This is a genomic window from Bacillus sp. 0909A, from assembly GCF_036765115.1.
In the GTDB taxonomy this organism is placed as follows: Bacteria; Bacillota; Bacilli; order Bacillales; family Bacillaceae; genus Bacillus; species Bacillus mojavensis.
In genome coordinates this window covers 576,717-634,387 of the sequence record NZ_JBAIZU010000003.1, presented here as the reverse complement: position 1 = coordinate 634,387, position 57,671 = coordinate 576,717, and the positions used below count along the sequence as shown (strand labels likewise).

57 protein-coding genes and 2 pseudogenes (2 of these 59 cut by a window edge) are annotated in these 57,671 nt (G+C 45.4%); 48 read left to right on the top strand and 11 right to left on the bottom strand.

The window, feature by feature from the left end:
- The 6 genes from thiM to V6D42_RS13360 form a co-directional block, all read left to right on the top strand.
- Window positions 1-438: the 3' portion of a hydroxyethylthiazole kinase gene (thiM, locus tag V6D42_RS13385; RefSeq protein ID WP_333513534.1), read on the top strand. It extends 381 nt beyond the left edge of the window; 438 of the gene's 819 nt are visible here — the last part of the coding sequence; its start codon lies beyond the left edge, outside the window; the stop codon is at window positions 436-438.
- The gene (gene thiE / locus V6D42_RS13380; RefSeq protein ID WP_333513533.1) at window positions 435-1,103 is read left to right on the top strand and encodes a thiamine phosphate synthase; all 669 of its coding nucleotides are present in this window, start codon (window positions 435-437) and stop codon (window positions 1,101-1,103) included. Before thiM ends, thiE begins: the two co-directional genes overlap by 4 nt.
- A 155-nt stretch (window positions 1,104-1,258) precedes the next feature.
- Complete coding sequence (locus V6D42_RS13375) at window positions 1,259-2,704, top strand: FTR1 family protein (protein WP_333513532.1); 1,446 nt, start codon at window positions 1,259-1,261, stop codon at window positions 2,702-2,704.
- On the top strand, window positions 2,701-3,858 hold the full coding sequence (gene efeO / locus V6D42_RS13370) for an iron uptake system protein EfeO (protein ID WP_333513531.1): 1,158 nt from the start codon (window positions 2,701-2,703) through the stop codon (window positions 3,856-3,858). Before V6D42_RS13375 ends, efeO begins: the two co-directional genes overlap by 4 nt.
- 18 nt (window positions 3,859-3,876) lie before the next feature.
- A complete protein-coding gene (efeB, locus tag V6D42_RS13365) occupies window positions 3,877-5,127 on the top strand; it encodes an iron uptake transporter deferrochelatase/peroxidase subunit (RefSeq protein ID WP_333513530.1) in 1,251 nt (416 codons plus the stop codon).
- Window positions 5,128-5,216: 89 nt separating this feature from the next.
- Window positions 5,217-5,819 carry a DsbA family oxidoreductase gene (locus tag V6D42_RS13360; protein ID WP_333513529.1) on the top strand — a complete coding sequence of 201 codons (603 nt, stop codon included), beginning with the start codon at window positions 5,217-5,219 and terminating at the stop codon, window positions 5,817-5,819.
- A 44-nt stretch (window positions 5,820-5,863) separates the two neighbouring features.
- On the opposite strand, the gene V6D42_RS13355 is transcribed toward V6D42_RS13360, so the two are convergent.
- The 3 genes from V6D42_RS13355 to slrA form a co-directional block, all read right to left on the bottom strand.
- On the bottom strand, window positions 5,864-7,405 hold the full coding sequence (locus tag V6D42_RS13355; protein ID WP_333513528.1) for a solute symporter family protein: 1,542 nt from the start codon (window positions 7,403-7,405) through the stop codon (window positions 5,864-5,866).
- Complete coding sequence (locus V6D42_RS13350) at window positions 7,402-7,716, bottom strand: DUF485 domain-containing protein (RefSeq protein ID WP_229148538.1); 315 nt, start codon at window positions 7,714-7,716, stop codon at window positions 7,402-7,404. The genes V6D42_RS13355 and V6D42_RS13350 overlap by 4 nt, the downstream gene beginning before the upstream one ends.
- 419 nt (window positions 7,717-8,135) lie before the next feature.
- Window positions 8,136-8,294: a transcriptional regulator SlrA gene (gene slrA / locus V6D42_RS13345; protein WP_044159932.1), complete on the bottom strand. Its 159-nt coding sequence runs from the start codon at window positions 8,292-8,294 to the stop codon at window positions 8,136-8,138.
- 352 nt (window positions 8,295-8,646) lie between these two features.
- On the opposite strand from slrA, the gene V6D42_RS13340 reads away from it, so the two are divergent.
- The 4 genes from V6D42_RS13340 (at window position 8,647) to galT (ending at window position 12,519) form a co-directional block, all read left to right on the top strand.
- Window positions 8,647-9,318, top strand: coding sequence for a TetR/AcrR family transcriptional regulator (locus tag V6D42_RS13340; protein WP_333513527.1), 672 nt, complete (start codon window positions 8,647-8,649; stop codon window positions 9,316-9,318).
- Window positions 9,319-9,335: 17 nt separating this feature from the next.
- Complete coding sequence (locus tag V6D42_RS13335; protein ID WP_333513730.1) at window positions 9,336-9,719, top strand: GtrA family protein; 384 nt, start codon at window positions 9,336-9,338, stop codon at window positions 9,717-9,719.
- 82 nt (window positions 9,720-9,801) lie between these two features.
- Window positions 9,802-10,974 (top strand): galactokinase, encoded by a 1,173-nt coding sequence (locus tag V6D42_RS13330; protein ID WP_333513526.1) that lies wholly within the window; start codon window positions 9,802-9,804, stop codon window positions 10,972-10,974.
- Window positions 10,975-10,977: 3 nt separating this feature from the next.
- Entirely contained in the window at window positions 10,978-12,519 is a 1,542-nt protein-coding gene (galT, locus tag V6D42_RS13325; protein WP_333513525.1) for a UDP-glucose--hexose-1-phosphate uridylyltransferase, read from the top strand.
- A 62-nt stretch (window positions 12,520-12,581) separates the two neighbouring features.
- Here galT and V6D42_RS13320 read toward each other — a convergent pair whose 3' ends face one another.
- A complete protein-coding gene (locus tag V6D42_RS13320) occupies window positions 12,582-12,827 on the bottom strand; it encodes a GlsB/YeaQ/YmgE family stress response membrane protein (protein ID WP_010332356.1) in 246 nt (81 codons plus the stop codon).
- Between the two features lie 514 nt (window positions 12,828-13,341).
- Between V6D42_RS13320 and qoxA the strand changes: the two genes are divergently transcribed.
- Genes qoxA through qoxD form a run of 4 tightly spaced genes read left to right on the top strand, consistent with a single transcriptional unit; the run spans window position 13,342 to window position 17,288 of the window.
- The gene (gene qoxA, locus V6D42_RS13315; RefSeq protein ID WP_081720819.1) at window positions 13,342-14,307 is read left to right on the top strand and encodes a cytochrome aa3 quinol oxidase subunit II; all 966 of its coding nucleotides are present in this window, start codon (window positions 13,342-13,344) and stop codon (window positions 14,305-14,307) included.
- A gap of 27 nt (window positions 14,308-14,334) precedes the next feature.
- Window positions 14,335-16,284 (top strand): cytochrome aa3 quinol oxidase subunit I, encoded by a 1,950-nt coding sequence (gene qoxB / locus V6D42_RS13310; RefSeq protein ID WP_010332354.1) that lies wholly within the window; start codon window positions 14,335-14,337, stop codon window positions 16,282-16,284.
- Window positions 16,285-16,297: 13 nt separating this feature from the next.
- Window positions 16,298-16,912, top strand: a complete 615-nt coding sequence (gene qoxC / locus V6D42_RS13305) for a cytochrome aa3 quinol oxidase subunit III (protein WP_333513524.1) — start codon at window positions 16,298-16,300, stop codon at window positions 16,910-16,912.
- A 1-nt stretch (window position 16,913) separates the two neighbouring features.
- Window positions 16,914-17,288, top strand: coding sequence for a cytochrome aa3 quinol oxidase subunit IV (gene qoxD / locus V6D42_RS13300; protein ID WP_333513523.1), 375 nt, complete (start codon window positions 16,914-16,916; stop codon window positions 17,286-17,288).
- A 42-nt stretch (window positions 17,289-17,330) separates the two neighbouring features.
- Here qoxD and ywcE read toward each other — a convergent pair whose 3' ends face one another.
- A complete protein-coding gene (gene ywcE, locus V6D42_RS13295; protein WP_081638379.1) occupies window positions 17,331-17,597 on the bottom strand; it encodes a spore morphogenesis/germination protein YwcE in 267 nt (88 codons plus the stop codon).
- 228 nt (window positions 17,598-17,825) lie between these two features.
- On the opposite strand from ywcE, the gene V6D42_RS13290 reads away from it, so the two are divergent.
- The 4 genes from V6D42_RS13290 to V6D42_RS13275 all read left to right on the top strand — a co-directional run bounded on the left by V6D42_RS13290 (window position 17,826) and on the right by V6D42_RS13275 (window position 22,400).
- On the top strand, window positions 17,826-18,971 hold the full coding sequence (locus V6D42_RS13290; RefSeq protein ID WP_333513522.1) for a GNAT family N-acetyltransferase: 1,146 nt from the start codon (window positions 17,826-17,828) through the stop codon (window positions 18,969-18,971).
- A 211-nt stretch (window positions 18,972-19,182) separates the two neighbouring features.
- Window positions 19,183-20,367: an FtsW/RodA/SpoVE family cell cycle protein gene (locus V6D42_RS13285; protein ID WP_333513521.1), complete on the top strand. Its 1,185-nt coding sequence runs from the start codon at window positions 19,183-19,185 to the stop codon at window positions 20,365-20,367.
- A 103-nt stretch (window positions 20,368-20,470) separates the two neighbouring features.
- The gene (nfsA, locus tag V6D42_RS13280) at window positions 20,471-21,220 is read left to right on the top strand and encodes an oxygen-insensitive NADPH nitroreductase (protein ID WP_257987101.1); all 750 of its coding nucleotides are present in this window, start codon (window positions 20,471-20,473) and stop codon (window positions 21,218-21,220) included.
- Between the two features lie 175 nt (window positions 21,221-21,395).
- Complete coding sequence (locus V6D42_RS13275; protein WP_333513520.1) at window positions 21,396-22,400, top strand: LLM class flavin-dependent oxidoreductase; 1,005 nt, start codon at window positions 21,396-21,398, stop codon at window positions 22,398-22,400.
- A 57-nt stretch (window positions 22,401-22,457) separates the two neighbouring features.
- On the opposite strand, the gene V6D42_RS13270 is transcribed toward V6D42_RS13275, so the two are convergent.
- On the bottom strand, window positions 22,458-24,878 hold the full coding sequence (locus tag V6D42_RS13270; RefSeq protein WP_333513519.1) for a S8 family peptidase: 2,421 nt from the start codon (window positions 24,876-24,878) through the stop codon (window positions 22,458-22,460).
- Window positions 24,879-25,407: 529 nt separating this feature from the next.
- Here V6D42_RS13270 and V6D42_RS13265 point away from each other — a divergent pair.
- Complete coding sequence (locus V6D42_RS13265) at window positions 25,408-25,710, top strand: hypothetical protein (protein WP_010332348.1); 303 nt, start codon at window positions 25,408-25,410, stop codon at window positions 25,708-25,710.
- 41 nt (window positions 25,711-25,751) lie between these two features.
- Complete coding sequence (sacT, locus tag V6D42_RS13260; RefSeq protein ID WP_010332347.1) at window positions 25,752-26,582, top strand: sac operon transcriptional antiterminator SacT; 831 nt, start codon at window positions 25,752-25,754, stop codon at window positions 26,580-26,582.
- A 38-nt stretch (window positions 26,583-26,620) separates the two neighbouring features.
- Here sacT and V6D42_RS13255 read toward each other — a convergent pair whose 3' ends face one another.
- Window positions 26,621-27,388: a formate/nitrite transporter family protein gene (locus tag V6D42_RS13255; RefSeq protein WP_333513518.1), complete on the bottom strand. Its 768-nt coding sequence runs from the start codon at window positions 27,386-27,388 to the stop codon at window positions 26,621-26,623.
- A 298-nt stretch (window positions 27,389-27,686) separates the two neighbouring features.
- On the opposite strand from V6D42_RS13255, the gene scrA reads away from it, so the two are divergent.
- The 3 genes from scrA to V6D42_RS13240 all read left to right on the top strand — a co-directional run bounded on the left by scrA (window position 27,687) and on the right by V6D42_RS13240 (window position 30,849).
- Window positions 27,687-29,072: a PTS system sucrose transporter subunit IIBC gene (scrA, locus tag V6D42_RS13250; protein WP_333513517.1), complete on the top strand. Its 1,386-nt coding sequence runs from the start codon at window positions 27,687-27,689 to the stop codon at window positions 29,070-29,072.
- Window positions 29,069-30,508 carry a sucrose-6-phosphate hydrolase gene (gene sacA, locus V6D42_RS13245; RefSeq protein WP_333513516.1) on the top strand — a complete coding sequence of 480 codons (1,440 nt, stop codon included), beginning with the start codon at window positions 29,069-29,071 and terminating at the stop codon, window positions 30,506-30,508. The genes scrA and sacA overlap by 4 nt, the downstream gene beginning before the upstream one ends.
- A gap of 92 nt (window positions 30,509-30,600) precedes the next feature.
- Complete coding sequence (locus tag V6D42_RS13240; RefSeq protein ID WP_010332343.1) at window positions 30,601-30,849, top strand: hypothetical protein; 249 nt, start codon at window positions 30,601-30,603, stop codon at window positions 30,847-30,849.
- A 91-nt stretch (window positions 30,850-30,940) separates the two neighbouring features.
- Here the strand turns inward: V6D42_RS13240 and V6D42_RS13235 are convergent, their stop codons facing one another.
- A complete protein-coding gene (locus tag V6D42_RS13235) occupies window positions 30,941-31,756 on the bottom strand; it encodes a bifunctional hydroxymethylpyrimidine kinase/phosphomethylpyrimidine kinase (protein WP_333513515.1) in 816 nt (271 codons plus the stop codon).
- 144 nt (window positions 31,757-31,900) lie between these two features.
- On the opposite strand from V6D42_RS13235, the gene V6D42_RS13230 reads away from it, so the two are divergent.
- The 5 genes from V6D42_RS13230 to V6D42_RS13210 all read left to right on the top strand — a co-directional run bounded on the left by V6D42_RS13230 (window position 31,901) and on the right by V6D42_RS13210 (window position 35,036).
- The gene (locus V6D42_RS13230; protein ID WP_010332341.1) at window positions 31,901-32,239 is read left to right on the top strand and encodes a PadR family transcriptional regulator; all 339 of its coding nucleotides are present in this window, start codon (window positions 31,901-31,903) and stop codon (window positions 32,237-32,239) included.
- Window positions 32,232-32,867, top strand: coding sequence for a permease prefix domain 1-containing protein (locus V6D42_RS13225; RefSeq protein WP_333513514.1), 636 nt, complete (start codon window positions 32,232-32,234; stop codon window positions 32,865-32,867). Before V6D42_RS13230 ends, V6D42_RS13225 begins: the two co-directional genes overlap by 8 nt.
- Before the next feature lie 48 nt (window positions 32,868-32,915).
- Window positions 32,916-33,443, top strand: a complete 528-nt coding sequence (locus V6D42_RS13220; RefSeq protein WP_333513513.1) for a hypothetical protein — start codon at window positions 32,916-32,918, stop codon at window positions 33,441-33,443.
- A 95-nt stretch (window positions 33,444-33,538) separates the two neighbouring features.
- Window positions 33,539-34,345 (top strand): glycosyltransferase family 2 protein, encoded by an 807-nt coding sequence (locus V6D42_RS13215; RefSeq protein ID WP_333513512.1) that lies wholly within the window; start codon window positions 33,539-33,541, stop codon window positions 34,343-34,345.
- Window positions 34,346-34,358: 13 nt separating this feature from the next.
- Window positions 34,359-35,036, top strand: a complete 678-nt coding sequence (locus V6D42_RS13210; protein WP_268471588.1) for a uracil-DNA glycosylase — start codon at window positions 34,359-34,361, stop codon at window positions 35,034-35,036.
- A 24-nt stretch (window positions 35,037-35,060) separates the two neighbouring features.
- Here V6D42_RS13210 and V6D42_RS13205 read toward each other — a convergent pair whose 3' ends face one another.
- Complete coding sequence (locus V6D42_RS13205; RefSeq protein ID WP_333513511.1) at window positions 35,061-36,431, bottom strand: aldehyde dehydrogenase; 1,371 nt, start codon at window positions 36,429-36,431, stop codon at window positions 35,061-35,063.
- Window positions 36,432-36,597: 166 nt separating this feature from the next.
- Between V6D42_RS13205 and V6D42_RS13200 the strand changes: the two genes are divergently transcribed.
- The 3 genes from V6D42_RS13200 to V6D42_RS13190 all read left to right on the top strand — a co-directional run bounded on the left by V6D42_RS13200 (window position 36,598) and on the right by V6D42_RS13190 (window position 38,691).
- Window positions 36,598-36,915 carry a YwdI family protein gene (locus V6D42_RS13200; RefSeq protein ID WP_333513510.1) on the top strand — a complete coding sequence of 106 codons (318 nt, stop codon included), beginning with the start codon at window positions 36,598-36,600 and terminating at the stop codon, window positions 36,913-36,915.
- A gap of 19 nt (window positions 36,916-36,934) precedes the next feature.
- Window positions 36,935-38,257, top strand: coding sequence for a purine/pyrimidine permease (locus V6D42_RS13195; protein ID WP_333513509.1), 1,323 nt, complete (start codon window positions 36,935-36,937; stop codon window positions 38,255-38,257).
- 62 nt (window positions 38,258-38,319) lie between these two features.
- Entirely contained in the window at window positions 38,320-38,691 is a 372-nt protein-coding gene (locus V6D42_RS13190; protein ID WP_010332332.1) for a DUF423 domain-containing protein, read from the top strand.
- Window positions 38,692-38,735: 44 nt separating this feature from the next.
- Here V6D42_RS13190 and gerQ read toward each other — a convergent pair whose 3' ends face one another.
- Window positions 38,736-39,281, bottom strand: a complete 546-nt coding sequence (gene gerQ / locus V6D42_RS13185) for a spore coat protein GerQ (protein ID WP_333513508.1) — start codon at window positions 39,279-39,281, stop codon at window positions 38,736-38,738.
- Window positions 39,282-39,598: 317 nt separating this feature from the next.
- On the opposite strand from gerQ, the gene spsA reads away from it, so the two are divergent.
- The 14 genes and pseudogenes from spsA (at window position 39,599) to V6D42_RS13115 (ending at window position 53,553) form a co-directional block, all read left to right on the top strand.
- Complete coding sequence (gene spsA, locus V6D42_RS13180; protein ID WP_333513507.1) at window positions 39,599-40,369, top strand: spore coat dTDP-glycosyltransferase SpsA; 771 nt, start codon at window positions 39,599-39,601, stop codon at window positions 40,367-40,369.
- 4 nt (window positions 40,370-40,373) lie between these two features.
- Window positions 40,374-41,798, top strand: a complete 1,425-nt coding sequence (locus tag V6D42_RS13175; protein WP_333513506.1) for a CDP-glycerol glycerophosphotransferase family protein — start codon at window positions 40,374-40,376, stop codon at window positions 41,796-41,798.
- A 20-nt stretch (window positions 41,799-41,818) separates the two neighbouring features.
- Window positions 41,819-42,146 (top strand): annotated as a pseudogene (locus tag V6D42_RS13170) (DegT/DnrJ/EryC1/StrS family aminotransferase); the annotation flags it as partial.
- Window positions 42,147-43,016, top strand: a complete 870-nt coding sequence (locus V6D42_RS13165; protein WP_333513505.1) for a GNAT family N-acetyltransferase — start codon at window positions 42,147-42,149, stop codon at window positions 43,014-43,016.
- Between the two features lie 14 nt (window positions 43,017-43,030).
- Window positions 43,031-43,183: pseudogene (locus V6D42_RS13160) on the top strand (N-acetylneuraminate synthase family protein); the annotation flags it as partial.
- 161 nt (window positions 43,184-43,344) lie between these two features.
- A complete protein-coding gene (locus V6D42_RS13155; protein WP_333513504.1) occupies window positions 43,345-44,082 on the top strand; it encodes a sugar phosphate nucleotidyltransferase in 738 nt (245 codons plus the stop codon).
- 2 nt (window positions 44,083-44,084) lie between these two features.
- Entirely contained in the window at window positions 44,085-45,032 is a 948-nt protein-coding gene (rfbB, locus tag V6D42_RS13150; RefSeq protein WP_333513503.1) for a dTDP-glucose 4,6-dehydratase, read from the top strand.
- A gap of 13 nt (window positions 45,033-45,045) precedes the next feature.
- Complete coding sequence (gene rfbD / locus V6D42_RS13145) at window positions 45,046-45,897, top strand: dTDP-4-dehydrorhamnose reductase (RefSeq protein WP_333513502.1); 852 nt, start codon at window positions 45,046-45,048, stop codon at window positions 45,895-45,897.
- Entirely contained in the window at window positions 45,890-46,345 is a 456-nt protein-coding gene (locus tag V6D42_RS13140; protein WP_333513501.1) for a dTDP-4-dehydrorhamnose 3,5-epimerase family protein, read from the top strand. Before rfbD ends, V6D42_RS13140 begins: the two co-directional genes overlap by 8 nt.
- Window positions 46,346-46,672: 327 nt before the next feature.
- Window positions 46,673-47,137, top strand: coding sequence for a biofilm surface layer hydrophobin BslB (bslB, locus tag V6D42_RS13135; RefSeq protein ID WP_010332321.1), 465 nt, complete (start codon window positions 46,673-46,675; stop codon window positions 47,135-47,137).
- 180 nt (window positions 47,138-47,317) lie between these two features.
- Window positions 47,318-48,592 (top strand): glutamate dehydrogenase, encoded by a 1,275-nt coding sequence (gene rocG / locus V6D42_RS13130; protein ID WP_333513500.1) that lies wholly within the window; start codon window positions 47,318-47,320, stop codon window positions 48,590-48,592.
- A 229-nt stretch (window positions 48,593-48,821) separates the two neighbouring features.
- Window positions 48,822-50,369 carry an L-glutamate gamma-semialdehyde dehydrogenase gene (gene pruA / locus V6D42_RS13125; RefSeq protein ID WP_333513499.1) on the top strand — a complete coding sequence of 516 codons (1,548 nt, stop codon included), beginning with the start codon at window positions 48,822-48,824 and terminating at the stop codon, window positions 50,367-50,369.
- 71 nt (window positions 50,370-50,440) lie between these two features.
- Window positions 50,441-52,141 (top strand): M20 family metallopeptidase, encoded by a 1,701-nt coding sequence (locus V6D42_RS13120; RefSeq protein ID WP_333513498.1) that lies wholly within the window; start codon window positions 50,441-50,443, stop codon window positions 52,139-52,141.
- Entirely contained in the window at window positions 52,141-53,553 is a 1,413-nt protein-coding gene (locus V6D42_RS13115) for an amino acid permease (RefSeq protein ID WP_333513497.1), read from the top strand. Before V6D42_RS13120 ends, V6D42_RS13115 begins: the two co-directional genes overlap by 1 nt.
- Before the next feature lie 29 nt (window positions 53,554-53,582).
- Here the strand turns inward: V6D42_RS13115 and V6D42_RS13110 are convergent, their stop codons facing one another.
- A complete protein-coding gene (locus V6D42_RS13110) occupies window positions 53,583-54,782 on the bottom strand; it encodes a multidrug effflux MFS transporter (RefSeq protein WP_333513496.1) in 1,200 nt (399 codons plus the stop codon).
- 219 nt (window positions 54,783-55,001) lie between these two features.
- On the opposite strand from V6D42_RS13110, the gene V6D42_RS13105 reads away from it, so the two are divergent.
- From V6D42_RS13105 to V6D42_RS13095, 3 genes are all read left to right on the top strand, one after another.
- Window positions 55,002-56,240 carry an MFS transporter gene (locus V6D42_RS13105; RefSeq protein ID WP_333513495.1) on the top strand — a complete coding sequence of 413 codons (1,239 nt, stop codon included), beginning with the start codon at window positions 55,002-55,004 and terminating at the stop codon, window positions 56,238-56,240.
- A 150-nt stretch (window positions 56,241-56,390) separates the two neighbouring features.
- Window positions 56,391-57,005, top strand: coding sequence for a bacilysin biosynthesis protein BacA (locus V6D42_RS13100; protein ID WP_044159864.1), 615 nt, complete (start codon window positions 56,391-56,393; stop codon window positions 57,003-57,005).
- A protein-coding gene (locus V6D42_RS13095; RefSeq protein ID WP_333513494.1) for a cupin domain-containing protein crosses the window boundary here: on the top strand, window positions 56,995-57,671 show its 5' portion. 34 nt of this gene lie beyond the right edge of the window; only the first 677 of its 711 coding nucleotides appear in the window; its start codon is at window positions 56,995-56,997; its stop codon lies off the right edge, out of view. Before V6D42_RS13100 ends, V6D42_RS13095 begins: the two co-directional genes overlap by 11 nt.

The window sequence follows — 57,671 nt, the reverse complement described above, 5'->3', positions numbered from 1 at the left end:
GCACATACCGTGGGTGTTGCGGATTGGATGATCAAAGGAGTCGATGCCGGTGAAGGCGGAGGCGACACTGTCCGTCTGGCTCAACAGGCGGCGCAAAAACTGAACACGGTCATTGCGATTACTGGGGAAGTCGACGTAATTGCCGACGCATCTAACGTATACACTCTTCAAAACGGCCACAAGCTGCTGACGAAGGTGACAGGCGCCGGATGTCTTCTGACTTCAGTAGTCGGTGCGTTTTGTGCAGTGGAAAAAAATCCGTTATTCGCTGCCATCGCTGCGATTTCCTCATATGGTGTTGCGGCTCAGCTTGCCGCGCAGCAGACAGCTGACAAAGGTCCGGGGAGCTTTCAGATTGAATTGCTGAACAAGCTGTCTTCTGTCTCTGAACAAGATGTATCAGAGTTAGCGACAATAGAAAGGGTGACAGTCTCATGACACGTATTTCTCGGGAAATGATGAAAGAGCTATTATCTGTTTACTTTATTATGGGTTCAAACAATACAAAAGCCGATCCTCTGGCGGTTGTGCAAAACGCATTAAAAGGCGGTGCCACTCTGTACCAGTTTCGCGAAAAGGGCGAAGGCGCACTGACAGGGGAGGAACGGATTGACTTCGCCGCAAAGGTTCAGGCGGCATGCCGTGAAGCCGGAGTCCCTTTCATTGTCAATGATGATGTGGAGCTGGCACTGAAGCTGAAGGCAGACGGTGTGCACATCGGCCAAGAGGATGCGAAAGCAAAAGAGGTACGCGACGCCATTGGCGATATGATCCTTGGCGTGTCCGCCCATACGATGTCTGAGGTGAAGCAAGCCGAGGAAGATGGAGCAGATTATGTTGGTCTCGGGCCGATCTACCCGACGGAAACGAAAAAGGATACAAGAGCTGTGCAGGGTGTGTCTCTCATTGAAGCGGTGAGACGTCAAGGCATCAGCATCCCGATTGTCGGCATCGGCGGTATCACAATAGAAAATGCCGGCCCTGTAATCGAAGCGGGGGCTGACGGTGTCAGCATGATCAGCGCTATCAGTCTGACGGAAGATCCGGTAGAAGCTGCACGCAAATTTTACGATGTTATTCACACATATAAGACCGGCCGATAACCCGATTTTGCTTTCAAAAGGCTGTCCTGTAAAGGGCAGCCTTTTTGCTGTTCTGCCAAGGTTTTCAGACCTTCAAATTTTCATTGACAAAGAGCGGGAACTGGCTATGATTATGATATATAATGATAATCATTTTCAATTATAGGAGGAACATGATGGCTCGGGGGCTGGCACTTATATTACTCAGCTTGTTGATATTTTTCGGTTCAGCGGCGCATGCGGAAAATGATCCAATTGCTTCCCTGCTTGAATTAAACAAGCAAATGATCAAATCAGTACAAGATGGAGATATAGATTCCGCACAGCAAACATTTAAGACCTTCAAATCGGCGTGGAAAAAGGAAGAACCATCTATTAAGAAGGAAAATCTTTCTTCCCACAGCAAAATGGACTCGAATATCGCTATGATTTCTCTTTCTTTCATGAATCAAGACGCGAACAAACTCGAAACACAGCTAGAAGAGCTTTCTTCTCACTTAGAAACCTACCAGCAGGCTGTTGTGCTGAAAAAGGCATCCTCGGGTCAATCAAGGACGTCCTTAACAGCCTATATTCAAAGCTTAAAAGAAACAAAACAATTGATAGAAAAAGACCAGCTGGATGAGGCGTCAGCCGCTATCGACAACTTAATCACATCTTGGCTGGCCGTAGAAGGAGATGTCGTATCCCAATCCAAAGAAGCCTATACCATATCGGAGGAAAATCTGGCACTCATGAAGGCTGAAATCGACAGCCATCCCGATCAGGTAATAAAGCTTATTGACGAAATGATTCAATTGCTTGAGCCGATTGCTTCGAGCAGCTACAGCTGGTGGGACGCGTCATTGATTCCAATTCGAGAAGGAATGGAGGCGCTGCTTGTCATCGGGGCGCTTTTGACCATGACAAAAAAAGCCCGTGTCATTCGTTCTTCTGTTTGGATTTGGGGCGGCGCGTCAGCCGGCATGTTTGTTTCTTTAGCAGCCGGAATCGGCGTCACCCTCCTGTTCTCCTCGAATGTATTTGGAGAAAACAATTTCTTGCTAGGCGGAATCACCGGCGTGCTGTCCGCTGTCATGCTTTTGTATGTCGGGGTGTGGCTGCATAGAAATGCCTCGATGGACAAGTGGAGAGAAAAAATCAATATCCAGAAATCACAGGCGCTGAAAAAACGAAGCCTGCTTTCCTTTGCGCTCATTGCATTTCTGGCAGTCGTGAGGGAGGGGCTCGAAACAGTCATCTTTTTCATCGGCCTTGTTGGAAAACTCTCTCTCCCTGAGCTGATCGGCGGGACAGCCGCGGGCCTTGTCGTTCTCGTCATTGTCGGTATTCTTATGATAAAGCTCGGAATGCGTATTCCATTGAAGCCGTTTTTTCTGCTGTCAATGGCGGTTGTCCTGTATATGTGCGTGAAATTTCTCGGAACAGGCGTTCACAGCCTGCAGCTCGCGGGAATTCTTCCGTCTGACGCAGAAAGCTGGCTGCCGTCTGTATCCGTTCTCGGAATCTACCCGTCCGTGTACAGTACGATTCCGCAATTGCTAATTTTACTATTTTTACTGATTGCGCTTGTCTCAGAAGCGGCAAAACATTTTACAAACGGAAAGGAACTGACAAAATGAATATCACAAAGATTGCTGTAACAGCCGGATGCATCCTTGCACTGTGTGCAGGATGCGGAGCCAATGACACTTCGTCAACTAAAGAAAAAGCTTCATCTGAAAAAAGCGGAGTAAGCAAAGAGATTACGGCTTCCGTCGATAAAATGGGGAACATGATTTCCGAGCTGAATAAATCAGCAGAAAAAGCCGATCAAAAAGAGATTCAAAAGAAGGGGAAAGAATTAAACAGCTACTGGCTTTCTTTTGAAAATGATATTCGCAGCGACTATCCGTTCGAATACACAGAAATCGAAAAGCACCTTCAGCCTATCTATACAGAGGCGCAAAAAGCCAAACCGGATACAGACAAAATTAAGACAGAATCCGAGTCACTGAAAGCGTCCTTAGAAGATCTGACAGAAGCGAAGAAGAGCAGCAAAAAGGCAAGCGATCAGCTGGCAAAAGCGGCAGATGAATATAAAGAATACGTCAAAGAGCAGAGCGATCAGCTTGTGAAGGCAACTGAAGCATTTACAGCTGCCGTGAAGGGCGGCGATATTGAAAAATCAAAGGCGTTATATGCGAAAGCGCGCGTCTATTACGAGAGAATTGAACCGATTGCGGAAAGCCTCGGAGATCTTGACCCGAAAATTGATGCCCGTGAAAACGATGTAGAAGAAGGGGACAAGTGGACAGGGTTCCACAAGCTTGAGAAAGCCATTTGGAAGGATAAAAATATTTCCGGGGAAAAGGCGACGGCTGACCAGCTTGTCAAGGATGTAAAAGAGCTTGACGGTTCGATTGAATCATTGACATTAACGCCAGAACAAATTGTCGCGGGTGCGATGGAGCTTCTGAACGAAGCAGGTATTTCTAAAATGACGGGTGAAGAGGAGCGCTACTCACGAATCGATTTAGTCGATCTTATGGCAAATGTTGAAGGCTCTGAGGCCGTGTATCAAACTGTGAAAAGCGCGCTCGTAAAAGATCACTCTGACCTGACGGAAAAGCTGGATACCGAATTCAGTGAATTTGAAGTTTTAATGGCAAAATACAAAACAAATGATCAGGCCTATACGTCTTATGATAAATTAAGTGAAGATCAAATCAGAGAGCTGAGCACAAAGCTCACGACTCTTTCTGAAACCATGTCGAAGATTGCGAATGTGCTATAAAAGGAGTTTTGTAACAGCATGAGCGATGAACAAAAAAAGCCAGAACAAATACACAGACGGGACATTTTAAAATGGGGAGCGATGGCTGGGGCGGCCGTGGCGATTGGCGCCAGCGGCCTCGGCGGTCTCGCTCCGCTTGTTCAGACCGCGGCTAAGTCATCGAAGAAGGACGAAAAAGAGGATGACCAGATTGTTCCATTTTACGGAAAGCATCAGGCCGGAATCACCACTGCCCATCAGACGTATGTGTATTTTGCCGCGCTTGATGTGACGGCGAAGGAGAAAAGCGATATCATCACGTTATTCAGAAACTGGACCAGCCTGACACACATGCTGACGTCAGGCAAAAAAATGTCGAGCAAACAGAAAAATCAATACCTGCCGCCGCAGGATACGGGTGAATCGGCTGATTTACCGCCTTCCAACTTAACGGTTACATTTGGCTTCGGGCCTGACTTTTTCGAAAAAGATGGGAAGGATCGCTTCGGACTGAAAAGCAAGAAACCGAAACACCTTGCTGCCCTTCCGGCTATGCCGAATGACAATCTCGATGCGAAGCAGGGAGGCGGAGACATCTGCATCCAAGTATGCGCGGATGATGAACAGGTGGCGTTTCACGCGCTGCGAAACCTGCTGAATCAAGCGGTGGGCACCTGTGAAGTCCGCTTGATAAACAAAGGCTTTTTAAGCGGAGGCAAAAATGGAGAAACGCCGCGCAATCTATTTGGGTTTAAAGATGGAACAGGAAACCAAAGCACCAAGGATGACACCTTGATGAACTCGATCGTATGGATTCAGTCCGGTGAGCCTGACTGGATGACCGGCGGAACTTATATGGCTTTTCGGAAAATCAAAATGTTCCTTGAAATTTGGGACCGCTCTTCCCTGAAGGATCAAGAGGATACTTTCGGCCGCAGAAAAAGCTCGGGGGCACCTTTTGGCCAAAAAAAAGAAACAGACCCTGTCAAGCTGAATCAAATCCCGTCAAATTCGCACGTCAGCCTTGCGAAATCTACGGGGAAACAGATTTTGCGAAGAGCCTTTTCTTACACAGAAGGCATTGACTCGAAAACCGGCTATATGGATGCAGGTCTCCTGTTTATCAGCTTTCAAAAAAATCCCGACAATCAGTTCATCCCCATGCTGAAGGCACTTTCGGCAAAGGATGCGTTAAATGAATATACCCAAACGATTGGTTCTGCTTTATATGCAATCCCCGGCGGGTGCAAAAAAGGAGAATATATTGCTCAGCGGTTGCTTGAATCGTAAAAAGAAGCCATGCAGGCTTCTTTTTTAAAAAAACAGTTGTAACTTTTATTGTTACAGTTTAAAATCAACCTATACGAAAGGAGACAATCATGACAGTACAGATAAAAGTTTATTCAGATTACGTCTGCCCATTTTGTTTCATTGGAAAAGCCGCTTTTGAAGAGGCGATAAAAGGAAAGGATGTTGAAGTCGAGTGGATGCCGTTTGAATTGCGTCCAAGTCCTTCACCGCAGCTTGATCCTGTAAACGATCCTTCCAAGAAATATATGTGGCAAACCTCGATCAGTCCGATGGCGGAGAAATTGGGAGTCGACATCAAATTTCCAAACGTCTCGCCTCACCCATATACAGACTTGGCTTTTGAAGGCTTTCACTTTGCCAAAGAGTACAAAAAAGGACATGCATACAATACCCGTGTATTTGCAGCATTTTTCCAAGAGGGCCAAAACATCGGAGAAATTGAAATCTTGACGAAGCTGGCCGAGGAAGTCGGCTTAGACGGAGTATTGTTCAAAGCTGCACTGGAAGCAAGAACATATCAGGACGTGCAGCGGCAAGCTCTGAAGCACGCCTATGAAGAAGCTGACATTACAGCCGTACCAACCTTTGTCATCGGTGACACTGTGATTCCAGGAGCAGCCGGCAAGGAAGTGTTTGAAAACGCGATTTCTCAGGAACAACAGAAAATGTAACCTAAGAAAGCTCTCTAAACAAAAATTTGTTTAGAGAGCCTTTTTTAATCCTGATCCATATGAATCCCGGTATGTGCCTTCACCTGTATTTCCGCAAATGTATCTTTATTAATAGTTTTATCAGAAGACAGAAGCGTTCCAAGCCACGCACCGAGGAAACCTAGCGGAATCGAAATGATGCCCGGATTAGAAAGCGGGATGAGCGGCTCGCCTACAAAAATAGCACCTCCGGCCGGGTCCCACACACTCGGGCTCATCGACACGAGGACAAGAGCACTGATCAGCCCAGTCAGGCTGCCCCACAATGCGCCTGAGGCATTAAATCTTTTCCAAAACACAGTAAATACTATCAGCGGTAGGTTTGCACTGGCGGCAACGGCAAATGCCAATGCGACAAGAAATGCGACATTTAAGGATTGCGCAAAAATCGCAAGAATGATAGACAGCACTGACACGGCGACAGATGCCCATCTGGCCGCTTTCATCTGTTCTTTCTCAGTTGCTTCTCCTTTTCTGATAATCTGGCTGTAGATATCATGGGCAAACGCTGAAGCGGCAGAAAGCACCAAGCCTGTCACCACTGCCAAAATCGTGGCAAAGGCGATGGCTGATACAAACGCGAACAGGAAATCTCCTCCGAGTGCTTTTGCCAGAAGCGGCGCCGCCATGTTTCCCGCTGGATCAGCCGCTGTAATTGCGTCAAAACCGACAAACGCGGCCGCGCCAAATCCGAGAAATACCGTCATAATGTAAAACACGCCGATGATCCACGTTGCTGAAACGACCGATGCCCGGGCAGTTTTGGCATCCTTAACTGTATAAAAGCGAATTAAGATGTGCGGAAGGCCGGCGGTCCCCAGCACAAGTGCCAAATTCAACGACAGGGTTTCAAGCGGGACCTTGTATTTGTTGCCTGGATTTAAAAAATCAGCGCCAAGCGGAGTAGCCGTTTTCATGTGCTCAAACATTGTATTGAGGTTAAAACCGAATTTAGAAAAAACAATGATTGAGATGACGAGGGTGCCGGCCATCAGCAAAACGGCTTTAATAATCTGAACCCAGCTCGTCGCGATCATTCCGCCGAACACAACATAAATGGTCATGAGCACTCCGACAATCAGAACGGCCGCGGTATAATCGAGCCCAAGCAGCAGTTTAATCAGCGCCCCTGCTCCCACGAGCTGAGCGATCATATAAAAGGTAGAGATGGCGATGGTATTGAGAGCGGCGACACCGCGGATCTTTTTTTCTTTAAAACGCGCCGCAATCATGTCAGCCATCGTATACTTTCCGAGATTCCGAAGCGGCTCCGCCACGATATAGAGGACAACGAGATAAGCGACAAGAAAACCGATGCTGTAAAAAAATCCATCGAAGCCATATAATGCAATCATTCCGGCAATGCCGAGGAACGACGCGGCAGACATGTAGTCGCCGGCAATTGCCAGTCCATTCTGAACACCGGTGAGCCCGCCGCCGGCCGTATAAAACTCACTCGTCGTTTTCGTCTGTTTCGCGGCAAAATACGTAATCACAAGCGTTAGTCCGACAATCGCTAAAAATAACAGAAACGCTGTCAGGTTCATGTCTGTTCACCCTTCAGCTCTTCTTTTAAAGCGTTTACAAATTGGTCGTAACGAGCTGCCTTTCGGGAATACACCGTACTGAGTGTCCAGGTCATAGCGAATTGAGCGATGGCAAACAGCCAAGCCCATGAAACAGCACCGACTGCCGGAGTATTCAAAAAGGTGAAATAAGACGTTAAAACAGGGAGTGAAAAATAAAAGACAAAAAAGAAAATCGCAGTTGGAACAATAAAGGCCTGTTTCTGCTTCAAAAAGGCTTGAAAAGACGGAGATTCAGCAATCTTTTGGTAATCAGCTTGCGATCTGTACATGGCTTTCCTCCTTATTATCCTGCTGAAAAATAAGCATAAAGGTACACCAATAGGTATGTACAGAAAGTCTAATTTATTCTTCGGGATCATAAAGGGGATGAAAAAAGCAGGAAACGTGAAGATAAGACGCGGGGGTATAAAACGGGCGAAGGTTTTCCAGCTGTTTGCTTTCAAAACCTCACCAAATAGCTTATGCAAAGCCGCCCTTTTTTCTAAAGTCCGGTTTTATGCTCGCATCACCTCTTTATGACAATGCATGTGCCAAGAGGTGACCGCATCACCAGCTGCCTGTCATATTTTAGGCTGAAACACCGTTTGTCCTCAAAATCCCACAGTATATAAGCTATCGAATAGAGGAAATGGTGAAAACTCAGATCAGATGATAGAAAAGCCAGAGGTAAAAGATCCGCCTGTCCGGATTAGTCTTGGCGGACGGTCTTTTTGTGATTGGTTTTTCTCATCGCTGTTTCAGATTCTAAAAACTGCCTCACATCATGAATGCCCAATCCAATGGATCTAGCTTCTTGAATCAACATATGCCAATCTTTGTCCAAATCTTTTTTAACTTGAGTTTTCATAGTAACCTCCAATTGTATAAAATGTTTTCCTGCAACATCCAGGCAATAAAAGGCAAGCCGGTGTGATGATGAGGCGAGTACAACAAATTTCACACATAGTTGCTCGGTGTTCACAAACTGAAGGAAAAATCACCTACCTATTCCCTAAAAAAATGACTAATATAACCAATGGGCCTTATTTATAATAATAAACAATTAAATACTGACTGGATAGTATGTAAATGAAAATAAATCGTATTGCCTATTAAATATGACCCCTTCACAACCGAATAGCATACCTTTGGAAAGAAATAAATACCGCAAAAGATTGATCCGGTGTAAGATAAGGGTAATCATACGGCTGGAGAAAAATATGAAAAAAAACAAATTTCAAATTAAAAGAGAGCAAACATTTGAAAGGTTTATAGAGGCTGGCCAGAATTTATTGATTGACCGAGCATATGACCCTGTGTCTGTGGAAGAAATCAGCAGAGCTGCCGGGTACAGTAAAGGCGCATTTTATGTTCATTTTGCCAACATGGAAGACTTCCTGCAGCATATCTTCGAAAATCATCAAATGAAAAAACAGATTATCATCGGCTACCTGGATGAAATCGAGCGGACATCTGTGAAACCGCTGACTCTTCAAGACGCTGCAAAACATGCCGCCGAGCTGCTGTATTCTTACTACAAAAATAAACCATCGTGGGACATCACCTCGTTTGCAATGAATATGCCGACCTTTAAAGTTGTCCAAAAATGCAAGGCTTATGTGGGGCTGTACGAATTGTGGGTCGAAGAAAATACGTCATATATTAATTGGCTGAAGGAGAGAAAGCTGGTTGACGACAGTATTGATCCGGAATATACGGCTAAAATAATATGTGCGGTGCTTGACGGAATCATCAAACAATCGCGTGTATTGGGTCATCCGGCCACATTCCGCAGCTTTTTTGACGCGCTTTCCGTTTTTGTTTCTTTTAACCGCGAATACGCAAAGCGAAGAAATTTGAAAAGTTTTTCAGAAAGCGAGGAACATCAGTGAAGTATAGAGAATTGATTATGTATATCATTATGGGGGTTTTCACGACAATCGTGAATATCGCCAGCTTTTATATATTGGTAGAGATCATGAATGTGGATTATAAAGCTGCAACAGTAGCTGCTTGGATTTTGTCTGTGCTGTTTGCTTACATAACAAATAAAATATATGTGTTTCAGCAGAAAACAGATGATCTGCAAAGCCTGCTGAAAGAGCTCACTGCCTTTTTCAGCGTCCGGGTGCTGTCCCTCGGCATAGACCTTGGCATGATGATCCTCCTTGTGGGACAGTTCCATACCAATGAAACGCTGGCCAAAATACTCGATAATGCGGTGATTGTTGTCGTCAACTATGTCGCAAGCAAATGGCTCGTCTTTAAAAAGGCAAAAGAAGAAGGGGTATGACAGGGACGGCAGCAAATGATCTTCCGTTTTCGTTACAGAAAGACCGGGAAACAAAAAATAAAAACCATGAAAGGTGATGCACATGCGGGAAGAATTGAAGGGGATATTTGCAAGTGTATTCGGAGAAAAAGAGGGATTGCGTTTTTTTTTCGCACCGGGAAGAGTGAATCTGATTGGAGAACATACGGATTATAACGGCGGGCACGTGTTTCCGTGCGCGCTGACAATGGGTACATATGCTGCTGTTGCAGAAAGAAATGACGGGCTGGTCAGGATGTATTCGGACAACTTTCAGGAAGCCGGCATAAAGGAATGCAGTCTTGACGGCATCCGTTATCAAAAAGAAGACGACTGGGCCAATTATCCGAAAGGCGTCATATATGAATTTCAACAAAGGGGCTATTCGATTCCGAATGGCTTTGACATCGTGTTTTCAGGGAATATTCCAAACGGGGCAGGGCTCTCGTCTTCCGCTTCCATTGAGCTGCTGATGGCGGTCGTGCTCCAAAGCTATTTTCATCCTCAACTCGATGCGCTGGAGCTTGTCAAAATGGCACAGCATGCGGAAAACACATTTATCGGGGTCAATTGCGGAATTATGGATCAATTCGCAATCGGAATGGGGAAAGAACATCATGCGATGCTTCTGAACTGCGATACGCTGGACTATGAATATAGCAAACTCGATGTCTCCGGGCTTGCGCTGGTTATTGCGAACACAAACAAAAAAAGGACATTGGCGGACTCAAGCTATAATGCGAGACGCCAAGAGTGCAGCGACGCACTGCTGGATCTGCAAAAGGAGCTCGACATTACATCACTTGGCGACATCAAGCCTTCTGATTTCGACACATGCGCTGACCTGATCCGAAATGAAACGAATAGACGCCGCGCAAAGCATGCCGTATATGAAAACCACCGCGCCATCAAGACAGCCGACATGTTTAAAGAAAACAACATTCGCGAAATCGGGCGGTTAATGAAGGAATCCCACCTTTCATTAAAGGATGATTATGAGGTGACATGTCCGGAACTTGATGAGCTCGTATTTGCGGCGTGGGAGCAAGAAGGAGTGATCGGCTCAAGAATGACGGGAGCGGGATTCGGCGGCTGCACGATCAGTATTGTAAAGGATGAGTTTGTTGATGACTTTATCCAAAAGGTTGGAGACAGGTATCAAGAAAAAACAGGCCTCAAAGCTGATTTTTATGTCGCTGATATTGGTGAAGGAGCGAGAGAACTAAAGGGGGAGTGACACATGAGCATTTTTGAACATCTGGAACAGCTGATCGAGTATGGGCTGGAACGAAAACTGATATCGATCTGGGATCAGGAATATACGAGAAACCGACTTTTTGAAGCGCTGGACATCAAACATCCCCAGACGGTCTCAAGCACACCTATTAAGCAGAGTCAGCGTCTTCCTGACTTGCTTTCTCCTATTTACGAGTGGGCGGCAGAAACCGGCCGCATAGAAGCAAATACAGACACCTATCGAGATTTGCTCAGTGCGAAGCTGATGGGCTGTTTTGTCCCGCCTCCGTCTGAGGTCATCCGCAAGTTTGAAGAGACAAAGGCGTTATACGGACCGAAACAGGCGACAAAGGAGTTTTATCAGTATGCAGAGGATGTCTATTATATCAGGTCTGACAGAATCGCTAAAAACGTTCATTGGACGGTGCCGACCGAATATGGCGAGCTGGAAATAACAATCAACCTGTCAAAGCCCGAAAAGGATCCGAAAGCGATTGCGGCTGCCAAAGAACAGACGCAGACGAATTATCCGCCTTGTGTGCTTTGTAAGGAAAATGTCGGCTTTGAGGGAAGTGTGAACCATCCGGCCCGGCAGAATCACAGAATCATTCCTGTTATTCTCAGAGACGAGCAATGGTATTTGCAATTCTCGCCATACGTGTATTATCCGGAGCATTGCATCGTTTTAAAGGGTGAGCATGAACCGATGGAGATCAGCAAAAAAACGTTTGAAAGACTGCTCTCATTCCTCGGGCAATATCCGCATTATTTTATCGGATCAAACGCAGACCTGCCGATTGTCGGGGGCAGCATCCTAAGCCACGACCATTTTCAAGGCGGGGCGCACGATTTTCCGATGGCGCGTGCCGAAATGGAGGAAAGATATGAATTGATGGGTCATCCCGGTGTGTCGCTGGGCTTAGTGAAATGGCCAATGTCTGTGCTCAGGCTCCAGGGGGACGATCCAGATAGAGTCGCTGACGCAGCGAACCATATATTCCGTGCATGGCAGCAATATTCTGATGAAAAAGCCGGCATAGCCGCCTTCACAGGGGATACGCCACACAATACGGTCACGCCGATTGCAAGACGCAGGGGAGGCTCATATGAACTCGACATCGTGCTGAGAAACAATCGGACGGATGAGGAGCATCCATTAGGAATCTTTCATCCTCATCAAGAGGTTCATCATATCAAAAAAGAAAATATCGGTCTGATTGAGGTCATGGGCTTAGCGATATTGCCGGGCCGTTTACAGGAAGAAATGAAAGCAACGGAAGCGGCAATGTGCTCTGCTGATCCGAAAACAGCATTAGAAGAAAATGAGCTGACCGCTAAACATAAAGATTGGGCTCTTCGTCTGATGGAAAGAAGAACCATAACAAAAGGGAATGCGGAACAGGTCATAAAAGAAGAACTTGGCCATGTATTCGCACGCATTCTTGAACATGCCGGCGTATTTAAACAGACACCCGACGGAAAACAGGCCTTCAACAGGTTTATCCATTCTTTAGGCGTCAAACAAGGAAAAAGCCTCAACCGTTAAGGAAGAGGCTTTTTTCTATTAAAAAAGAGCCCAAAACGCTCACGCTTTGGGCTCTGTTGTTTCTATCCTCTTTTTCTTGCTAAGAGGCTTACGAGAAAGACAACAATTGCTGAACCGATAATCGCCGGGATAATGGCAAAACCGGCAAGATGCGGTCCCCATGTTCCAAGCAGCCCGTGTCCGATCCAGGCACCTATAAGACCTGCGATCATCGACCCGATAATTCCTCCGGGCATATCTCCTTTTACAAACAGGCTACCAACCCATCCGATAATAATAGCTACGATAAGTGAAATTATGAAACTCATCATGCAACACATCCTATTTTAGATTTATTTGCTTATATCATTCCTCCTTTTTGTATAGGATAAACAATTGAATGTGCTAATCAAAAAGAGGGAACAGTTCAGAGCATATCGCCGCTCTATTGAGCCTTTTTTTTCAATATGCATTGCGTTAAAATGGTAATCGTGTGAAAAGATGCTAGACAAGGAAAAATTAATTCCCTTGTAGAATGTTTAACAAAATGAAATTTTTGATTGACCTAGGTTTTTTATTGTGGTAAACCTTTATTTGTCAGAAATAGTTCTTCATCTTCTTTCTTTACTTATATGCGGAAATAACTAGAAACTTTTCATATTAAGCGATAGATGTGAATAAAGTTGGAGCAAATTTTGTCGATTTTATGACATTTAAGCGAAAATGGGATGAAGTTTATAAAAAAATAAAGCTAATAAGTGAAGTTTTTGATAGCATAACAAAGTAGAGAAAAGATTTTGAGGAAGTATGCACTTCAGATTTATTACATCAATAGGAAGGATGGTGATCTTCTTGTTCAGAGCATTAAAACCGTTACTTGTATTAGCGCTGTTAACTGTGGTTTTTGTCCTTGGGGGATGCAGCAATGCTTCAGTACTAGATCCGAAAGGGCCTGTGGCTGATCAGCAAAGTGATTTAATCCTGTTATCTATCGGATTTATGCTGTTTATCGTCGGGGTCGTCTTTGTTCTTTTTACCATTATTTTAGTAAAATACCGCGACCGTAAAGGCAAAGATAATGGATCTTATAACCCAGAAATTCATGGTAACACGTTCTTAGAAGTAGTCTGGACAGTGATCCCAATTTTAATCGTCATCGCACTTTCTGTGCCAACCGTACAGACGATATATTCGTTAGAAAAAGCTCCTGAAGCAACAAAGGATAAAGAGCCTCTTGTTGTTTACGCTACTTCGGTAGACTGGAAATGGGTATTCAGCTACCCTGAACAGGATATTGAAACGGTCAACTACTTAAACATTCCTGTCGACCGCCCGATCTTGTTTAAAATCTCATCTGCAGATTCAATGGCATCGCTATGGATTCCTCAGCTTGGAGGACAAAAATACGCGATGGCTGGAATGCTGATGGATCAATACTTACAGGCTGATGAAGTGGGAACTTATGAAGGCCGCAACGCGAACTTCACAGGTGAACATTTTGCCGACCAAGAGTTTGATGTGAATGCTGTAACAGAAAAAGACTTTAACAGCTGGGTGAAAAAGACTCAAAATGAGGCGCCTAAGCTGACAAAAGAGAAGTATGATCAATTGATGCTTCCTGAAAATGTGGACGAATTAACGTTCTCTTCTACTCACTTAAAATACGTTGATCACGGACAAGACGCAGAATACGCGATGGAGGCCCGCAAACGCCTTGGCTACCAAGCCGTTTCACCGCACTCTAAAACAGATCCGTTTGAAAACGTAAAGGAAAATGAATTTAAGAAGTCTGATGATACAGAAGAATGATATTGATCAGGAAAGGAGGAAGCCCGCATGAAATTTAAATGGGATGAATTTTTTGTAACAGGTGACCCATTAATTCTGGGCGCACAAGTTTCCATTGCACTATCTACCATCGCCATCATTGTTGTACTTACTTACTTCAAGAAATGGAAATGGCTCTGGTCTGAATGGATAACAACTGTTGACCACAAAAAACTCGGAATCATGTATATTATATCTGCTGTAATTATGTTATTCCGCGGCGGTGTCGACGGTTTGATGATGCGTGCCCAGCTAGCGCTTCCGAATAACAGTTTTTTAGACTCAAACCACTATAATGAAATTTTTACGACTCACGGTACGATCATGATCATCTTCATGGCGATGCCGTTTTTAATCGGTCTTATTAACGTTGTTGTACCTCTTCAAATCGGTGCTCGCGACGTTGCATTTCCTTACTTGAACAACCTGAGTTTCTGGACGTTCTTCGTAGGGGCTATGCTTTTCAATATTTCTTTCGTTATCGGAGGTTCTCCGAATGCAGGCTGGACAAGTTACATGCCGCTTGCAAGTAACGACATGAGCCCTGGACCGGGTGAGAACTACTACCTCCTCGGACTTCAGATTGCCGGTATCGGTACCCTGATGACAGGGATCAACTTTATGGTCACAATCTTAAAAATGAGAACAAAAGGCATGACACTGATGCGTATGCCAATGTTCACATGGACAACACTGATCACAATGGTTATTATCGTGTTTGCTTTCCCTGTGCTTACAGTAGCTTTAGCACTCTTATCATTTGATCGTTTGTTCGGCGCTCACTTTTTCACACTGGAAGCAGGCGGTATGCCGATGCTTTGGGCCAACCTGTTCTGGATTTGGGGACATCCTGAAGTATATATCGTTATTCTTCCGGCGTTCGGTATTTTCTCAGAAATTATCTCAAGCTTTGCAAGAAAACAATTGTTTGGTTACAAAGCGATGGTTGGTTCTATTATCGCCATCTCCGTATTGAGTTTCTTAGTTTGGACTCACCACTTCTTCACAATGGGGAACAGTGCGTCCGTTAACTCATTCTTCTCAATTACGACAATGGCAATCTCGATTCCGACCGGGGTTAAAATCTTTAACTGGCTCTTTACAATGTATAAAGGCCGAATCAGCTTTACAACGCCTATGCTGTGGGCGCTTGCGTTCATTCCTAACTTCGTTATCGGCGGGGTTACAGGGGTTATGCTTGCGATGGCAGCAGCGGATTATCAATACCATAATACGTACTTCCTGGTATCTCACTTCCACTACGTGCTGATCGCGGGTACTGTATTTGCTTGTTTCGCAGGATTTATTTTCTGGTATCCAAAAATGTTCGGCCACAAACTGAACGAAAAAATCGGAAAATGGTTCTTCTGGATCTTTATGATCGGGTTCAATATTTGTTTCTTCCCGCAATATTTCTTGGGGCTTCAAGGTATGCCTCGCCGTATTTACACATACGGACCGAATGACGGCTGGACAACATTGAACTTTATTTCAACAGTCGGAGCTTTCATGATGGGTGTAGGATTCTTAATCCTTTGCTATAACATCTACTACAGCTTCCGTTACTCTACTCGTGAAATCAGCGGAGATTCATGGGGTGTGGGACGTACGCTTGATTGGGCGACTTCATCTGCGATTCCGCCGCACTACAACTTTGCGGTGCTTCCTGAAGTCAAATCTCAAGATGCATTCCTGCACATGAAAGAAGAAAAAACTGAATTATACCCTGAAAGCAAATTCAAGAAAATCCATATGCCAAGCAACTCAGGCAGACCGTTCTTTATGTCTGTTGCCTTCGGTATCGCCGGCTTTGGACTTGTCTTTGAATGGTACTGGATGGGCGTAGTCGGATTAATCGGAGTCCTGCTCTGCATGGTGCTGCGTTCATTCGAATACGACAATGGCTACTACGTTAGTGTTGATGAAATAAAAGAGACGGAAAGAAAGATTTCCGAATAAGGAGGCGTGAGTTATGGAACATGCAGAACACGGCAATTCTAACGCGCCTATGGAATATCAATCTGAAACCGGCAGACTTAATATTCTCGGGTTTTGGATCTTTTTAGGGGCAGAAATTGTGTTGTTCTCAACACTATTTGCAACCTTCTTCGTTCTTCAAAACAGAACAGCAGGAGGTGTCTTACCGGACGAACTGTTTGAAGTGAATCTGGTAATGATTATGACGTTCTTGCTGCTTATCAGCAGCTTTACCTGCGGGATCGCTGTTCATGAAATGCGCCGCGGAAGTTTAAAAGGCGTCGTCATTTGGACAATTATCACTCTTCTTCTCGGCGCCGGCTTCGTCGGTTGTGAGATCAACGAGTTTGTCCACTATGTACATGAAGGGGCATCTCTCGGTACAAGTGCGTTCTGGTCTGGATTCTTTGTTTTACTTGGAACTCACGGAACTCACGTAACAATCGGTATTTTCTGGATTGTAGGCATTCTGATTCAGTTGAAGAAACGCGGCTTAACTCCGCAAACTTCATCTAAAATCTTTATCTCAAGCTTGTACTGGCACTTCTTAGATGTTGTATGGATTTTCATCTTTACAGGTGTCTATCTCATGGGATTGGGGGGTCTGTAAAATGGCAAACAAATCTGCTGAACACAGTCACTTTCCATGGAAGCACATTTTAGGTTTTGCACTTTCTATTGTTTTGACCCTGCTGGCTCTATGGGTTGCAGTGTATACTGAATTGAGTCCATCAGCAAAACTTTGGATCATTTTCGGCTTCGCCTTCATTCAGGCGGCGCTCCAGCTCCTCATGTTCATGCACATGACAGAGAGCGAAAACGGCGGTATCCAAGTTGGAAACACGCTGTTCGGATTCTTCGGCGCGATCGTTATCGTGCTTGGATCCATCTGGATTTTCGCGGCTCACTATCATCACGGTGACCACATGGATGGAAATCCTCCTGGAGGCGCTGAACACTCAGAGCACTCAGGCCACAACGAATAAGCAAAAAACCCTCTTCGTCCAGAAGAGGGTTTTTTTGCTGTTTCAGCTACTGCTTCGCTTTCTGCGAAGATAAGGAAGGCCATAAATGATAAAGGCCGCAATATGAGCGACAATGACGTTGACGGCAAACAGGATAATCATGAGAGTGTGTCCGAGTGGAGAAAGGCTTTCTGTTGCGTAAAAGAAGAAGAATACCCACATTAAAATAATTGGCGGAATAGCAGAGAGTGCGACTTTTTTGTTATCGAGCCAAATAAAGAGGGGAGTAGCACTGGCAACCAATAAATAAGCAAAAAACATGTCCATCATACCCGTCTCCTTTCATTTTGTGACAGCGTTTACAAAAATGAAGTAGAGGAAATGAATTGTGTCTGTTTTGTGGTTGTTTTGTGAACGTTTTGTTACAATTATTATACCATGTTTTCCAGAAATTGATACAGGTTTTTGAAAAAATGAGTTAGACCTATCGTCTTATTTTTAAACGCTGTAAGATAGGAGAATGTACGGAGCTTTCTTTTTAAAAGAAGGGGGATGCAGATGTATCAGGTAATAAAGCTTGAAAGAGAAGATTGGCGAGAAGTGATCCGCATGTCTGAATATGCTTTTCAGAAAGAACTCAGTGATGAGGAACGAGAAGAGAAAGTAAAAGCTTTAGAGAACCATTACATCATCGGAATGAAGGAACAAGAGAAACTCTTCTCTAAGCTTCACATTATTCCCTTTTCTGTCATGCTTGAGGAGCAGGAGATGAAGATGGGAGGTATTGCTGGGGTGGCAACCTGGCCTGAATACAGAAGAAAAGGAACAGTAAAGGAACTTATTCGGAACGCTCTCACGGTCATGAAGAAAGAAAACCAAACCATCAGCTTTTTGCATCCGTTCCTAATCTCCTTTTACCGCAAATTTGGCTGGGAACTTTGTTTCTATCAAAAACGTCTTACTTACCTTAAAGAACAATTGCAAAAGCTAGGTGATGCCTCTGGATACATGAGGAGGCTTCAAGAGAATGAAACAGATGCAGTGAATGCCATTTATAATCAGTATAGAACGAAGCATAATGGGCTAATGAAACGTTCAAAGGGGCACTGGACAGAGAAGATCGATGGTATGAAGGCTATGTATATCTCTGAAGATGGAGTGCCTTGTGGATATCTTGTGTATGACATTAAAAATAAAACGATGCGAGTTAAAGAATTTGTTTATTTGAACAGGGAGGCCCAGAGAGGCTTGTGGAATTTTATTTGCCAGCATGATTCGATGCTAAATGAAGTAGAACTGACTGTTCAAATGAAGGAAGATCTTGATTTTTTAACTGCCGAACCCCGGGTCAAACAAGAGATATATCCTTATAGTATGGCGCGCATCGTTGACGTTGAAGGTTTTTTACGGGAATATCCAAAATCTCGGCTGACAGCTCCCTTTGACTTTAAGGTAACGGATCAATGGGCCCCGTGGAATCAACAGACTTTCCGTGTCGAGTCCCAGCAGGTGCAGATCATTCCGGAAGAGTCATCTGACCATCTAATAGAATGCAGCATATCTTCTTTAACCGCTTTCTTCCTAGGTGCCAGGAGTGCTCGTTTCCTTTTTGAAACAGGCATGATAAAAGGACCGGTACCGGAAATCAAACGGCTTGATGACGAATTTCAATTAAAACCTCCATTTCTTATGGATTTCTTTTAACCCCTTTTATAGTGGGGTTTTTTTCATTTGAAAAGTTTTGTGTCAATCGAAACATTTCGGTTTATGATACGTCATATTTCGTGTAGCTGAAAAAGCGCCACAACTGCGCGCAAAAAACAAAAAAGGAAACGAGCTTCACGTGTCATCTTGAACGTGGTTCATGTATAATAAACATTAGTGATTTTCCGATGAAAATGTAAGGCGGGATAGAATGAGTCGATATAAGAAACAGCAAAGCCCCTTTTATCAGGGGGATTTGATTTTTATATTTGGTGTGTTTTTTATTATAAGTGTAGTGGCGATTTATGCTGCCGGTCAGTTTGGGCAGTATGGGGACGGGGCTTGGAAGAAACAAATTGTCTATTATATATTAGGTGCTATTGCAGTAGTTGCTTTGCTTTATTTCGACCTTGAGCAGCTAGAAAAGCTTAGTTTGTATGTATTTTTATTCGGAATTCTGCTCCTATTGATATTAAAAGTAAGTCCTGAGTCGATTGCACCTGAAAAAAATGGTGCAAAAAGCTGGTTTAAATTTGGTTCAGTTACCCTGCAGCCTTCAGAGTTTATGAAGATTGGTCTCATGATGGTGGTGGCCTCGGTAATTTCTAAGACAAATCCTAAAAAAATGCGAACTCTTAGAGATGATGTTTATTTGTTACTAAAGATAGCTGGTGTTTCTGTAGTACCAATCGGGCTTATTCTTCTTCAGGATGCCGGTACAGCAGGGGTTTGTATGTTTATTGTGATTGTAATGATCTTTATGTCTGGTGTGAACTGGAAGCTGATTGCGATTATTGGCGGTTCAGGTGTCTTACTTATTTCTCTTGTCTTGTTAGTCATGATCAATTTTCCTGATGTCGCTAAGTCAGTGGGGATTCAAGAGTATCAAATTAACAGGGTTACATCTTGGGTTTCTGATTCAAATGGAACAACTCAGGAAGATGCAAATAGCGGCTGGCAGGTTGATCAGGCCGTCATGGCTATCGGATCAGGCGGGATTATCGGAAATGGTGTTCATAACTTGAAGGTTTATGTACCAGAGGGACAGACTGACTTTATTTTTGCTATTTTAGGAGAAAGTTTCGGATTTTTAGGCTGTGCCATTGTCGTCATCATGTTCTTTTTCTTAATCTACAGACTTGTTGTGCTCATTGATAAGATACATCCTTACAGCCGTTTTGCTTCTTTCTTTTGTGTGGGATACACTTCGTTAATTGTTATCCACACATTCCAGAATATCGGGATGAATATCGGTATTATGCCTGTTACCGGGATTCCGCTGCTGTTTGTCAGCTATGGGGGAAGCTCGACGCTTGCCACGTTAATTGGTTTCGGTATTGTGTATAATGCGAGTGTTCAGCTGACGAGATACAGAAGTTATTTGTTTAATTCATAAAATGCAGACAGCCTTTAAAGGCTGTCTCTTTTTTTGTAGAGCATTTCGCTTTTGAGTTCACTTTTTTTCGGATATGATAAAAACAGATAAGGAGGTTCTTGTGATGAACAACACAATTGAAACCATTTTAAACCATCGGTCGATCCGATCATTTACTGATCAGCTTTTGACAGCTGAGGAAATTGATACATTAGTGAAAAGCGCGCAGGCTGCGTCTACGTCCAGCTATGTGCAGGCTTATTCGATTATCGGTGTTTCCGATCCGGAGAAAAAACGTGAGCTGTCTGTGCTTGCGGGGAATCAGCCTTATGTTGAACATAACGGGCACTTTTTTGTGTTTTGCGCGGACTTGTACCGTCATCAAAAACTGGCTGAAGAAAAAGGCGAACATATCTCTGCGCTGTTGGAAAATACGGAAATGTTTATGGTCAGTTTAATTGATGCTGCGCTTGCGGCTCAAAATATGAGCATTGCCGCAGAATCAATGGGGCTTGGCATATGTTATATTGGAGGCATTCGGAATGAACTGGACAAGGTGACAGAGGTGCTGCAAACGCCTGACCATGTACTCCCGCTTTTTGGTCTGGCTGTAGGACATCCTGCCAACCCATCCGGCAAAAAACCAAGATTGCCGAAGCAGGCTGTCTATCATGAGAATACGTATAATGTAAACGCAGATGATTTCCGTGAAACCATGAATGCGTATGATCAAACCATTTCTGATTATTATAGAGAAAGAACAAACGGACAGCGGGAAGAAACGTGGTCTGATCAGATTCTGAACTTTATGAAGCAGAAACCGCGTACCTATTTAAATGACTATGTAAAAGAAAAAGGCTTTAATAAAAACTAAAGTAAACCTCTCCGCTTCGGAGAGGTTTTTATGTTTCACGTGTAACATATTCCGACAAATAAAGACAAGCTGACACAAATAAATGACGGTTGATCGGGAGACAATGATGAACAGTGTGAGCGGCTTAGAAGAAAAAATAATGGATCAGTGATACGATGAGGACGAGGTGGTAGGGATGTTATCATTAAGTATATTAGATCAATCTCCGGTGTCCGAGGGAAGCTCTGCAGAAACGGCATTACGGGAAACCGTTGAGCTTGCCCAGGCGGCTGAGGGTCTTGGATATAAGAGATTTTGGGTTTCAGAGCATCACTTTTCAAAGCGGCTGGCAGGGTCCAGTCCAGAGGTGCTGATCAGCCATATTGCGGCGAAAACGAACCGGATCAGGGTGGGGTCAGGCGGTGTTATGCTGCCGCACTACAGTGCCTATAAAGTAGCGGAGAATTTTCGTGTGCTGGAAGGTTTGACGCCGGGAAGAATTGATCTCGGCCTAGGCAGAGCGCCGGGAGGAATGCCGATTGCATCTTGGGCGCTCAATGACGGCGGAAAGCGCAATGCTGATCAGTATCCGCAACAAATCAAGGAACTGACGATGTATTTGCATGATTTGGCGGATGACAAACACCGTTTTCCGAATCTGACGGCTGCGCCTCATATATCCAGCGCGCCGGATGTATGGCTGCTCGGTTCATCCGGAGAAAGTGCCTTGCTTGCCGCTGAATCGGGTGCCGGCTATATGTTTGCCCACTTTATTAATGGCGAGGGCGGAGAGGATACGGTCAGACAATATAAGAGACGATTTAAGCCAACTGTGTTAGGAGAAACGCCTCGTGCGGCAGTTGCTGTTTTTGTTCTATGTGCGGATACAGAGGAGAAAGCGGAACGTCTTGCGGCGGTGCTTGATTTTACTCTCTTGGCGGGGGAGCAGGGCATTCCTTTAGAAGGCGTTCCTGATTATGAAGCTGTCCGGAAAAATACGTACTCTCCTTATGAACAAAGACGAATTGCTGATAACAGAAACCGAATGATTGTCGGTACGAAAAAACAGGTCAAGGAACAGCTGATGTCCTTGAGTAAGGCTTATGATACAGAGGAAATCATGGCGGTAACCATTACGAACCGATTTGAGGATAAACTTCATTCTTATCGCCTTTTACAGGAGGCGATTGCCGAGGCATGAAGCCGCTAAAGCCTGTATGGAAAAAGCCCCGCCGATGTTTCTCGGCAGGGCTGCTTTTTATTCAACAGTAAAAGGTTCTTCAGTCAGAACTTGACTTGATTTTCCTTTGTTGGCTGCATAAGCGAGCATATAATATTCACCGGCTGGAAGTGTTGTACCCCCATTGATCGTGCCGTCCCAGTCAAAGTACTGGTAGCCTTTATCTTGATGTTTATAAATACCTGCTTGGCCTGCAAAGTCAAGGTTGCTGTCATAGACAAGGAATGCCAGCTCTTCCGCTCCCGCAGGAAGGTAGGTTTCAATTTCATAGGTGCCTTGCTCAGAGCCCTCATTAACTGAGACAGACGTTACCCTCGGATAATCCGGCTCTTTAACGATCAGCAATGTAGGTACCTTGGCGACGGTTTTTCCGCCTTCTCTTACGATGACTGTTCCTTCATAGGTGCCTGCTTTTGTTTTCTTTGTATTGACCTTTACTGTTGCAGTGGCTTTTCCGGTTTTATGAGCCGGAATCACAACACGGCTTGTGCCGGATGTGGAAATGCCGTTTCCGTTGAATGAGTATTCCAGCGTGTACGACTTTCTAATGGAAGATTGATTTTCAATTGTAAAGGTTTTTTTCTTCGTTTCGTTTCCTTTTTCCTTCAAAAATGTGCCGTACGAGTAGCTTCCCGGTGAGACGAACGAGTCGGCTTTGATCGCGTTCATAATTCTTGCGCTGCCTGCGCCCTGGGCATTATGCGGATATACTTCTCCGTCGCCATCCTTTAAAGTGACAGCGGTATTCATGATGGCAGCTTTGATCTGTTCAACGCTCCATTTCGGTTTAGCTTGTTTGATGACGGCAACCGCTCCGGCGATATGAGGTGATGCCATGCTCGTTCCTTGTTTTGACCCGTAGCCATATGGACTGTCAGGATCATGTGTTGGAATGGTGCTGACGATATTGACGCCTGGCGCGGAAATATCCGGCTTAATCATCCACGTATCCATCACAGGGCCGCGGGATGAGAAATCGGCAACCTGTTCACCGAGCGCTTTTGAGACCGTCAACTTGAATGTTGCTTTTGTCTCGCCAGCTTTCATGGCGCTGATGAGCTTTTCACCGTCTTCTAATGAAAGCTTAATCGTTGGCACAGACATGCCAGGCACATTGGCTTCAATTTCCCCAGATAAATTGTTATACACAACCATGCCGATGGCGCCTGCTTTTTTGGCGTTGTCCGCTTTATCCACAAAAGCAATGCTGCCTCGTTTGACGAGTGCCACTTTGCCTTTCAGATCTTTTCCTTCAAAATCCTTTTCTTCGCCGAGACCAGCGTCGACAAGCTCAACCTCTTTATTGTGAAGCCCCTTAACGTCATCTTCTTTGTCATAGCCCATGACTTTTGCTGAAGAGTAAGAGCCGAATGAGACAGCGTATTCATTGAGCGGAAGCTGCGTTGCACCGACAGAAATCGCTTCTCTGGATGTGCCAGGCGATCCGACGGTCCAGCCGTTCGGTCCGCTGTTTCCATTTGATGTAACAGTGACAACGCCCTCTGACATGGCCCAATCAAGCGCTGTGCTCGTCGCCCAGTCCGGGTTGTTTAATGAGTTTCCGAGAGACAGGTTCATCACATCTGCGCCGTCCTGTACAGCACGTTCCACGCCGGCAATGACGTTTTCCGTTGTGCCGCTTCCGCCAGGGCCTAACACGCGGTAAGCGAGAAGTGTGGCATCAGGCGCAACCCCTTTAATCGTTCCGTTTGCGGCGACAGTTCCGGCTACGTGTGTTCCGTGGTCTGTTGCTCCGCCCCTCGGATCACCTGTTGGTGTTTCTTTCGGATCGTAATCATTGTCTACAAAATCGTATCCTTTATATTGTCCGAAGTTTTTCTTCAGATCAGGGTGATTGTACTCAACCCCTGTATCAATAACAGCGACTTTGACGCCTTTCCCTGTGTAGCCTAAATCCCAAGCGTCGTTTGCTCCGATATATGGCGCGCTGTCATCCATTTGCGGAGATACAGCGTCCTTGGAGATGGTGACATCTTTCTCCTTTATATTGTCTGTTTTGTAAGTGACGTTCGGGTACACAGCTTTAACGTCATCTACAGCTAGGAGTTTTGGAATTTCATTAGCTGGGAGTTTCATAGAAAATCCGGAGAAAACCTGTTCATATTCCCGGTTTACTTTTCCGTTTTTCACCGCTTTCACAGCTTTGTTTTTTGCTTTTGAGCGGGCGTTTTTGAGCTTGCTTTTCGTTTGGTTTACTCCCGCTTCCTTCGCCTCTGCCAAGGATTTTTCTTTTAATTCCACAATCACCGTTGTTTGTTTGCTTGTTGTCATGTCAATATCACCGAATACCTCGGCTTTTTCCAGGTCTGCCGATCCTTTTGAAGAAACCGGTGCTGCCTGTACCCCTGTCATGCCTGTGGATAACGTAAAGAATAAAACAAGACCTAGAAGCAGAAAGCGAATAATCCCGTTTTTCAATGTGTTTCCCCCTTTGAGTTTAGAAAAAATGTTGAAGATCTAGTATATATTTCTTGAAAATTCAAAAAAATCCTTGTGTCATTTGGACCATTTATTGGATTTTGGTTGTGTATAAGGAAGGAGTTATACACAGAACCCTGTGTATAAGTGAATAAAGCTGTGTATATATATAGTTGCGAATATATGTTCCTATACAAAATATAGATAGAGTTTGTGGACATGTGGATATCTCTTGTGATTAAGTTGTTCTTATCTTTGGGATAACTTGTGTATAAACTTTTTAAAGCGGTTCTCCAATTTTCATTTCATTTCTTTCAGCTTTCAACAAAACTTCTAAAAACTAGTTGGTTTTTTCACTCATATTGTGACAAAGAATTCTCTTTCCACGGTCTATCATAGAGTCATGAGTTTTGCTAGAGCTGCTAGTTTGCGAGAAAAGAAATCGGCCGTCTTTTCCTGTGAGCTGTGGCTGAAAAAACGGGCTGCTAAAAAGGCTGCCTGCCAAAAAGAAGCGGAGGGATGTTTTTCTATGAAACGTTTGCTTGTATCTTTACGGGTGTGGATGGTCTTTTTGATGAACTGGGTGGCGCCGGACCGAAAACATGCGGCTGCCGCTATTTATTCGGCTCAGCGTACATATCAAAGAAAAGCGGCGGTGCAAGCCGCGGGACTGGTTTCGTTTTATGAATGGCGGATGGCTGTGAATGACGAAGAAAAACAGAAAGCGAAAGCCGCCGCTCTCTATAAAAGAAGATGTCTGCAAGCCTTCAAGGAATCGCCAAAGCAGGAGAGGGCCGGCCCGCATCTTTACATGGCGGTCAAAAGGAGGTAAAATCCCAGTCATAAAAGCTAATTGGCGGGAGAGAGAGCCTCTTGAAAATCTATAAAGTATTAAACAACAATGCGGCTTTAATCAAAGAGGATGATCAGGAAAAAATTGTGATGGGACCGGGAATCGCTTTTCAAAAAAAGAAAAATGATCTTATCCCTATGAATAAAGTAGAAAAGATATTTGTCGTGCACGACGAGAATGAAAAGTTTAAACAAATCCTGCAAACGCTGCCGGAGGAGCATATTGATATAGCTGAGGATATCATCAGCTATGCGGAAGGGGAACTCGCGGCGCCGCTGAGCGACCATATTCATATCGCGCTTTCTGACCATTTGTCCTTTGCGATCGAAAGGATTCAAAATGGGCTGCTTGTGCAAAATAAATTATTGCATGAGATAAAGGCGCTCTATAAAAAAGAATACGAGATCGGCCTGTGGGCGATCGGGCATGTAAAAGAGACATTGGGCGTGTCTCTGCCTGAAGATGAAGCGGGTTATATTGCCCTTCACATCCATACGGCAAAGATGGATGCGGAGAGTATGTATTCAGCGCTGAAGCATACAACGATGATAAAAGAAATGATAGAGAAAATAGAAAACTATTTTAATCGAAAGGTGGATGAGAATAGCATTTCCTATCAACGCCTTGTCACGCATTTGCGATACGCGGTCAGCCGGTTGGAATCAAATGAAGCGTTTCATGTCATGGACGAAGAGATGCTTTATTTCATCCAAAAAAAGTATTCATTTGCCTATCAATGTGCGCTGGAGCTGGCGGAGTTTCTGAAAAATGAATATCAATTACATTTGCCGGAGTCCGAGGCCGGCTATATCACGCTGCATGTCCAGCGTCTTCAAGATCTCTCGGAATAACCGCTTTGACTTGCAGGGAGTGATCTCTGGAAGTTTTTTTATTTATCGGCATTCAGCGTGTGATACATCCAGCCCATCATCACAATTCCTGCGGCCAGATTGCCGAGCGAAACAGGAATTAAGTTTCTGACTGCTCCCGCCAGTGTGACTGTATCAGGGTGATCAATCATAAGTGAGATTGCAAATGTGCACATATTGGCAATGCTGTGTTCAAAGCCGGAAATAAAAAAGCAGAAAACGAAAAGCATCATGGCAAACAGCTTTGCTCCTTCTCCTTTGAGAGACATCGGGATGAAAAAAGCGAGACATACAAGCCAATTGCACAGCATTCCTCGGAAAAACAGCTCTGACACCGGCGGCTCCATCTTATGCTCTGCCAATTGAATCAAAAACGAATGGGATGCCCCCTCGAAAAGCCCGGTTGCGCTGATAAGAATCGCAAATAAAACGGCTCCGATCAAATTGCCGGTATAGCTGAAAGCCCACAGATACAGGGTATCGTGCCAGCGGATTCTTTTCCGGAGTGCGGCATAAGTGAAATAAAAGGTGTTGCCGGTGAATAAATCCCCGCCTCCGTAGGCAATTAATACAATCGCAGCTCCAAATGTCACAGCGGCAGCCGGAAAGGCAAACGGTGAGTCGGCAATAGAGAAATAGCTTCCTGTTTTGCTTGCGGCTGTAATGCCAAAACCGATAAACATGCTGGCCAAAATGGATCTGAGCACATAACGGGTTTTGCTCGAAACGAATATGTCTTGTTTTCTTAAAGCATACTGTTCAACCTTTTGCAATGCTTGCGTTTCCATTGTCTTTTCCTGCTTTCTTTGATAGATGAGCATAGTATATCATGATATTGTGAAGTATTTCACATATAATTTTTACGAATTTTTGTCTACATGTTCTATCAAACTTTTTAACTAAAAAACAGTTGACGAAAACGCTGTCATGTTTTATGATGAAAGCGTATTCTCAATCTGAATAAGCGGGATTGTGACTGGTAAAGCAGGCAAGACCTAAAATTTGCGTAAATGAAAAAGGATCGCTGTGTCCTTTATTCGTTGGCGAATTTTAGGTCTTTTTTGTTTATAAAAGGGGGAGAAGAAGATGGATTACAAAGAGACTGCAAAACGCCTCATTGAGCTTCTCGGGGGACAAGAAAACATTATCAGCGCGGCTCATTGTGCGACAAGACTGCGTTTAGTGATTAAGGATGAATCAAAGATCAATCAAGCACAAGTAGAAGAGCTTGATGGCGTCAAAGGCGCTTTCAGCAGCTCTGGCCAGTACCAGATTATTTTTGGAACAGGCCTTGTCAATAAAGTGTATGATGCTTTTTCTAAGGAAGCCGATGTAGAGCGTGAAGAACATGTGAATCACCAGGATGCTGCTAAAGAGAAACTGAATCCTGCAGCGAGATTTGCGAAAACGCTTTCGAATATTTTTGTTCCGATCATTCCAGCCATCGTAGCCAGCGGCCTGTTAATGGGTTTATTGGGAATGATCAATGCCTTTCATTGGATGAGTAAGGACTCTGCGCTGCTGCAGCTCCTTGATATGTTTTCAAGCGCGGCATTCATCTTCCTGCCGATTTTGATCGGGGTCAGCGCTTCAAAAGAGTTTGGAAGCAATCCGTATTTAGGAGCGGTAATCGGAGGAATCATGATCCACCCCACGCTTTTGAATCCATGGGGTTTGGCGGAAGCGTCACCTGATTATATGCATCTTTTCGGGTTTGATATCGCGCTCCTCGGTTATCAGGGAACCGTCATCCCTGTCCTGCTGGCAGTTTACGTCATGAGCAAGGTAGAGAAATGGACAAGAAAAGTGGTTCCGCATGCGGTCGATTTGCTTGTTACGCCTTTTGTTACTGTCATTGTCACCGGATTTGTCGCATTTATTGCCATCGGCCCTATAGGAAGAGCGCTTGGCTCCGGTATTACTGTTGCTTTAACATATGTGTATGATCATGCCGGTTTTGTCGCAGGCCTTCTTTTCGGAGGCACCTATTCACTGATCGTCCTGACAGGTGTTCATCACAGCTTCCATGCGATTGAGGCGGGGCTTATTTCAGATCTTGGCAGGAACTATTTATTGCCGATTTGGTCTATGGCGAATGTCGCCCAAGGCGGGGCCGGCCTTGCCGTCTTCTTTTTAGCGAAAAAGGCAAAAACGAAGGAAATCGCTCTTCCGGCGGCATTTTCTGCTTTTCTTGGCATTACTGAGCCTGTCATTTTCGGGGTGAATCTTCGCTACCGGAAGCCGTTTATCGCCGCGATGATTGGAGGCGCGTTGGGCGGCGCGTATGTCGTCTTTACACATGTTGCTGCAAACGCTTACGGGTTAACAGGCATTCCTATGATCGCCATTGCAGCACCGTTTGGATTTGGAAATCTAGTAAACTATATGATTGGAATGGTTATTGCGGCAGTATCAGCGTTCATTGCGGCGTTTGTCATGAAAATTAACGAAGATGAGGAGAGAAAAAAATGACAGCACATGATCAGGAGCTGCGTCGCCGGGCTTATGAAGAAGTTGAGAAGAAAGAACATATTGCTGACAGCGATCCGCATCGCCAGCACTTTCACATCATGCCCCCGGTTGGTTTGCTGAATGATCCAAATGGCGTGGTGTATTGGAAGGGAGTCTATCATTTGTTTTTTCAGTGGCAGCCGTTTCAGACGGGGCACGGGGCAAAGTTTTGGGGGCATTATACGACATGCGATTTTGTGAGTTGGAAGCGGGAAGAGATTGCGCTGGCTCCGAGTGATTGGTTTGATAAAAATGGCTGCTACTCGGGCAGCGCTGTTGTCAAGGATGACCGGCTCTATCTGTTTTACACAGGAAATGTCAGGGACCAGGATGGGAATCGAGAAACGTATCAGTGCCTTGCTGTATCGGACGATGGGCTGACCTTTGAGAAAAAAGGTGTCGTGGCCCGTCTTCCTGAAGGCTTTACAGCTCATTTTCGTGATCCGAAGGTGTGGGAGCATGAAGGAAAATGGTATATGGTGATCGGTGCGCAAACCGAGAACATGAAGGGTCAAGCTGTTTTGTTTACTTCCGATAACCTGACAGAGTGGACGTTTCTCGGCCCGATAACAGGTGCCGGCCTCAACGGACTGAATGATTTCGGATATATGTGGGAGTGTCCTGACCTGTTTTCTCTTCAAGGCTCCGATGTGCTGATTGTCTCGCCCCAAGGACTTGAAGCTGACGGCTATCGTTATCAAAATGTGTATCAATCTGGATATTTTGTAGGCCAGCTCGATTATGAAAAAACGGGGCTGATGCATGCTGCGTTTACGGAGCTTGATCAAGGCTTTGATTTTTACGCGCCGCAAACACTTGAAGACGATCGGGGGTGCCGGATACTGTTTGCGTGGATGGCTGTACCTGATCAGGATGAGAAGTATCATCCGACGAAAGATTATCACTGGATTCACTGTATGACGCTGCCGAGACAGCTGACGCTATCAGGGGAGAAGCTGATACAGCAGCCGCTTCCTGAGCTGAAAGCGATGCGGAAAAATGGGCAGGAAGTTCAAATCAACATGTATGGATCGTCTGGTACGCTGCCAGTTGAAAATCCTGAAAGAGCTGAGATTTTGATTGAAGACATTGATACGGAGTCTGGTTTTGAAATCGATATCCGCGCCACTGCCACATTCTCTTTCCGGAAGGAAGAGGGGCTTATCACACTAGAGCGCACAAGCTTTGACGGTACAAAAACAGAAGCGAGACATTGCCGCATCAGCAATCTGCACACAGTGCACATGTTTATCGATGCGTCATCAGTGGAAGTCTTTATCAATCATGGGGAAGAGGTATTCAGCGCAAGATATTTTCCTTTCCCGGGAAATGATGAAGTGACTGCGAGATCAAACGGAAGATCTGAAATGAAAGTCGGAATTTGGACACTTATGTAGAAAATCCTTCTTTTTTCTTATGTGAAATCTGTGCCATCTGTGCTATTCTTCAACGATAACCTACATTTTTTTCTGTAAAAGGAGTTGTTTTCTTGAATATACATGAACAGAAGATAACACCGGAATGTTTAGAAAAGGCTGCGGATCAAGTTGAGGATAAGCGGGAAGAATATAAGGATGTGCTGCTTCAGCTGAAAAAAATGCTACGGGGAACAACACCACATAGTGAAGCGGCAGAAACCCTTTCACGGGCATATGAACAAATGAAGGAATATGCACTTTTTGTTCAATCGATAGAGACATTTTTGAGGTCATCTGCGAACAATTTAAAGACCAAATAAACAGGCTGCCGATGTGATCGGCAGTTTTTTCTGTGAAAAATCTCCGAGAATATAAAAAAAGGCTGCCTCTCTGGAAGGCAGCCGATTTTGTTTATGATTGCTTATTCAGGCGCAAAGCAGAATGCTTCGTAGGTCCGACATACTGATTCAGCGGGAAGGACTCTTTAATCGCAGCAGTAATAAATTCTTTTGCCGCGTAAATTGCTTCTTTGACTTCCGCGCCTTTCGCGAGTTCTGCCGTCACCGCTGCGGAGAACGTACAGCCGGCGCCATGTGTATAAGGCGTATCAATCATTTCGCTTTCAAGGACTTCCGCTGTTTCTCCGTCATACAGAACGTCTACAGCTTTTTCGTGCTTCAGCTTGCCTCCGCCTGTAATCACAACATATTGTGCGCCGAGGGCGTGGATTTTTTTCGCCGCTTCTTTCATGTCTTCAATCGTCTTTAATTCGCCCATGCCGCTGAGCTGGCTGGCTTCGAACAGGTTTGGCGTAATCACGGTAGCGAGCGGTGCCAATTGTTCACGCAGGGCTTGCGCGTGCTCCGGGTAAAGAACCTCATTTGCCCCTTTGCACACCATAACCGGATCAATCACGACGTTTTGCAGTTGTTTTTCTTTGATCGTTTTCGCCGCAAGCTCGATAATCTCAACGGTTGGCAGCATTCCCGTTTTCATGGCGTCCACACCAATGCCATCTACAATCGTTGCGAGCTGTGGGCGAATCGTGTCTGGATCGATCGGAAAGACTTGATGATCCCAGCTGTTGTTCGGATCCATTGCAACGATCACCGTTAAGGCTGTCATCCCATATACGTTTTTTTCTTGAAAGGTTTTTAAATCAGCTTGAATTCCCGCGCCGCCGCTGGAATCGGAGCCGGCAATCGTGAGAGCTTTATGCATAGACATGTGTTGAACCTCCATCAATGTTTTATATCTCATTATAGTTAGATTTTCTGCTTATCACAATACGAAAGGTTTATAGGAATCAATTGACAGTTTCAGAGTAATTTCGTAAAATGCTACATAAGAAAACTAGGTAGGGGTTTTGTCATGTTAAATCGTGAGCTGATTAAAGGCAGCACTGTGATATTGGTATTAACGCTCCTGAATGAGAGGCCGATGTATGGCTATGAGCTTGTAAAAGAGATGGGAAGCCGCAGCGATAATGAACTGCAGATGAAAGAGGGAACATTGTATCCTTCCCTTCATAAACTTGAACGGCAAGGATATATTTCTTCATATTGGGAGAAGCAGGAGAAAGGCCCGGATCGTAAGTATTATCGGATTACAGAAGACGGCAGAGAGATCCTGGCAGAGCGCACAAAGGAATGGAGCGTGTTTTCAGCTATGATGGACCGAATGCTGAAGCGGGGCGGACAGAATGGATAAAGCTACTTATATATATAAAGTGAAAAACGGGCTTAAAGGGGTTTCTGATAGTGAAGCGATGATCGAAGAGATCGAAAACCATATTGAACACCACTTGTTTTACTCCATTCAAGAGGGGAAGAGTGAGGCGGAAGCCATGGAATGTTTGGTTCGGGAATTTGGCACACCGGATGAGATTGTATCTTACTTTCAGAAAGAACAGCCTGTATCCGCCCGTACGTTTTTATTATTCCATCTATTCTGCAATAGTGCTTTATTTGCAGCAGGTATTACCATTACAGTATTGCATGCATGGTTAGAATCTCCCTTTGTTCATGCAGTGTGGAAAGGCATTTCTGTTTCTGTGTGGCTGATTTTAGCTGCTTATATTCTCTATTGGGTGCTGATTGGGTACCAAGGCGTCAGGGAGTTCGGGCAACGCGGTGAACGGCTTGTTTTACATACGATTCTTATTTCTATGGTGCCGAACGTTATTTTTATGTTTGTTTTTCTGTTTGATCTAGTTCCTGCTGCGCTGTTTCAATCCTTGCTGACACCTTGGTTTATAGGGGCGTGTGCTTGTGCTACGCTGTTATTTCCGGCGTGCGGGCGAATAGGCTGTTATTTTGGCAGGCGCCAGCTTGCCTGATTTTTTAGGTATATACATAGGAATTCTATGTAATGAAGGGGGATTGTCATGAGACTCGGCTCTTGGTTATATGGTTTTGTTATTCATGTGGCTGTATTTTTGTTTGTGGGTGCCACCATCCTTTTGGTTATGGCTGTGTCCGTACCGCTTGTTTTTTTGCTCGATAGGATGCCAGATGTTGTTTTTACTGCTGGTGCAATCGTTTTTCTATTATTATTCTATTCTATTGGCTGGTTTTGGGCACTCTGGATTGCTTGCCACCAACGCATGCGTCTGTTTGATGTTCAATTGGGGTCCTTTGTTTTGCTGGCCTTGTTGATTGGTTTGTTCTTGTCAGATGGAACGAGTGTTTCTGAAATTGTGAGAGATTGGGACGATGCAGGCTGTGCTTTTGTTCCGCCGGCATTCACTTTTTTGTGCCTTTCTTACGCATTGGTGCTGCTGCCGGTCTATCAATCTAAGCTATGGCATCTCGTCCTGCCGAATGGCGTCCGCCTGAAAGATGTCGTTCGTGTATGTGGAGAGCTGATGCTGATTATGGTGCTTCTGGTAGGCGTCACTTTGCTGTTTCTGTAGTTTCCATTTCACAGATCGGTAGGATATTCCCACTGATCTCCCGTCAAATATATGTTTTAATAGTACATGACTATGAAAATGAGAAGGAGAGCATCATGAAGATTTCTATCGTAATTGTGACCTATAATCGGATTCCGGCTTTGTGTGAGCTGCTGGAGTCGATTTCACAGCAAACTATGAAGCCGTATGAAGTCATTATTGTCAATGATGCCGGGGAGTCGGTTGAGCAGGCCAAAGCACTGTATCCGGAGCTGCCGATTGCTGTGATTGATTTAGAAAAGAACTCAGGCCATGTGGCAGCGAGAAATGCGGGTGTCAAAGAGGTATCAGGCGACTGTATCATGCTTTGTGATGATGATGATTTCTTCACGCCGGGCCATCTGGAAAGAATGGCAAAGGAGATGGAAACGGCAGATTTCGTTCATTCTGATGCCGAAATTGTATCGTTTGAAGAGAGAGAAGGCACAAGATATCCGGTTTCACGGAAGTTATTTGCGTATACCGCTGATTATGAGGATATGAGAGTGTTCTCGACATACGTGCCATCGGGCAGCATGTACAAACGTGTCCTGCACGATGAGATCGGGTATTTCGATGCTGATGTGCACAATTATTGGGACTGGGATTTTTACTTGCGTGCAGCGAAGGATTACCGGGTTAAGCGTGTGCCTTGTGCCAGTGTAATATATGCCTTCAGTGACGCGGGAGACAATCAGTCCGCAGACCTTGGCGCCAAGCGGAAGCAATATTTGGATCGTTTAAGTGAGAAGCACGGACTAGGGGAACTGCCGACGAAAAACTTTGCCGTCCTGCTTGAAGAGCCTGACATGAAGAGGCGGGAAGCACAAAGTGAGATTGTTTGGGATGGCAAACCTGTCTATTCCAGACTTCATCGTTCGTAAGGAGGTTTGCATCTTGAAACAGCTTTTGCAGGACAGCTGGTGGGAACAGCTGAAGGAAGAGTTTGAAAAACCGTATTATCTAGAGCTGAGAGAAATGCTGAAGCGGGAATACATGGAGGAGACGATCTATCCGGACAGCCGCGATATCTTTAATGCGCTGCACTACACGCCGTACGATGATGTCAAGGTGGTTATTCTCGGTCAAGACCCGTATCACGGGCCTGGACAGGCTCAAGGCTTAAGCTTCTCCGTAAAGCCGGGTGTGAAGCAGCCGCCTTCATTGAAAAATATTTTTCTGGAGCTTCAGGATGATATCGGCTGCAGCATACCGAATCACGGGTCGCTCGTCAGCTGGGCGAAGCAGGGGGTTCTTTTGCTGAATACCGTGCTCACAGTGCGGCGCGGGCAGGCGAATTCCCATAAAGGAAAAGGCTGGGAGCAGCTGACTGACCGGATAATTGACGTGCTGAATGAAAGAGAGCGGCCGATTATTTTTATACTGTGGGGCCGGCATGCCCAAATGAAAAAAGAACGGATCGACACGTCCAAGCATTTTATTATTGAATCGACGCATCCCAGCCCGTTTTCAGCAAGAAACGGATTTTTTGGCAGCAAGCCATTTTCGCGGGCAAATGCCTACTTGGAGAAAATGGGGGAGGCTCCGATTGATTGGTGTATAAAGGATTTATAAAAAGCGCAGTTGACCTGCGCTTTTTTATTTGAGTATTTTCCGTATCAAACGCAGGCCGTTTTTGGATGATGGATAACGGAAAGCGAAGTCGAAGCGGTTCGTTTGCTTGACGACGCTTTTTTTGTGCGTAAATGTGTTAAAGCTGTCAAATCCGTGATAGCTGCCGATTCCGCTTTCTCCCACGCCGCCGAATGGCAAATACGGTGTCGCGACATGCATCAACGTATCGTTGACACAGCCGCCGCCAAACGACAGGTTTTCTATTATCTCTCGTTCAATTGTTTGGTTTGTTGTAAACACATACAGGGCAAGCGGCTTGGGACGCGACTTGACCTTCTCAATGACTTCATCGATGCCGCGATATGTAAACAGCGGAAGAATGGGTCCGAAAATTTCCTCTTGCATCACTGGGGAATCATCTGTGACCTGGCCGAGAATGGTCGGCGCTATTTTGTGGTGCCTGTGGTCTGCTTGGCCGCCGATTAGCGCGACGCCGTCTTTCAGAAAGCTCAGCAGCCGCTGGTAGTGGCGTTCACTGACGATTTTGCCATAAGACGGATTCAGTTCGGGCTGCAGTCCGTAAAACTCACCAATGACACGCTTCATTTCGTCCGTAAGCTTTGTTTTGATGTCTTCGTGAACGAGCAAGTAATCCGGTGCGATGCAGGTTTGGCCCGCATTCGTAAATTTCCCAAAAACGATGCGTTTGGCGGCAAGCTTGATGTCAGCATCTTTATGGACGATGCAGGGACTTTTTCCTCCGAGCTCTAAGGTGACGGGAATTAATTGTTTGGCCGCCGCTTCCATGACAACTTTTCCTACGGCGACGCTTCCAGTAAAAAATATGTAGTCAAACGGCTGCTGTAATAAAGCTGTGCTGATGTCCGGCCCGCCTTCCGCTAAAGCGACATAATCACCCGGAAAAACGTCACGGATGAGAGCGGAAAGAACAGACGAAACAGCTGGCGTATATTCTGAGGGTTTGAGAACGACCGTGTTTCCGGCCGCAATGGCTCCGATCAGCGGAGATAGCGCCAGCTGCACGGGATAATTCCATGGCGCAATCACTAAGACGGTGCCATACGGCTCGGGGAAAATGACACTTTTGGAACCGATATGGGTCAATGGCGTTTTGACTCTTTTCGGCTTGGCCCATTTTTTCAGCCGTTTCATCACAAAGCTGATTTCCTCAAGAACAATGCCGATTTCCGTTGTGTACGCTTCTTGTTCAGATTTGTGAAGATCCTGATAGAGAGCGGCTGTGATGTCCGCTTCATACGCTTTGATGGTGTGTTTCAGCTTCTTTAAGACGTCCAGTCTTGAGTCAATTGATTTCGTATGCCCTGCCGCGAAAAATGCTTGATGGCTGCTGACAATCGAGGGGATGCTGTTCATAATCTCTCTCCTTCCTGCAGGTCATGGTGATTCATTATGTGAAAATTGGCTTCTGCTTGTCAAATACGAGATTCCTGTCAGAAAAAATAACAAACTCATATCTGCGTTTGCGGCAGGAATTTGATAAAATGCAGGGAGACTACATTTTATTTTTGGAGGATTTTTTATGAACATTCATATATCCGCTTTGATTCAGAAGATGGAAGAAGAATTGAAGAAAGCAAAGACGGCCGAATCTGATGAGGAGCTGAAGCGCCACGTGGCGGTCGTCCGTTCTTTGTGCGACGTCGTGCTGGATCAGCCGGAGACGGGGAGCACGCCGCGCATTCAGCCGAGTGTTACGGCAAGTCCGTCGGCGCCGCCTTCGACAGACCAGCTGCTGATGGAAAAAATGATGGGCAGCGCCGGATTAAACAAGTATCGGAAGCAGGAAAAAGATAAGCAGGAAGAGGATGGAAACGGAGAGTCTTTATTTGATTTTTAATCAGAAAGGTTGAGCTTACGTGAAATTGGTTCTTGGCGCTCTGCAATGGGCAGCGTTTATGATTGCCGCGGCGATTGTTGTTCCGGTGGCGGTTGCCCAATCGTTTCATCTGGATCATTCAGATTCTGCACGGCTGATTCAAAGCACTTTTTTTGTATTGGGAATTGCCGCAGTTATTCAGTGTTTGAAAGGACACCGGCTGCCTATAAATGAAAGCCCTGCCGGCTTGTGGTGGGGAGTGTACACAATCTACGGCGGCCTGACCGGAACGGTGTTTGCGACATATGGCGAGACACTGCGCGGCTTGCAGGGGGCGCTTCTTGTAAGCGCTGTATGTTTCTTTTTGTTAAGTGTCTTCAAGGTCATTGATCGGCTTGCTGCCTTGTTTACTCCGGTTGTGACAGGGGTCTATTTGCTGCTGCTCGTCATGCAGCTGAGCCAGCCGATTATAAAAGGGCTTCTTGGCATCGGCTATTTAAAAGACAGTGTGGATGGTCTTGTATTTGGCCTGGCGCTGGTTGTCGTCGCCGCGGCTTTTATCATGTCAAATTCTAATATCGTTTTTTTAAAGCAATATTCTATTTTATTGGCTCTTTTCGGCGGATGGGTGCTGTTTGCGGCTGCGGGCGTTGCAAAACCGATCGAATGGCCGGATCGGCTGTTTCAGCTGCCATCACTGTTGCCGTTCGGTGCCCCGTTATTTAACAGCGGCCTAGCCATCACATCGGTTTTTATTACGATTCTGCTGATCGTTAACATGCTGGCAAGTATGAAGGTTGTGGACATTGCGGTGAAAAAATTCGGGAAACAGACGGATGGGAAGCGTCATGAGCGCCATGCCGGATTTGCGGCTTCATTCAGTCATTTTCTGAGCGGTTTGTCTGGAGCCATTGCACCGGTTCCGATTTCGGGAGCCGCAGGTTTTATTGAAACAACCAAGATGTCTTCTAAAAAGCCGTTTGTTCTCGGCAGTATGCTGGTCGTTTTCATCAGCGTGATTCCGTTTTTTATGAATGCGTTTGCGAGCCTGCCGTCACCCGTTGGATTTGCGGTAAACTTTGTTGTGTTTTCGGCAATGGTTGGTTTGGCGTTTGCAGAATTTGATTCCTATGAGACATCAGAGCTAAAAAGAGTGCGGGCTGTGATCGGCATTTCACTGCTTACAGGTGTGGGCATTATGTTTGTGCCGGGAAGTGCATTAAAGGATATGCATCCGGTGTTTATTTCTCTGTTAAGCAATGGGCTTGTCTTAGGGACGCTTGCTGCAATAGTGATGGATCAGTTTCAGCTTTGGCGCAGGAGAAAATCCGACAATCTCGTGTCATCGGAGAACAAACATTGAATTTTCATACAGGTGCGATATGATAATTGATAGGAGTTTAACGAAAAGGCGGGAGAGAATAGATGAAAGTATTTATCATATTAGGGGCTATTAATGCCATGCTTGCCGTGGGACTCGGGGCATTTGGCGCACACGGATTAGAAGGGAAAATTCCCGATAAATATCTTCAGGTTTGGCACACAGGCGTGCAGTATCATATGTATCACGCGCTGGGGCTTTTTGTTGTCGCGTTTCTCGCTGATAAATTATCCGGCATCGGCAGTGTCACAACAGCCGGCTGGCTGATGTTTGCGGGGATTGTGCTGTTTTCCGGAAGCTTATACATCCTCAGCGTGACGCAAATTTCCATTCTTGGGGCAATCACGCCGCTCGGCGGTGTGGCGTTCATTATTTCTTGGATCATGATCGTTGTCGCAGCTGTCAAATATCTATAAAGAAAAAAAGCCAATCTCTCATATCATGAGGATTGGCTTTTTCTTTATCTTGGTGAATAGGATGACATCGAGTATGGGTACGTATATGCAATTTCTTCATCAAAGGTGACGTAATCAAGATAGATCGTCAGCAGAAGATAGCGGGTTCCTGTTTTCGGATCGCTGATAATAATGTGATCCCGGCCCGCCGCCTCGATGACGCCGCGGAATATCTTTGATCCCCACTCCTTGCTGTTTTCAAATGTCATATAGATGGTAGCCGTTTTTCCCCTGTTCAGGCGCAGTATATTCTCGATGTATGATTCCTCGACAGGCAGCATGCCGGGAATGTTTTGGCCGCCCGATGGTGTCTGCCCCGATGGAATTTGAAACCCGCCGCCCTGGCCTTGCTGCTGAGTGGGGAATCCGAAGCCCTGCTGCCCCTGCTGCATGGGCATTTGCTGCATTTGTCCCATCGTCTGCATTTGCGGTCCTTGCATTTGCGGGCCTTGCCCTTGAGGCTGCGGATACGGATTTGCGCCAAATTGAGGAGAATACCCCTGCATATCATATCCCTGCATTTGCTGATATTGGTTTTTTTTCGGTTTCATATCGTTCCTCCTTTTTATGAAAACCATTCAGAACATGTTCCGGATGTATAAATAAACGCTCCGAGATGACTCACCCCCGATGAAAAACGATCTTCGCTAGTGCGATTTTTATCTCTTTCACCTTATGAGGCCAAAGCTTGGAATATGCTGAAAAAAAGAACAGTGAGCGTGCCGATTTCTCTGGCCGATCACTGTTTTTTCAATCGATGTACACAATCTTTTCGCATATTAGTCTGTCTTCCTAGCGCAACTTGCGCTTAAGCAACATAAGATAACGTTAGTTTCAGGTGTGAAAATTCAAGAAGGAGGTGTAGGATTTGCCGAAAGTCTCAGTGATAATGACGAGCTATAACAAAAGCGATTATGTGGCAAAGTCCATTTCAAGCATACTCTCACAAACTTTTTCTGATTTTGAATTGTTTATTATGGATGACAATTCAAATGAAGAGACGCTGAATGAAATACGTCCCTTTTTGAATGATAACCGTGTGCATTTCTATCAAAGCGATGTATCTGGAGTGAAGGAGAGAACGGAAAAAACGAGATACGCGGCGCTGATCAATCAAGCGATTGAGATGGCAGAGGGTGAGTATGTCACCTATGCGACGGATGACAACATCTATATGCCGGATCGGCTGTTAAAGATGGTGCGTGAACTCGATGATCACCCGGAAAAGGCTGTGATCTACTCAAGTTCGAAAACCTATCATTTAAACGAGAATCAAGACATTGTAAAAGAAACCGTCAGGCCCGCCAGTCAAGTAACGTGGAACGCCCCGTGCGCAATTGACCATTGCTCGGTAATGCACAGGTATACGGTGCTTGAGAAGGTGAAGGAGGCGTTTGGCTCTTATTGGGATGAAAGCCCGGCGTTTTATCGGATCGGTGATGCCCGGTTCTTTTGGAGAGTCAATCATTTTTATCCGTTTTACCCGCTGGCCGAGGAGCTTGATCTGAACTATATTACAGACCAATCCATTCATTTTCAGCTGTTTGAGTCAGAAAAAAACGAGTTCGTACGGAATCTTCCTCCGCAGCGTAACTGCCGCGAACTGCGTGAATCATTAAGAAAGCTTGGAATGGGGTGAGAGTTTGTCGGCCTATTTAAGCAATTATTGGATGCTGTACCGGAAGTATGCGGAACTTTTTGACAGGCTTCGCTACAAAGGGATTCCGCTCGGGCTTATCAGTAATTTTTACCAATACATCAGCCCTGAGCTGAGAGTGATGATGGAAGAAGAACCGGAATTATTCGGACCTGCCGAGCAGCATATCGATGAAGGTCAGATTCAGACGTTCTTTGAAGAGAAAAAACAGAGCATTGCCAAAACAAATGACGCGCCCGTTAAGGGAAAAGTGATCTTGCATTTTGATCACCTTCGTTTTGCAAACGATAATTACTACCAATTTGATCCTGAGAAAACTGCTGTTTTGGCAAGATGGAGTAAGCCAAATTATTGCGATTTGCCTGTGATCAGCAAGCCTGAAGTGGCCGCTTCTTGTGAAAAAGGCGATCCAAAGCCGTATCTTGAAAAAGCTTTTTCAATTCTTTCGGCTTATGATGACCACCCGGCATTCGGTGATCAAGCATTTCGTGAACGGCTTTTCAAGGATATTCCTTTGTTCATGGAAGCCATTGACACAGTAGATGCTTTATTCACCAAAGAGAACATTTCTGCAGTTGTTGTTGGAACGACAGAAGACATTTACAGCAGGGTGCTCGCTCTTATGTGCGAAAGGAGAGGGGCCGTGAGCATCTGCCTTCAGCATGGAGCGCTGATGGGAGATGAAGCCTTCTTGCCCGTTTTTACAACCTATCAGGCTGTTTTTGGCGCGTATGAAGCTGGCTGGTATCAGCAAAAAGGCTGCAAACCAGAACAGATTCTCATAACGGGACATCCCCGCTTTGACGAAATTTTTAACAGGACACCTATGGACATGTCAGTATTTTATCGAAAGCTGGCCTTTCATCCGTCTAAAAAAATCGTTTTGATCGCGACACAGCCCTTCTCGGAGGAATTTTATTCAAGTGTGTTAGATGAGCTTTCCACGCAAAAACAACTGCAAATCATCATTAAACCTCACCCTTGGGAAATCGGAAAAAACAAGCTGGATATATATCATGCGGCGGCAAAAAAACATAAAGCATGCAGAATCATCAAAAAAGAGATGGATCTGTACGATATCCTGGCGTATTCTGACGCCGCTGTAACGCAAACCTCAACGGTGGGTCTTGAGGCCATGCTGTTTCAAAAACCCGCACTAATCGGAAAATCGACCGGAAACCGCACGTACCCGTATTACGAGTCTCTTGGCAATTTTATATTTGAAAAGCCGGAGGAATTGGCGCATACCCTGATTGAGGTTCTTCGAAATCCCGCCGTGTATCAGAGGGCAGAAGCGGCGCGTCAATCATTTACGGCTTCCAATTACCCGGTTACTGAGTCGACTCTCGCCTTGTTTTCGGCACTGGAAGCGAAAACAGGGGTTGATTACAGGCGGAATCATTCTGAATAACATTGCCGCGTTTGTCAGAGCTGATCACGCCGTCTGTTCACAATGAAGGCCGGTACGCCTGGCATGTATATGTCCTGCAAGCCAATGGAAAGCAGGCCGGTGTCACTCGGAATGAGATGTTTACGGCTTTAAAGGATGAATACAATATCGGCACACAGTGTTCATGTTATCCCAGTGCATATTCATCCGTATGATCAAAAGCAATTTGGGTCTAAGGAAACAGACTACCCGCGCGCCATGAATAATTACAAACGCACCCTGTCACTCCCGCTGTATCCATCAAGGTCTGACGAAGTTGTCAACGGTGTGATTGAGGCCGTGCGGGACACCGCAAAAGGGGCTGGTTAGGTGTATACGATAAAAGAGAGTGTTTCCCAAGAGGCGATCATGGAATTTCTCCAAAGCAAACAGATGACGCTTGACGGATCGTATCAATTTTCGCTCGGCCTGTATGAAAACAGTCAGCTTCAAGGCGTGATGCTGTATGAAGACGCCCTTTGGGAAAGCAAAATGCTTCAGAAAAAAGTCATGAACGTAAAGCTTCTCGCGGCCAACAGCACAGGGCAGCTAAAACAGCTGTTTCAGGCCTTGTATTCTGTTCGGCAAATGGATGAAACAGATTTTGTGTTTGTGCGTGTACCGGCAGAGGATATTGGAGCAGTACATGTCATTCAGCAGCAGCCATCCTCTTATTTTGTCGGCAGTTTGCTTAAACTGACGAACACTCCGTCTCCATATGAAAAAACGCCGCCATTTTTTGAATTGGTTCAGCCTGAGCCTGAAGACACCGAAGAGATTTGCCAGTTAGCCAGAGATGCATTTGCGAAAAGCAGATATTTTCACGATCCTTATCTTAGCCGTGAGGCGGCGAACAACATCTTTCAAGAGTGGACACGAAACAATCTGACGGGGAGAGCAGATATCAATATTGCTGCTAAATATAATGGAGAGATGATCGGTTACCTGCAAGGTTTATCAAAAGGTGATGAGTATGTGCTTGATTTGATGGCTGTGAAGCCGGGGTATGAAGGCAAGCGTGTCGCGTTTCATTTATTGGCGCATCTCATAGAACAACCGAAGACATTGAAGCATAAAACGGTAACAGCGGGGACGCAGCTTCATAACGTAAGAGCGATCCGACTATATGAAAGAATGGGATTTACCGCTGTTCAAGCGTATTATAATTACCACATTTGGCCGGGCAAGAAGGCGAAATAATGCCGGGTTTTTAGATCGCGAACAAAACTGTCGGCAAGCACGCTCCCGTTTTTAATAGTCTTGAGACGAAAGGAATTAATCATGACGGAAAATGGGATCAGGCCTTTGCACGGATTGATGCCGCGTCGGAAGCGGGTGGGGATGTCATTAAATTCGTTAAATTTCAAATGTTTTAAGTCAACAAAACGGCGGCCAGAAGACTATCACTTGGTCTCAGTCCTCTATCAAACTGCCGCTCGTAAATGGAAAAGGAATGAACCGGGTATCACCCATCCATTATGATTTGCTTGATGATAAGATATAAAAATGCATGTAAGGAAGTGTTAATGTGAAAGGTGTCATTTTAGCCGGAGGAAACGGCTCACGCCTTATGCCCTTAACCAAAGCCGTCAACAAGCATTTGCTTCCTGTTGGCCCTTATCCGATGATTTACTGGTCGATAATGAAGCTCGAGGAAGCCGGAATTAAAGAGATTTTACTTATCAGCCAAAAAGAGCACATGCCTCAGTTTTATAAGCTGCTTGGAAGCGGGGAGGAGCTTGGCGTCTCCGTCACTTATCAAGTGCAGCCCGCCGCCTCTGGAATTTCAGATGGGTTATCGTATGCAAAACGCTTTACCGGAAAGAAGCCTTTCATTTTATTATTAGGTGATAATATTTTTGAAGATTCATTAAAGCCTTATACGGAGCGATTTCAACAGCAGGGAAAAGGGGCGAAGGTGCTTCTGAAAGAAGTGGATGATCCAGAGCGTTTTGGAATTGCTGAGATTGACGAAAAAAACAAACAAATTCGATCCATTATTGAAAAGCCTGCAAATCCGCCGACCAACCTTTGTGTAACCGGCATTTACATGTATGATGCAGAAGTGTTTTCTTATATTGAACAAATATCACCATCAAAGCGCGGCGAGCTGGAAATCACTGATGTAAATAATTTATACATTGAAAACAGCAAGCTGACGTATGATGTGTTATCGGGCTGGTGGATCGATGCAGGAACACACGAATCGCTTTATCTCGCCTCCCGGCTGGTACATCAGGCTTTACAGAAAGGACAGGACGAATAGCTATGGCAAAATCATATCTCATTACAGGCGGGGCCGGATTCATAGGGCTCACGTTTACAAAGCTCATGCTGAAGGAAACGGATGCGCGCATTACCGTTCTAGATAAATTAACGTATGCCAGCCACCCGCAGGAAATCGAAAAACTAAAGGGAAACAGCCGGTTTCGGTTTGTAAAAGGGGATATCAGCATTCAAGAGGATATTGACCGGGCGTTTGACGAGACCTATGACGCCGTGATTCATTTCGCCGCGGAATCGCATGTAGACAGAAGCATCTCCCAAGCGGAGCCGTTTATCACAACGAATGTCTTGGGCACATACCGTCTGGCGGAGGCAGTCTTACAAGGAAAAGCCAAAAAGCTGATTCATATTTCAACAGACGAGGTGTACGGGGATTTAGAAGCGAATGATCCCGCATTTACGGAAGCAACGCCGCTTTCTCCTAACAACCCTTATTCCGCGAGCAAAGCGAGCTCTGACCTGCTTGTGCTATCGTATGTGAAAACGCACAAGCTCCCGGCTATTATTACACGATGCAGCAACAATTACGGCCCTTATCAGCATAGTGAAAAAATGATCCCGACGATTATCCGCCATGCAAAACAAGGTCTGCCGGTTCCGCTTTACGGCGACGGGCTTCAGATCAGAGACTGGCTTTTTGCAGAGGACCATTGCCGCGCCATCAAGCTGATTTTAGAAAAAGGAACAAACGGTGAGGTCTATAATATCGGCGGCGGAAATGAACGCACGAATAAAGAGCTGGCGAGTATCATCATGAAACATTTGGGCTGTGAGGAATTGTTTGCTCACGTGGAAGACCGGAAAGGGCATGACCGGCGCTACGCGATCAATGCGTCAAAGCTGAAAAATGAGCTTGGCTGGCGGCAGGAAGTGCCGTTTGAAGAAGGTATTGCGCGTACGATTCGCTGGTATACAGACAATGACCGATGAGAAGGTGATCCGATTGACAAAGGTATTGGTGACCGGTGCGAGCGGGCAGCTTGGCATGGAGCTGTGCCGGCAGCTGAAGCAAGCCGGATATGAGGTCATTGCGTTAACAAAGCAGATGATGAACATCGCCGATCAGCGTTCTGTACGGCATTCGTTCGGGCATTATCAGCCGGATATCGTGGTCAATACCGCCGCGTTTACGTCCGTCGACAAATGCGAGACGGAGCTGGATAAAGCATACTTGATCAACGGTATTGGCGCTTACTACACAGCGCTGGAGTCAGCCCGCATCGGAGCGCAATATGTTCATATCAGCACGGATTATGTGTTTGACGGGAAGGGGACCCAGCCATACAGGGAAGACGACCACCTCGACCCGAACACCATCTACGGCAAAAGTAAAAAACTCGGAGAAGAGCTGATCCAGTTAGCAAGAACAGACAGCACGATCATCAGAACATCGTGGGTGTACGGACCAAGCGGCAGCAATTTTGTTCATACGATGCTGAAGCTCGCTGAAACAAAACAAGAGCTGCGGGTTGTGAACGATCAAATCGGCTCGCCGACCTATACGAAGGATTTGGCGGAAGCGGTCATCAAGCTGTTCAGCCATCCGCCGGGCATCTACCATGTCAGCAATTCAGGCATATGCAGCTGGTATGAGTTTGCAAAGGCTATTATGGAAGAAAGCGGGCTGAACACAACGATTACACCTGTAACGACAGAAGAATATGGGAATTCGACACCCCGGCCGGCTTACTCTGTGCTGAGCCACAGGGCTATTGAAGAAGCCGGCATACGACCGCGTCATTGGCGGGATGCTTTACGGGAATATTTGCAGGAAAGGAGCAGTGCTTGTGATTGAAGGAGTCAAAGTTAAGAAACTGACAAAGCATTGTGATGACAGAGGTTTTTTTGCTGAACTGGTTCGCGATGATGAGAACCTCCTTGAGCATTTTGGGCAGGCGTCTTGGTCCAAAAGCTATCCGGGTGTGATTAAAGCGTTTCATTATCACGAGAAGCAGGACGATCTCTGGTTCTTCCCGACCGGCCACGCTCAGGTTGTCCTTTACGACCTGCGGGAGGATTCAGAAACAAAAGGAGAAACCGATGTCTATTATATGGGAGAAGACAACCCGATGCTGTTGTTGATTCCAAAAGGCGTCGCTCACGGATACAGAGTGCTGGGCGAAACGCCGCTGACAATTATCTATTTTACAACAACCTCGTATAACTCTGATCAGCCCGATGAAAAAAGAATCCCATGGAATGATGAGACAATCGGTTTTAACTGGAATACCGAATTTAAATAGATCATAGAGCAGCTATCCATCGAAGATCATCAGGCATCTTCGACTTTTTTTGTCCTGTTTTGTTATCGGGACAAAAGATAGAAAAAATAGGCGCATATTTTACTAGATACAGGTCGAAAACAGTCTATTAGAATCTTGTGAACATGGGATGAATTTATTATTTTCATTTAAGTGTTAATATTCCTAAAAAAGCATTTACTTCCATGGAAATTGATGATAGATTAATTTTTAAGAAAAAGAATTGGTAATTCGCGAATTACGGTTAAATGCTTTTTCTGCAGAGGACGCTCTGGCCAAATTCAACAGTGATTTGAGGGGGAAATTGTCATGTTAAAAAGAACTTCATTCGTATCTTCATTTTTCATCAGTTCAGCTGTCTTGCTATCAATCTTGCTTCCTTCAGGCCAAGCTCATGCGCAGTCTGCAACAATTGAGGCAAAAACGATAAACAGTACAAAAGAATGGACAACTTCAGATATTGAAGTGACTTATAAACCAAACGCAGTGCTTTCTCTGGGAGCAGTTGAGTTTCAATTTCCTGACGGATTCCACGCGACAACAAGAGATTCTGTAAATGGAAGAACACTGAAAGAAACACAGATTTTAAACGATGGAAAAACGGTCAGACTCCCGCTTACGCTTGATTTGTTAGGCGCAACCGAATTTGACCTCGTGATGGTGCGCAAAACGCTTCCGCGCGCAGGCACTTACACGATTAAAGGCGATGTAGTAAACGGTTTGGGAATCGGCAGTTTAAATGCTGAAACGCAGCTGGTGATTGACCCTCGTTAATAGGAATAGAAATGATCAGGGGCTGATGTGGTATCAGCCTCTTTTTTGTATGTTTTAAAAACTGGTACGAATCTTGCATGTAAATAAGGGTGAACCCAGTGAAGAAAGGAATGGATCGATTTCAGTTTTTTAAAAGCGCTTACATTCTCCTGAAGATAAAATGATGATGAGGTGAAAAACATGTCAGAAAAACAAATCACAAAGGATGAAGAAAAAGAAGCTCTCAATTTATTTCTGTCTACACAAGCGATCATAAAGGAAGCCCTGCGGAAACTGGGCTATCCGAGCGAAATGTATGAATTAATGAAAGAGCCGATGAGAATGCTCACTGTACGAATTCCGGTGAAAATGGATAACGGCAGCGTGAAAGTGTTTACAGGCTATCGTTCACAGCACAATGACGCGGTCGGCCCGACAAAAGGGGGCGTGCGTTTTCATCCCGAAGTGAATGAAGAGGAAGTAAAGGCGTTATCGATTTGGATGACGCTCAAATGCGGCATCACGAATTTGCCATACGGCGGCGGAAAGGGCGGCATTATTTGTGATCCGCGGACGATGTCATTTGGAGAATTGGAACGGCTGAGCCGGGGATATGTCCGCGCCATCAGCCAGTTAGTCGGCCCCACTAAGGATATTCCAGCTCCCGATGTGTACACCAATTCGCAAATTATGGCGTGGATGATGGATGAATACAGCCGGCTTCGGGAATTCGATTCTCCGGGTTTTATCACAGGAAAACCGCTCGTTTTAGGCGGATCACAGGGCCGGGAAACAGCAACAGCACAAGGCGTAACCATTTGTATAGAAGAAGCGGTTAAGAAAAAAGGAATCAAGCTGCAAAACGCGCGCATCGTCATACAGGGTTTTGGGAATGCCGGCAGTTTTCTGGCTAAATTTATGCATGATGCCGGCGCAAAGGTTATCGGTATTTCGGATGCCCACGGCGGTCTGTACAACCCGGATGGCCTCGATATTCCTTATTTGCTCGATAAGCGGGACAGTTTCGGAATGGTCACCAATTTATTTACAGATGTCATTACAAATGAAGAGCTGCTCGAACAAGAATGCGATATTTTAGTGCCTGCGGCTATTTCAAATCAAATCACAGCCAAAAATGCCCATAACATTAAGGCCTCAATTGTGGTCGAAGCGGCTAACGGGCCGACGACAATCGACGCGACAAAGATTTTGAATGAAAAAGGCGTGCTCCTGGTGCCGGATATACTGGCGAGTGCAGGCGGCGTAACGGTTTCATATTTTGAATGGGTTCAAAACAACCAAGGATATTATTGGGCAGAAGAAGAGGTTGCGGAAAAGCTGAGAAACGTAATGGTCAATTCATTTGAAACGATTTATCAGACTGCGGCCACACACAAAGTCGATATGCGCTTGGCGGCTTACATGACGGGCATCAGAAAGTCTGCAGAGGCGTCTCAATTCCGCGGGTGGGTTTAGGGGGGATAATCCCTCCTTTCTCCTGCAAAAACATTTTGCTTTTTTTGTTAGCATACGGATGAAAAACGCAAAGTGATTTTGCACTTTCTGTTCACAGAAGGCAATATGTTTAGATTTCTGACAACGTTCTCTGCGATTCTGCAATTTTTTTGTGAAAAGGCGAAGCACTGGTACGAATCTTGCTTTTATATTTGTGAGAAGACATATTACATAACGAGGGGGACTACATATGACCGTTTCATATGCGCACGAACCATTCACTGATTTTAAGGAAGCGAAGCATAAAACAGCCTTTCAAGAATCACTGGCCTTTGTAAATACTCAGCTCGGCAAGCATTATCCGCTTGTCATTAATGGAGAAAAGATCGAAACGGATCGCAAAATTGTTTCGATTAATCCGGCCAATAAGGAAGAAGTGATCGGCTACGCCTCAACGGCTAATCAAGAGCTTGCTGAAAAAGCGATGCAATCGGCGTTACAGGCATTTGAATCGTGGAAAAAACAAAGACTGGAGCATCGCGCGAATATCCTTTTTAAAGCTGCGGCTATTCTACGCAGAAGAAAGCATGAATTTTCAAGCTATCTCGTAAAGGAAGCGGGAAAACCTTGGAAGGAAGCAGATGCTGACACAGCGGAAGCAATAGACTTTTTAGAATACTACGCGCGCCAAATCGTAAAGCTGAAGGACGGGGCTCCGGTAAAGAGCCGGGCAGGTGAGCATAATCAATATCATTATGAAGCGCTTGGCGTCGGCATTGTCATTTCGCCATTTAATTTCCCGCTCGCCATTATGGCAGGAACGGCTGCGGCTGCGATTGTTACGGGGAATACAATTCTATTGAAGCCGGCAGATGCTGCGCCAGTCGTGGCAGCTAAATTTGTCGAGGTGATGGAGGAAGCGGGTTTGCCAAACGGCGTTCTCAATTACATTCCGGGAGACGGAGCCGAAATTGGCGATTTCTTAGTTGAACACCCTAAAACAAGATTTGTATCATTTACAGGCTCCCGTGCAGTCGGCTGCCGAATTTATGAGCGTGCCGCAAAAGTGCAGCCGGGCCAAAAATGGCTGAAACGCGTGATTGCTGAAATGGGCGGGAAAGATACAGTGCTTGTCGACAAAGATGCTGATTTGGATCTTGCTGCCTCTTCTATCGTTTACTCCGCATTCGGGTACTCAGGGCAAAAATGTTCAGCGGGCTCCCGTGCAGTCATTCATCAGGATGTCTATGATGAAGTCGTAGAAAAAGCAGTTGCGCTGACCAAAACGCTGACAGTCGGAAGTCCGGAAGATCCTGATACGTATATGGGACCTGTTATTCATGAAGCATCCTACAATAAGGTCATGCGCTATATTGAAATCGGCAAGTCTGAAGGCAAGCTTTTGACAGGCGGAGAAGGTGATGATTCAAAAGGCTACTTTATCCAGCCGACGATCTTTGCAGATGTTGATGAACATGCACGCCTCATGCAGGAAGAAATCTTCGGGCCGGTTGCTGCCATCTGCAAAGCGCGTGATTTCGACCATATGCTTGAGATTGCAAATAACACAGAATACGGACTGACAGGCGCTCTGCTGACAAAAAACCGTGCGCACATTGAGCGGGCTCGAGAGGATTTTCATGTCGGAAACTTATACTTTAACAGAGGCTGTACCGGAGCTATTGTCGGCTATCAGCCATTCGGCGGATTTAATATGTCTGGAACAGACTCAAAAGCAGGAGGTCCGGATTATTTAATACTTCATATGCAGGCGAAAACAACATCCGAAGCGTATTAATTGAGAAAACGGAAATAGTGCGATTGTGTTTAGATCGCACTATTTACATTTTGGGATGAGGGGGATGATGTATGCTCTATACAAAAATCAGTCACATGCTGCCGGCAGAACGGATTGAGGCACTGACAAAGTCTCTGGTCAGTCTCAGCAGTGTGAATGGCACCATCGGGGAAGGGACGAAAGCTGATTTTATCAAAGAAGTCATCATGAGCTATCCTTATTTTCAGAAACATCCTTGCCATGTATGGGAGCAGGCTATTCCTAACGACCCGTACAACCGGAAAAATATGTTTGCGTTTGTGAAAGGCAGTGGGGAAAGCCGGAATACCGTCATTTATCACGCCCACTTGGATACAGTGGGAATTGAAGATTTTGGACCGCTAAAGGATATCGCTTTTGATTCTGAGAAATTAGCTGAGTATTTCTCCAGCTATGACTTTGATGAAGACGTTCAGCGGGACGCCAAGTCAGGTGAGTGGATGTTCGGCAGAGGCTCAGTCGACATGCAAAGCGGCATCGCGGTGCATTTGTCCAATCTCCTGCACTTTTCAGAGAACCGAGAAGCATTGCCGGGAAATCTATTATTTATGGCAAATCCGGATGAAGAAAGTCAGCATGCTGGTATTCTCGCCAGTATTTCTGAGCTGAACCGATTAAAAAAGGAGAAACAGATTCAGTATCTGGCTGCTATTAATACCGATTTCATTACGCCGCTATACGATGGTGATTCAACAAGATATATTTACACCGGAACCGCGGGAAAGCTGCTGCCTTGCTTTTATATATCAGGCCGGGAAGTGCATGTCGGAGATACGCTTGCTGGCATCGATCCAAATCTCATTTCTTCTGAAATCACAAGACGCATCCACAACAATATTCATTTAGCAGAAAAGATTGAAGGCGAATTGGTTCTGCCCCCATCCTGCTTGTACCAGCGTGATAACAAGGAATCCTATAACGTCCAAACCGCCGTCAGCAGCTATTTGTATTTCAATTATTTTATTTATGAAAAAACAGCAAAGGAAGTTATGGACCAGCTTACCCAAGTCGCTGAGGAGGCGTGCCGGATCACAAAACAAAAATTATCTGATTATTATGAAGAATATCTAAAGCGAACAAATCTTCCAAAGAGACATTTGTCTTGGGATATTCAAGTCTTCAGTCTGGACCAGTACATGGAAAAGCTAAGAAGCCGCGGTATCGATCCTGAGCAGTGTATAGAGCAAGCATTCAAAGCCAATGAGCACCTTGAACTGCGCATGAGATGTTTTAATGCAATTGAAGAACTCCAAAAGCTTGATCCCGATCAGGGCGCAAAAGTCATTCTGTTTTATGCTCCTCCTTATTTACCGCATAACTATTTAAAAGAAGAAAGCACAAGAGACCAGCTATTGCAGCATGTGATCAAAGAAGCGGTGGACAAAACAGCCAAAACGACAGGTGAAACATTTGTTTTCAAAAAGTTTTTCCCTTACTTGGCAGACGGCAGCTTTTTGTCGCTGCACGAAACCGATGACGAAATTGATTCCTTTATCAGAAACTTCCCGGGGTGGAAGATGATTGGAACCATTCCGTTCAAAGACATACGGAAACTGAACATTCCTTCCATTAACATGGGGGTATACGGCAAAGACGGACATAAATGGACTGAAAGAGTATACAAGCCGTACACATTTCATATATTGCCTGATCTGATACAGCAGACCACTGTTCACCTTTTGCAAAGCTATCGGATGAATATCAGCACAAAAGAGCCGAAGGGAGAAGGATGATGCAGGATCATAAAAATGAATTGCAGCGCAGTATGAAAAGCCGGCATTTGTTTATGATTGCCTTGGGCGGCGTCATCGGCACCGGTCTGTTTTTAGGTTCAGGCTTTACGATCAGCCAGGCGGGGCCGCTCGGAGCCATTGTTGCCTATATGATTGGCGGATTTTTAATGTATCTAGTCATGCTTTGTTTAGGGGAGCTGGCTGTTGCCATGCCGGTCTCCGGATCGTTTCAAGCTTATGCTGCAAAGTTTTTGGGACCGTCGACAGGTTTTATGATCGGCTGGCTGTATTGGTTCAGCTGGGCGAATACAGTCGGCTTGGAGCTAACGTCAGCGGGCATTTTGATGCAAAGATGGCTGCCCTCCGTGCCAATCTGGATATGGTGCCTCGTTTTCGGTATCATCATCTTTTTAATTAATGTGCTGTCAGTCAGAAGCTTTGCGGAAATGGAATTTTGGTTTTCGAGCATCAAAGTGACAGCGATCATAGTATTTATCGTGATCGGCGGGTGCGCTGTGTTTGGCTTGATTGATTTTAAAGGCGGTCAGGAAACGCCTTTTCTATCTCATTTCATGACCGATAAAGGACTGTTTCCAAATGGTGTGCTGGCTGTTATGTTTACACTGGTTATGGTCAATTTCTCATTTCAGGGGACGGAGCTGGTCGGAATTGCGGCAGGGGAGAGTGAAAGTCCGGAAAAGACACTGCCGAAGTCCATTCGAAATGTCATCTGGCGAACGCTGTTTTTCTTTGTGCTGGCCATGTTCGTCTTGGTCGCCATTCTTCCGTACGAAACAGCGGGGGTGATAGAAAGTCCGTTTGTAGCGGTGCTTGATCAAATCGGCATCCCGTTTGCGGCTGATATGATGAACTTTGTCATATTAACGGCGATTTTATCTGTTGCCAATTCTGGTTTATATGCAGCCTCGCGCATGATGTGGTCGCTTTCAACAAACAAAATGGGCCCGGCCCTTTTAACCAGACTGACCAAAAAAGGGGTGCCGATCAATGCCCTGCTGATTACGATTGGGATTTCCGGCTGTTCGCTGCTGACTAGCGTCATGGCTGCAGAAACCGTGTATTTATGGTGTATATCAATCTCAGGCATGGTGACAGTTGTCGCGTGGATGTCCATTTGCGCCTCGCAATTTTTCTTTCGCAGGCGGTTCCTCGCTGAAGGCAGGAACGTGAACGACCTGGAATTCAGAACTCCTCTTTATCCGTTGGTGCCGATTCTTGGGTTTGTATTATACGGATGCATATTGATAAGCCTTATTTTCATCCCAGATCAAAGAATCGGCTTGTACTGCGGTGTACCACTCATTATTTTCTGCTATGCGTACTATCACCTGAGCATCAAGAAACGCTTACAAAAAGAACCGCTGAAAAAAGAGCAAACAGAAGCGCAATAGAAAAGCTCTCCGGGAGGCCGGAGAGCTTTTTATGCGTTACGTCTGACAAGAAACACATAGGACAATATCGCGAGCACATCAAAACCAAATATACTCAACGCCATCGGCCACGCGCTTTCTTCCCCGGCAACACCGACGAGCGGAGCGGCAATGGCCCCTCCGATAAAGGGCAGAAGCCCAAGGAGCGCCGCGGCGCTGCCCGCCCCTTTTTCCTGCTTTTGCATCGCCAGCGTAAAACCTGTCGTTGTGACGATACCGACACTGGAGACGATAATAAATAAAGATGCGCAGACAGCGAACAGCCCGAGGTCAAAAGTGAGCGACAAAAGAAGTGCGGCGCTTCCGATGATGGAGATCAATAGACCAGAGATGAACAACTTGCGCTCATCAACATTTTTGGCCAGCCGCCCTGTCATCTGTGTAGCCGCAATAATGCCCGCGCCATTGATGGCAAACAGCATGCTGAACATCTGGGCCGACACACCGTATATGTTTTGCAGGACAAATGGCGAACCGGAAATATAAGCAAACATGCCGGTCATGATAAAGGCCTGGCTGAAAGCAAAACCCATAAACGCCCGGTCGACAATCAAGTGCCGAAATGTGGTCAGCGTCTCCCGGAGTCCGCCCTTCGTCCGTTTTTCAGGAGGCAGTGATTCAGGCAATGCGGTAAGAACCGCGACAAAAATAAGACACCCGATCCCGGCCAGCACGATAAACACGGTTGACCAGTCAGTAAATTGAAGGATGAATCCTCCCGTAATTGGGGCTAAAATTGGCGCCGCTCCGTTTACGAGCATTAGCAATGAGAAAAAAGCGGTCAGGTCTTTGCCTGAGTACATATCGCGGGCAGTGGCGCGGGCGATGACAATCCCCGCCGCTCCGGTAAAGCCCTGGATAAACCTCATGATAATTAAAAACGCGACAGAAGGGCTGAACGCGCATAATAAGGAAGAGAGTGTATAAAGCACCATTGATATGATCAGCGGTTTCCGGCGCCCTTTCATATCACTGAGCGGTCCGACGATAATCTGTCCGAGCGCAAGCCCGAGCAGGCAGAACGTTAAGCTCAGCTGTGCGAGTGACGCGGTCGTATGCAGGTCGGCAGCGACTTGGGGAAGAGCAGGCAGATACATATCAAGCGACAGCGGCCCGAATGACGCCAGCGTGCCGAGAATGAATACCATGCCGAGCCTGAAACGCGCGACTGTTGAATAACCTTGATTCATCACATGACCCACCTTAACAAATGATCCTATTACTATAGCATATCCCAGGATATGTTTTTATTTTATTTTAAAATTGAAACGATAAATCTCTTGTTTATATTCGAATGTAAATAATAAAAAGAAATTCATTTTCGTTCGAATTGTAAATTGTAAATAAAGGATGCTAAACTATAATTCAACTTTATGTTTCAAAGATTTCGGAAGAGGTGTTAAGGGAGAATGAAGAGTAAACAAAACAATCACAGCAAATCAAAACATCATTTTCCGCTATTTCTTGCGTTGGCTTTAACAATGGGCGTATTTGCGGCTGGATCTGAAGAGCTTGTCATTTCACCGCTGCTGCCTGATTTAGCAGATGCCTTCAACTCAGATGTCAGCGTGCTTGCGCTATCTATCAGTATATATGGGATTATGATTTTTATCGGTGCCCCGTTGCTGGTTCCTTTAGGGGATAAATACTCTAGAGAACTGAGTTTAATGTTGGGACTTGTGATCTTTATTATAGGAACCGTGATATGCGCTTTGGCGCAAAATATCTTTTTCTTCTTTTTAGGCCGGGCGCTTTCAGGATTGGCAGCAGGTGCATTTGTCCCCACCGCTTACGCAGTTGTCGGGGATCGTGTCCCGTATACATATCGAGGCAAGGTGATGGGACTGATCGTATCAAGCTGGTCGCTCGCACTGATTTTCGGTGTGCCGATCGGATCATTTATAGGCGGCGTCTTACATTGGAGATGGACATTCTGGATTTTCGCCTTGATGGGTGCGCTTGTTGTTTTGCTCATCCTATTTGAAATGCGCCGCGATAACGATAATAAAAACAGCAGCCTGGAGGAAAAAGAGGAGCCGGCGGGGACATTTCGAGACGCGCTTAAAGTGCCGCGTGTTCCCGTTTATATCATAATCACCCTTTGCAATATGATGGGCTTTTACGGTATGTATTCGTTTTTAGGCTCTTACCTTCAGGACGTTTTTGCTGGAGGCAATACGGCTGCCGGCTTATTTATCATGATTTATGGCATCGGGTTTTCCATGAGCGTCTTTACAGGTAAGATTGCCGACCGTATTGGAAAAATGCGCTCTCTGATCATTGCGCTGGCGGTCATCAGCGTTCTGCTGGCTTGTATCGCGTATGCGCCTGCATCAATGCCTCTGCTAATTATCAGTCTATTCATCTGGGGATTAATGCAGAGCTTGACGGTGACGCTGCTCAGCACCATTTTGAGTGATTGCTCAGAGCGTCATCGCGGGAAAATTATGGCGTTTTATAGTCTCGCCTCAAATTTGGCTGTGACATTAGGTTCTGCTTTGATGGGACCTGTATATGTGGGATACGGGTATGCAGCTGTCGGATTGATTTGTGCCACCATCACAGTGCTCGGTTTTGTGCTCAGTGTATTCGCATATAAAAAGTACGGCAAGCATGAGCAGAAAGCAGATCATTCCTTATCCCAATAAACAAAGTTTCTAAATTCCTATAACAAAAAACCCTGTCGTAAGGGTTTTTTTGTTTGTATGGGAATAATTATCAGTATTTTCAAAAAATGTTGACAGTTCGATTGTCGCTGGATAAAATTTACTTAAAATTTAAAAGATTGGTTGGTGCTCATGATTATATTGGATAATAGCATTCAGACAAAAAACAAAGCTTATTCAATATCAAAACTGATTACAGTCAACACGCTCGGCCCAGAAGGGACAAGCAGTGAGTACGCAGCAAAACATTTCATCTCCAATTTTACTCTTCTCCAGGGGCTAAACAGTAAATTATCTTTGCATGATACATTTGAATCATGCATCGAAAGGACTCTTCAAAGCCCGCTGGAATACACCATCGTTCCACATGCTTACGACGGCATTAAGCATTTCTACATGAGGCCGGATTTGCAGCTTTTGCAAATCTTCAGGTGCGATACACCGATGTACGGCCTGGCAGTCCGTCCTGATTTCACATTCAGCGACGACATGCTTGACACATCTGTTATTGTTTCACATCCATCACCTATCAATTTAATAAAATATTTTACCCGCAAAGACGTCAGGTTCGAGCTGGTTAACTCAACCAGCGCCGCAGCAAAAAAAGTAAAAGAAGGTCTTTCTGACATCGCTTTAACCAATGAACTGGCAAGGCAAAAATACGGGCTTAAATTTGTTAAGACATTTAAAAGCATTCCTATGAGCTGGTCATTATTCGGAAAAGGAGACGTTGATTATGAAAACTGAACAAAATTTGAAGGAGATTTATTTCCCGACACCAAAATTAATAGAGTGGGAGAATGGAGTGAGACAGTATTCCACCGTCCGCGGCGATACTGAAGTGCTAATGTCTTACGTTCCGCCGCATACGAACGTTGAACCGCATCAGCATCAGGAAGTCCAGATCGGCATGGTCGTTTCAGGCGAGCTGTCCATGACTGTCGGAGACGTCACAAAAAAAATGACAGCCTTGGAATCGGCATATATCGCGCCGCCGCATGTGCCCCACGGAGCGAGAAATGAAACAGACCAAGAAGTCATTGCCATTGATATTAAACGGTATAAAGCTGATGAAACCTATACAAGTCCTGAAGACTACTTTTTGAATATTTTCAAAACGAGAGATTTATTGCCTGGCATGGAAGTCACGTTTTTTGTTGAGGATTGGGTAGAAATTATGCTGGCCAAGATTCCTGGGAACGGCGGCGAAATGCCTTTCCATAAACATCGCAATGAACAAATCGGCATCTGCATCGGCGGCGGATATGATATGACCGTTGAAGGCTGCACAGTGGATATGACATTCGGAACCTCCTATTTCTGTGAACCTCGTGAAGACCACGGTGCCATCAACCGTTTTGAAAAAGAATCTCAATCCATTAACATCTTCTTTCCGCCGCGCTACAACAGAGC

What these genes read in the sequence shown, in the direction of transcription:
- V6D42_RS13330 (WP_333513526.1), top strand. Translation starts at nt 9,802, where the DNA reads ATGCGGGAAGAATTGAAGGGGATATTTGCAAGTGTATTCGGAGAAAAA.
- V6D42_RS13285 (WP_333513521.1), top strand. Translation starts at nt 19,183, where the DNA reads ATGAGTCGATATAAGAAACAGCAAAGCCCCTTTTATCAGGGGGATTTG.
- sacA (WP_333513516.1), top strand. Translation starts at nt 29,069, where the DNA reads ATGACAGCACATGATCAGGAGCTGCGTCGCCGGGCTTATGAAGAAGTT.
- V6D42_RS13265 (WP_010332348.1), top strand. Translation starts at nt 25,408, where the DNA reads ATGAAACGTTTGCTTGTATCTTTACGGGTGTGGATGGTCTTTTTGATG.
- galT (WP_333513525.1), top strand. Translation starts at nt 10,978, where the DNA reads ATGAGCATTTTTGAACATCTGGAACAGCTGATCGAGTATGGGCTGGAA.
- V6D42_RS13100 (WP_044159864.1), top strand. Translation starts at nt 56,391, where the DNA reads ATGATTATATTGGATAATAGCATTCAGACAAAAAACAAAGCTTATTCA.
- V6D42_RS13255 (WP_333513518.1), bottom strand. Translation starts at nt 27,388, where the DNA reads ATGGAAACGCAAGCATTGCAAAAGGTTGAACAGTATGCTTTAAGAAAA.
- V6D42_RS13275 (WP_333513520.1), top strand. Translation starts at nt 21,396, where the DNA reads ATGTTATCATTAAGTATATTAGATCAATCTCCGGTGTCCGAGGGAAGC.
- V6D42_RS13355 (WP_333513528.1), bottom strand. Translation starts at nt 7,405, where the DNA reads ATGAACCTGACAGCGTTTCTGTTATTTTTAGCGATTGTCGGACTAACG.
- thiE (WP_333513533.1), top strand. Translation starts at nt 435, where the DNA reads ATGACACGTATTTCTCGGGAAATGATGAAAGAGCTATTATCTGTTTAC.
- pruA (WP_333513499.1), top strand. Translation starts at nt 48,822, where the DNA reads ATGACCGTTTCATATGCGCACGAACCATTCACTGATTTTAAGGAAGCG.
- V6D42_RS13220 (WP_333513513.1), top strand. Translation starts at nt 32,916, where the DNA reads ATGAGACTCGGCTCTTGGTTATATGGTTTTGTTATTCATGTGGCTGTA.
- V6D42_RS13335 (WP_333513730.1), top strand. Translation starts at nt 9,336, where the DNA reads ATGTATATCATTATGGGGGTTTTCACGACAATCGTGAATATCGCCAGC.
- scrA (WP_333513517.1), top strand. Translation starts at nt 27,687, where the DNA reads ATGGATTACAAAGAGACTGCAAAACGCCTCATTGAGCTTCTCGGGGGA.
- V6D42_RS13200 (WP_333513510.1), top strand. Translation starts at nt 36,598, where the DNA reads ATGAACATTCATATATCCGCTTTGATTCAGAAGATGGAAGAAGAATTG.
- efeO (WP_333513531.1), top strand. Translation starts at nt 2,701, where the DNA reads ATGAATATCACAAAGATTGCTGTAACAGCCGGATGCATCCTTGCACTG.
- V6D42_RS13120 (WP_333513498.1), top strand. Translation starts at nt 50,441, where the DNA reads ATGCTCTATACAAAAATCAGTCACATGCTGCCGGCAGAACGGATTGAG.
- qoxD (WP_333513523.1), top strand. Translation starts at nt 16,914, where the DNA reads ATGGCAAACAAATCTGCTGAACACAGTCACTTTCCATGGAAGCACATT.
- gerQ (WP_333513508.1), bottom strand. Translation starts at nt 39,281, where the DNA reads ATGAAACCGAAAAAAAACCAATATCAGCAAATGCAGGGATATGATATG.
- V6D42_RS13205 (WP_333513511.1), bottom strand. Translation starts at nt 36,431, where the DNA reads ATGAACAGCATCCCCTCGATTGTCAGCAGCCATCAAGCATTTTTCGCG.
- rfbB (WP_333513503.1), top strand. Translation starts at nt 44,085, where the DNA reads ATGGCAAAATCATATCTCATTACAGGCGGGGCCGGATTCATAGGGCTC.
- ywcE (WP_081638379.1), bottom strand. Translation starts at nt 17,597, where the DNA reads ATGATGGACATGTTTTTTGCTTATTTATTGGTTGCCAGTGCTACTCCC.
- qoxB (WP_010332354.1), top strand. Translation starts at nt 14,335, where the DNA reads ATGAAATTTAAATGGGATGAATTTTTTGTAACAGGTGACCCATTAATT.
- V6D42_RS13225 (WP_333513514.1), top strand. Translation starts at nt 32,232, where the DNA reads ATGGATAAAGCTACTTATATATATAAAGTGAAAAACGGGCTTAAAGGG.
- V6D42_RS13375 (WP_333513532.1), top strand. Translation starts at nt 1,259, where the DNA reads ATGGCTCGGGGGCTGGCACTTATATTACTCAGCTTGTTGATATTTTTC.
- V6D42_RS13235 (WP_333513515.1), bottom strand. Translation starts at nt 31,756, where the DNA reads ATGTCTATGCATAAAGCTCTCACGATTGCCGGCTCCGATTCCAGCGGC.
- nfsA (WP_257987101.1), top strand. Translation starts at nt 20,471, where the DNA reads ATGAACAACACAATTGAAACCATTTTAAACCATCGGTCGATCCGATCA.
- qoxC (WP_333513524.1), top strand. Translation starts at nt 16,298, where the DNA reads ATGGAACATGCAGAACACGGCAATTCTAACGCGCCTATGGAATATCAA.
- bslB (WP_010332321.1), top strand. Translation starts at nt 46,673, where the DNA reads ATGTTAAAAAGAACTTCATTCGTATCTTCATTTTTCATCAGTTCAGCT.
- V6D42_RS13290 (WP_333513522.1), top strand. Translation starts at nt 17,826, where the DNA reads ATGTATCAGGTAATAAAGCTTGAAAGAGAAGATTGGCGAGAAGTGATC.
- V6D42_RS13230 (WP_010332341.1), top strand. Translation starts at nt 31,901, where the DNA reads ATGTTAAATCGTGAGCTGATTAAAGGCAGCACTGTGATATTGGTATTA.
- V6D42_RS13190 (WP_010332332.1), top strand. Translation starts at nt 38,320, where the DNA reads ATGAAAGTATTTATCATATTAGGGGCTATTAATGCCATGCTTGCCGTG.
- V6D42_RS13110 (WP_333513496.1), bottom strand. Translation starts at nt 54,782, where the DNA reads ATGAATCAAGGTTATTCAACAGTCGCGCGTTTCAGGCTCGGCATGGTA.
- V6D42_RS13360 (WP_333513529.1), top strand. Translation starts at nt 5,217, where the DNA reads ATGACAGTACAGATAAAAGTTTATTCAGATTACGTCTGCCCATTTTGT.
- V6D42_RS13215 (WP_333513512.1), top strand. Translation starts at nt 33,539, where the DNA reads ATGAAGATTTCTATCGTAATTGTGACCTATAATCGGATTCCGGCTTTG.
- V6D42_RS13105 (WP_333513495.1), top strand. Translation starts at nt 55,002, where the DNA reads ATGAAGAGTAAACAAAACAATCACAGCAAATCAAAACATCATTTTCCG.
- slrA (WP_044159932.1), bottom strand. Translation starts at nt 8,294, where the DNA reads ATGAAAACTCAAGTTAAAAAAGATTTGGACAAAGATTGGCATATGTTG.
- V6D42_RS13350 (WP_229148538.1), bottom strand. Translation starts at nt 7,716, where the DNA reads ATGTACAGATCGCAAGCTGATTACCAAAAGATTGCTGAATCTCCGTCT.
- V6D42_RS13115 (WP_333513497.1), top strand. Translation starts at nt 52,141, where the DNA reads ATGCAGGATCATAAAAATGAATTGCAGCGCAGTATGAAAAGCCGGCAT.
- efeB (WP_333513530.1), top strand. Translation starts at nt 3,877, where the DNA reads ATGAGCGATGAACAAAAAAAGCCAGAACAAATACACAGACGGGACATT.
- V6D42_RS13340 (WP_333513527.1), top strand. Translation starts at nt 8,647, where the DNA reads ATGAAAAAAAACAAATTTCAAATTAAAAGAGAGCAAACATTTGAAAGG.
- rocG (WP_333513500.1), top strand. Translation starts at nt 47,318, where the DNA reads ATGTCAGAAAAACAAATCACAAAGGATGAAGAAAAAGAAGCTCTCAAT.
- V6D42_RS13320 (WP_010332356.1), bottom strand. Translation starts at nt 12,827, where the DNA reads ATGAGTTTCATAATTTCACTTATCGTAGCTATTATTATCGGATGGGTT.